Below are 55,192 nucleotides of genomic sequence, written 5' to 3' on the forward strand. Positions count from 1 at the left end.
AGCGTTCATTCTGAGCCATGATCAAACTCTCAAGTTTATGTCACCAGCCAATCGCAGTGGAATTCCACGATCAACCAGCCCATCTCAAGGAGCCGCTCTGCACAATATCATTCAGACACCCTACCCGACCAAGGCCAGACAGAGTGTCCATTACATATGGAATATGTGAAGGACATATGAGAACGACTTAGCTTTGAACGATACCCCGAACCCTTGAGGAGCCCGAGAACCGCAAGCCGCCGCCCACATGTCCCTTCATCTTAACCTACAATGTCAAAGAGCCGACAAAAATACCGACACTCGCATAACCCCTCCCTAGGAAGAAGCTTGCAGCATCCAGTTTTTTGCGACCGCGGTAGAGGCCACTGAGGCACTCCGCTGCGGTGACACCCCTCTAAGTGAGGTTCCGATTCGGGTCAAACACAATCTTTCACATTTGTGGCAATTTCCTCGGCCTGACGCGTTTAGGCCGCCCGATGCCCCGTTCCAGTCGCTAGCGGCATAGCGCTTGGCGGCTCCGTTCGATGCCGTTGCTGCACAGTATTTCCAACGCCTTGGTTCGATCGTCGCTCCATCATCGGCTTAAGTGCTTGTGAAGGCCGTTACCGCTACATGCCCGGAGCGATGGACCCAGCGAGCCCCGCACCTGTCACTGCCACCCCCGTTTCCGACGAACCGAGTTCGCTTGCGGGCCATGTTCGCAGCGCGCTCATCTGGCGTTCGGGTAGCCAGATCGTCGCGCAGCTCGTGTTATGCAGCGCCACCTTCCTGATGATCCGCATTCGCGCGCCGGCCGACTATGGGCTGTTCGCAATGTGCCAGGTCATCCTCACCTTCATGGGGTGCTCAACGGCTATGGCCTGACGAGCGAATTGATCCAGCAGAAGACGATCACGGACCGCGAAGTCCGCCAGCTGTTCGGGATGCTGATCCTGCTGAACGTCGCCCTGACGATCGCGCAAGTCTCGCTGGCTCCGCTGGCAGCCGCCTATTACCGGCAACCGATCGTCGGCGACATGCTCGGAATCCAGGCGCTGTTGTATCTCACGACGCCGTTCATTGCGCTGCCGTACGCGCTGCTCTCTCGGGCGATGGACTTTCGTCATCAAGCCAAGGCGAACATCACAGCCTCGATCGCGTCCGTGAGCGTTGCGCTGGGCGTTTCGCTGTACTGTCTCGGCGTGTGGACGCTGGTGATCGCCCCGATCGTGCTGTTCGGCGTGCGCGGCGCGATGATGACGTGGAGTGCGCGGTCGCTCGTGTGACCGAGTTTCGACTTTCGCGGGGCGGGCACGATCGCACGCTATGGCGGGGTGATGGCGGCAGGACAGCTATTCTGGTTCCTGCAAAGCGAAACCGACGTGTTCATCGCCAGACGCAGCTTCTCCGCGCATACGCTGGGGATCTACACGACCAGCCTGTTCCTGACCCAGATCTTCGTGTCGATGTTCGTGCCGCCGCTGAACGAGGTTGCCTTTTCCGCCTATGCGCGGATGCAGGCCGATCCCGATGCGATCGGTCGCGCGTTCGTGAAGGGCGCCCGGATGGTCATGATCGTCGCGATGCCGTTCTACATGGGGCTGGCCGTGACAGCCGAGCCGATGGTCCTGACCGTGCTCGGCATATAAATGGCGGGAGACGGCGCCCATAGTCCATCTGCTCGCGCTGGCGATGCCGTTCATGACGTTGCAGGTGCTGTTCACGCCCGCATCCGATGCGCGTGGCCGCCCGGGGATCGGCGTGCAGAATGGCGCGGTCGGCGCGCTGATACTGACGATGGCGTTCCTGGTCGGCGTGCAATGGGGACCTACCGGCATGGGCGTGGCATGGATAACGGCATATCCGGTCTACATGGCGATCAGCGCCTGGCGGACGTTGCCGGTGATCGGCGTACGCGCGCCCGAGGTGGTGCGCGCGGTCGCATCGCCCGCACTGGCAGCGATCGCGATGGCGCTGGTCGTTGGATTGATCGATCGCACGCTGCCGCCGCTATATGCGCCTTGGCGGCTGGCGTTGCTCGTGACGATCGGTGCCGCGGTCTATGCGACGTGGATGCTGGTCTTCGCGCGCGCCATCGTCCGCGAGCTGATCTCCGTCCTGCGGAAACAGCCTACGCCCGCCTGACCCCACGGAACGTTACGCGGACTGGATATATTCGCGCATGGCCGCCGCGTCCGCCTCGATCCGGTCGATGCGGTATTTGACGAGGTCGCCAATCGACACGAAGCCGACGAGCGCCTCCCCATTGATCACCGGGAGGTGGCGGATGCGCCGCTGGGTCATCAGCGACAGCGCACCGATCGCCGACTCGTCGGGTCCGATCGACTTGACCGCGGTCGTCATCACGTCCCCGATCCGACGTTGCAGCGCCGATGCGCCATCCGATTGCAGGCAGTGGATGACGTCGCGTTCGGAGAAGATACCGACCACCCGGCCGCCATCGAGTACTGGCGCCGCACCGATCCGCTTCTCCGCGAGCAGCGCGACTGCGTCCGCCACGGTGGAATCGGGGGTCAGCGACTGTATGTCGCCCTTGTCCTTCAGGCCCTTGTCTTTCAGGATCGCCGCGATCGTCATCTTCGCCTCTCCTCAACTGCGTCTGTTGCGCGTGGCTTGAGAAAACCATGTTTGCGCGGCAATGTGAAGCGATGACCGATCGACCGCCTGAACCGCCCGTCGGGCTGGACGACCCGCACTATGCCGCGTTCGCCTGGGCACGGTTTCGTGAGATCATGGCATGGATGATCCTGGCTGCGGCCATATGCGTCGCGGCGGTGATTGCGACGATGGCGTATGTACAAGGGCCGCTGCACCTCGTGACGATGCTCGCGGTGATCGGCGGAGTTGGCGGATCCGTGATGCTCGCGGGACTGTTGATGGGCCTCGCCTTCCTCAGTTCGGGAAGCGGGCATGACGAGAATGTGACCCGGATCGATTGAGCGGATCGGGAAAGCAGGACTCTGGCTACCGTTCTACCACGCATGCAGAACCTGGGTAGGCCACGAACACCTGATCTAGCCGTGGACTCCGGCCTTCGCGGGGAGCGGCATTTATGGTGTGCGCCAAGCCGTAAAAAAGCCGGCACCGCGTGATGCGATACCGGCTTTTCCCGTTTCACCTGATGATCCCGAAGCAGTTCGGACTGATCGGATCAGCCTGCCTGGACTTCGTCCGGCACCGCGCGAACGCGACGGCGACGGGGCTTTTCCTCGGGCGTGGCGTCCGAAGCGGCGGCATCAGCCGCGGGTGCCGGTGCCGGAGCGGGCGTGACCGCCGAAATGCCAAGCGATGGCGGCAGGCGATCTGCGTCGAACGCGGTTGGTGCGCCCTCGTCCTGCGCAACAGGTGCGTCGAGGCTGCGATCGCGGCGCGGGCGTCCGCGACGGCGGGGCTGCTCCTCGGTTGCGGCCACGGGCGCCGTGGCCTGGGAGGTTTCGGCCGGCTGGGCGACCTGATCGTTGGTCGGCAGGGCGGTCTCGGTCGCCAAACGCAGCGTGTCGGCTTCCGAGTCCTGGTTGGCATTGGCCACCGGTGCGCTCATGCGGGGCGTACGACGGATCGTCTCACGCTGCGGCGCATCGCGGTAGTCGCTGCGGGGCTCGCGAACCTGCTCCTCGCGCCCGTTCTCGCGGGGCTGGGTCTCACGGGGCTGGGTCTCACGCGACTGTGCGTCACGAGCCTGGGCCTCACGCGCTTGTCCCTGCTCTTCACCGCTGCGGTCGTCGCGTGGCTGGGCATCACGTGGCTGGGCATCGCGGGGAGCGTTGCGCTGGTTGCGCTGGCCGTCGCCACGGACGCGGTCTTCGCGCTGGCCGTCGTTACGCGGCTGAGCCTCGTTACGGGGGCCTTCGTTACGGGGGCCTTCGTAGCGGCTGTTCTCGTACCGCGGGCGCTCTTCGCGCTGGGGACGATCGTCGCGCTGCGGCCGATCTTCACGGCTCTGGCGGGGTGCGTTCTGGTACTGGCCGTTCTGCTGGCCGCCACTCTGCTCGCCACGCGGCTGCTCGGTCGCACCCTGCTGCTCGCCCGAACGGATCGGTTCGCCCTCGTCGCCGTAATCGTCGTCGCCGTCGAGATCGAACGGCTGCTGGCGGCGTGGCTGTTGCTGGGCCTGCGGCTGGCTCTCTTCGAAGCGCGCGCGGGTTTCGCTCAGGACGCGGAAATAATGGTCCGCGAACTGGAGGTAATATTCGATGTTGACGCGGTCGCCCTGCATCTGTGCGTCGCGCGCGAGGTTCTTGTACTTCTCGTACAGCTGGCTCGCGTTGCCGCGCGCGCGGCTGTCGATGCGGTTGCCGGTATCGCGACCACCCTGGCCACCGCCGCCACCTTGGCGTTGACCGCCACCGCTACCGCCGCCGCCATTATTATTGTTGCCACGACCGCGACGGCGGCCGGCTTGCCGGTTGTTGATCAAGCTTGTGTCCTCAGTCGTCGAACCAAAATCTGGTCGTGCTCCGAAATGCGGTGCAAACCCCCCGCCGCGCACCGACGATCTATACGAGATCGGTGCGTCGAACTTGCCAGGGCCGCCGGACTGCAGCGACCTCAAAGCGAAGGATGCGGGTCAACGCTCAAAACCGACCATCATGTCGAGATTGCGTGCCCCTGCCCGCGTGATAGCGTCCGCAAGGGACCTACTACAAGCGAAATGTGAGGTTTAGCGCCATATTGTTCAAGGTTCGAAGACTTTGGTCGCGACCAGCGCGCGCGGGTTGCCGCCATAGTCGTGGTGGAGCGCTACGTGCAGACCTTGGGCTCCGAGCAGCGCGGTGACGGGGGTGGCCTGCGCCGAGCCGATCTCGATGACCGCCGCGCCACCGGGGGCGATCAAGGCGGGGAGTTGTTCGGCGAGGATGCGGTAGTCGTCGAGCCCGTCGCTGCCGGCGAAGAGCGCGGCGTGCGGTTCGTGGTCGTGGACTTCGGGCGGGAGGTGCTCGTGGGTGGCGATGTAGGGCGGGTTGGCGAGGATCAGGTCGAACTGGCCGACGATGGCGCCCGCCCAGCTTCCGCGCATGAAGTGGGCGCGGTTGGCCATGCCGAGGGTTACGGCGTTGGCGCGGGCGTAGTCGAGCGCCTGGGGGGAATAGTCGATGCCGAGGCCTTGCGCGGGCCATTCGTCGAGGGCGGCGAGGAGCAATGTGCCGGGGCCGGTGCCGAGGTCGAGCACGGTTGCGGGAGCGCGGCCGGCGAAGTGCGCCTGGGCGGCGATCAGGAGCGTTTCGCTGTCGGCGCGGGGGACGAGCGCGCCGGGGCCGACGGCGAGGTCGATCGACCAGAAGCCGCGGGTTCCCGTGATGTAGGCGATGGGCTCGTGGCGGAGGCGGCGTTCGACGAGCGCGGCGAAGGTGGCGGGGACTGTATAGCGGGTCGGGTCGAGGAGGATCGCGTTGCGGTTTACGCCGAGTGCGTGCGCCATGAGGAGTTCCGCGTCGAGGCGGGGGGTGGCGGAGAAGGCGAACTGCGCGGCGGCGGTGGCAATGGCTGCACTGACTCCCCCGCCCGCTTGCGGGAGGGGGTTGGGGGGTGGGCACGCGCTCAACACGAACGCACCGGATGCGATTGGTCGAAAGACCAGAGCGATCCGTTCGTGTGGAACCAGCCGCGAGCCCACCCCCCGACCCCCTCCCGCTTGCGGGAGGGGGGGAAGTAGGAGGGATCACCCATCCAGCTGCGCCAGGCGGTCTGCCTCGTCCTGGGCGACAAGCGCGCCGATCAGTTCGTCCATCTCGCCTGCGACGATCTCGGGCAGACGGTGGAGCGTCAGGTTGATGCGGTGATCGGTCACGCGGCCTTGCGGGAAATTGTACGTCCGGATCCGTTCCGAGCGATCGCCCGAGCCGACCATCGACTTCCGCGCGCCGGCCCGCTCGGCGTGAAGCCGGTCGCGCTCCGCCTCGTACAGGCGCGTTCGCAGCACGCGCAGGGCCTTGGCCTTGTTCTTGTGCTGCGACTTCTCGTCCTGCTGGATCACCGTCAGGCCGGTCGGGATGTGGACGATCCGCACCGCGCTGTCGGTGGTGTTGACCGACTGGCCGCCGGGGCCCGACGAGCGATAGACGTCGATGCGCAGGTCCTTGTCGTCGATCTTGACGTCGACCTCCTCTGCCTCGGGTAGCACCGCGACGGTCGCCGCCGAGGTGTGGATCCGCCCGCCGGCCTCGGTGGTCGGGACGCGCTGGACGCGGTGGACGCCGCTTTCGAACTTGAGTTTCGCGAACACGCCCTGGCCGGTGACGCTGGCGACGACTTCCTTGAAGCCGCCCGCGTCGGACGACGAGCCGGAGATCATCTCGACCCGCCAGCCCTGCGATTCGGCATAGCGCTGGTACATGCGGAACAGGTCGCCCGCGAACAGCGCCGCCTCGTCCCCGCCGGTGCCGGCGCGGATCTCGAGCATCGCCGCGCGCTCGTCGGCGGCATCGCGCGGCAACAGCGCGAGCGCGAGCTTGCGGTCGGCGGTTTCGAGCAGCGTGCGGTTCTCGTGCAGTTCCTCGGACGCCATCGCGCGCAGTTCGTCGTCGGCATCGTCGGCCATGAACGCGAGGCTTTCGGCCTCCTGCCGCAACCGGCGCACTTCGGTGGCGGCCTGCGCGACGGGTTCGAGCTCGGCATATTCCTTCGACACCGCGACGAAACGGTCCGAGGGGAGATCGCCGGTCGACATAAGCGCCTGCAACTCGTCACGCCGCGCCTCGATCGCGCGGATGCGGTCGGGGGAGATGGTGGTCATGCGGAAGGCCGCTCTAAGCCAAGCCCCTCAACCTCTGACCAAAAGGTCGCCTCGATCTCGGTGTCGAGGCTGCCAACCAGATGACGCGGGCGAAAGCTATGCGTGTAGTGGCCATCGCGCACATCAAGCGAGGCGATCCAGTCCGGATCCAAGCGCTGCGCTTTGGAGTATCTTTTGCTCGTATTACCCGTGACGATGAGCTCTGTTGCGACGCCCCCGCGCCGCATTCTAGCTGCAAGTGCGAGCGCGTCTGCCTGACGAGCGTTGTTCTCCGCCACAATGACAAGCTGTGGAGCACCAACCGCAGGCTCCTCCAGCAGCATCGCCAGCCGCTCCACGCCGGCCGCCCAGCCGACGCCAGGGGTTTTGGGGCCACCAAGACTTTCGATCAGCCCGTCATACCGGCCACCAGCCAACACCGTTCCCTGCGAGCCCAACCGATCGGTCACGAACTCGAACGCGGTGTGGCGGTAGTAGTCGAGGCCGCGGACCAGTCGTGCGTTGCGCTCCCATGCGACGCCGGCCGCATCGAGCCCGGCGGTCACCGCCTCGAAGAACGCGCGCGCTTCGGGAGTCAGGTATGCGTCGATGTCGGGTGCGCTGTCGGCGATCGGGCGGTCGCGGGGATCCTTCGAGTCGAGAATCCGCATCGGGTTCTTCTCGAGCCGGGTCAGGCTGTCCTCCGACAGTTCCCCGCGATGCGCCTCGAAATGCGCCACCAGCGCCTCGCGCCAAGCCTCGCGCGTCGCCGCATCGCCCAGCGTGTTGAGTTGGAGCGTCACGCCCTCGGAAATGCCGAGTTCGCGGAGCAACTGATCCGCCAGCACGAGCAGTTCGACGTCCGCCGCCGGCTCGGCAGCCCCGATCACCTCGGCGTCGATCTGGTGAAACTGGCGGAAGCGTCCCTTTTGCGGGCGTTCGTAGCGGAATACGGGGCCGCTGGTGGTGAGCTTCAATGGTGAGAACTGCTGCCAGCCTTCGGTCAGATAGGCGCGGGCGATGCCGGCGGTGAACTCGGGGCGGAGCGTGAGCGAATCCCCGCCGCGATCCTCGAACGTGTACATTTCCTTCGACACGACATCGGTCGTCTCGCCGAGCGAGCGCGCGAACACGGCCGTGGATTCGAACACCGGGATATCGATCCGCTGGAAGCAATACAGCGCGCGCACCCGTTCGAACGTCGCCAGGACGTGCGCGAACCGGCGCTGCTCGTCGCCGAAAATGTCCTGGGTGCCACGGATGCGGCGCGGGGTTTCTGTCTTGGCCATGATGCGCGCGTATCTAGGCGACGTCCCCGCTAAGCGCTAGCGCTGTAGCATGACCAGCAAAGCCAGATATTGGGGTCTCGGGCAGCGCGTCGCCCCGCCGCGCTTCGTCCTGTTCGTGCTGGTCTTCGCGATCGGGCTGGTCGCGATGATCCCGCGCTTCGGGCTCGGCCGGGGCACGATGGCGGCGTTCGACGTCGGTGCGGTCGTGTTCCTGATCGCGGTCTCGACGCTGTTCCGCAACGCCAGCGCCGAGCGCATGCGCCGAACGGCGGTGGAGAACGACGCCAACCGCGCGGTGCTGCTCGGGTTCAGCGGGACGATCATGATGGTCATCCTGGTCGCGGTGGCCAAGGAACTGCAGGGCAAGAACGACGCGGTCGGAATCGCGCTGACGATCACGACGCTGGCGCTCGCGTGGCTGTTCTCGAACATGATCTACACGCTGCACTATGCGCATCTCTATTATGTCGACGATCCGGACGGGCAGGACGCCAAGGGGCTCGACTTTCCGAGTTGCGACGAGCCCGATTACTGGGACTTCGCCTATTTCGCGTTCACGCTGGGGATGACGTTCCAGACGTCGGACGTGCAGATCACCTCGCGCCGGGTGCGGAAAGCGGCGCTTGGCCAGTGCATGGCGGCGTTCGTGTTCAACATCGGCGTGCTGGCGTTCACGATCAATGTGCTGGGGAGTGGTTGAGGGTCCGCCACCGTCAGGATGACGGGAAGGGTTTGGCGACGCCGGAGGGGCCCCGAACCACGCCTCGGTAAAGGACTGGACGACTGCCCTTTATCGCGATTACACCTCGTGTCATCGTCTCTCAGCCGGAAGGCCCTTCCTTGATCCGCAAGCTCCTCGTCGCATCCCTGCTCGCGTCTGCCGTTCCTGCCATCGCGCAGGTCCCCGCCGGCAACACCGCGCCGCAGCCCGTCCCGTTCGTCGACACCATTCCCGACCCGGTCGACACGCCCTATCCGGGCACGCTCATCCTCGACGTCGATGCGACCGATACCGAGCGCGGCATCTTCCGCGTGAAGGAGACGATCCCGGTCGCCAAGGCAGGCCCGATGGCGCTGCTCTATCCGAAGTGGCTGCCGGGCGCGCATTCCCCGCGCGGCGAGATCGAGAAGCTCGCCGGTCTCGTGATCCGGGCGAACGGCAAGATCGTGCCCTGGACGCGCGATCCGGTCGATGTGTTCGCGTTCCACATCGACGTGCCGACTGGCGTGAAGAGCATTGTCGCCGAATTCCAGTTCATCTCTGCCACCAAGGGCGACCAGGGCCGTATCGTGATGACGCCGACGATGGTCAGCCTCCAGCCGAACCTCGTCAGCCTGTACCCGGCCGGCTATTTCACGCGCCAGATTCCGATCAAGATGACCGCCACTTATCCGGCGGGCTGGACCGCGGCGGGTGCGGTGCCGGCCAAGGTATCGGGATCGACCTACAGCTACGACACGACCAACTACGAGATCCTCGTCGACTCGCCGACGCTCGCGGGCAAATACGGCAAGGTCTGGCCGCTCTCCCCCCGCGTCGGCCTCAACGTGTTCGCCGACAGCCCCGATCAGCTTGCCGCCAAGCCCGAGCAGATCGACGCGCACAAGCGCCTCGTCGATCAGGCGGTGAAGACGTTCGGCGCGCAGCATTACGACCGCTACGAATTCCTGCTGTCGATCACCGACCAGCTCGGCGGGATCGGCCTGGAGCATCATCGCAGTTCCGAGAACGGCGTCCGTCCGGGGTATTTCACCGAGTGGGAGACCGGTGCCGCCGGCCGCAACCTCCTCCCACATGAGTTCACGCATAGCTGGGACGGCAAGTTCCGCCGCGGTGCCGACCTTTGGACGCCCGATTTCCGCACGCCGATGCGCGATTCGCTGCTGTGGGTGTACGAAGGCCAGACGCAGTTCTGGGGCTATGTGCTCCAGGCGCGGTCGGGGCTGGTCAGCAAGCAGGACACGCTCGACGGCTATGCCTCTATCCTCGGCAACTACGATACCGCGCCGGGCCGTCAGTGGCGTCCGCTGATCGATACGACCAATGACCCGGTCATCTCGGCACGCAAGCCGAAGGGCTGGACCAGCTGGCAGCGGTCGGAGGATTATTACAACGAAGGCCTGATGGTCTGGATGGAGGTCGACGCGATGCTCCGCCAGAAGTCGAACGGCGCCAAGTCGATCGACGATTTCGCGCGCGCCTTCTTCGGCGTCCGCGACGGCGATTACGGCGAGCTGACCTACACCTTCGCAGACGTCGCCAAGACGCTCAACGGCATCGTCCCCTATGACTGGGCGACGTTCCTCAACACCCGCCTGACCGAGACGGGCAAGCCCGCGCCGATCAACGGCTTCGCGATGAACGGCTACAAGCTGATCTATGGCCCCGAGCAGAGCCCGTATCTGAAGCAGGCCGAGAAGACCCGCGGCACCGACGTCAGCTATTCGCTGGGCATGGTGATCAACAAGGAGGGCGTCGTGACCTCGTCGATCTGGGACAGTCCGGCGTTCAAGGCTGGCCTCGACGTCGGCACCGAGATCGAAGCGGTCAACAACGAGGCGTATTCGTCCGACCGGATCAAGGCGGCGATCCTTGCAGCGAAGGGTACGAAGGTGCCGATCCGCCTGACTGTAAAGAACAACGACCGATTCCGGGACATCTTGCTCGATTACCATGACGGCCCGCGCTATCCGCGGCTTCAGAAGGTGGGTACAGGTGACGGCGGGCTGGACAAGCTGCTGATGCCGCGCTGACCAGAGACTAATCCAACGTGGTGCCGGCCGCTCCCCAGACGAGGAGCGCCGGCATCGCCATTTCGAAAGGACCGCCATGCGTATCGATCTCATCCCGACCGGCAAGAACCCGCCCGAAGACCTGAACGTCATCATCGAAGTGCCGACCGGTGGCGAGCCCGTGAAGTACGAGTTCGACAAGGCATCGGGCGCGCTGTTCGTCGATCGCATCCTGCACACGCCTATGCGGTACCCCGCGAACTATGGCTTCGTGCCGCACACGCTGAGCCCCGATGGCGATCCGCTCGATGCGCTCGTGATCGCACGTTCGCCGTTCATCCCGGGCTGCGTCGTCCGCGCACGCCCGATCGCGGTGCTGAACCTGGAAGACGAAGCCGGCGGCGACGAGAAGCTCGTCTGCGTGCCCGTCGATTCGGTGTTCCCATACTACGCGAACATCGGCGAGCGCGGCGACATGCCGGAGATCGTGTTCGAGCAGATCGAGCACTTCTTCACGCACTACAAGGACCTGGAAAAGAAGAAGTGGGTCCGCGTCGGCAAGTGGGGCGATGCCGACGAAGCCAAGCGCGTGACGATCGAGGCGATCGAGCGCTACGAAGCCGAGAAGGCCAAGGGCGAAGAGCCGATGAACGCGGACGACATCGTCGGGCGCTGATCGGATGACGACGGCGTCTCGTTCGGTCTACGACATCAGCGTCCGCGCGGCGCAGATCGGACTGTACGAGACGCCAATCGGGCACGGCGACTGGCCTATGCCGTCGTGCTGACCGCGGCGTTGCGCTCAACGCCCTTGTCTTCCCCCCTCCCTGGAAGGGAGGGGCGGGGGTGGGTCGGCTTCCGCATACCGGACCGTGGTCGGCGAGTGGCAAAAACCGGCCAACCCACCCCCAGCCCCTCCCTTTCAGGGAGGGGAGCGGGACGGCGCCCAGACCTACCGCCCTGCCAGCTTCACCAACGCATCCCCGGACATCCGTTGGATCGTCCAGTCCTCCATCCCGACCGCGCCGACCTTCCGGTAGAATGCTATCGCGTCGGCGTTCCAGTCGAGCACCGACCATTCGAACCGCGCACAGCCGCGATCGAGCGCCACGCCCGCGAGATGCGCCAGTAGCGCGCCGCCGACCCCCTGCCCGCGCGCGTCCGGCGTCACGTACAGGTCCTCCAAATACAGCCCGCGCTTGCCCGTCCAAGTCGAGAAGTTGTGGAAGAACAGCGCGAAGCCGAGCGGACCGTCCGCAGTCTCCGCTATCAACGCCTCGGCTGCCGGGTTTTCCCCGAACAGCGCCTCTTCCAGCATAGTCTCTGTCGCCTCGACTGCATCCGGTTCGCGCTCGAACGCGGCGAGTTCGCGGACGAAGCGCAGGATCGTGCCGACATCGGCAGCGGTGGCGGAACGGATGACGGTCATGCACTAGCCTCGATCGATGTCTGCGCGATGTCACGCCGCCGCGCCGCGTACAGGCACGCGACGACGATGATCGCCGCGCCCGCCAGCGTGAACGCCGATACCCGCTCGCCGAATACCAGGAAACCCAGCACCGCGGCATAGACGAACGAGGTGTATTCGGTGGTCGCGAGAAACCCCGTGTCGCCGTGTGCATAGGCCCAGCCGAGGAGCCACAGCGATGCAGTCGCAAGCCCCGCGGCCAGCACGAGCTTCGGCCACTCCGCGGCCTCGGGCACCACTGCGAGCCACGGTGCCGCCAGCGCCAGCGTCGCGGTGATGACGAGCGCCTGGAAGAACGCGATCTCGCCCGGGCGCGCGGCCTGGCTCTGCATCCGCGCGATCACGAGGTTGACCGCATACAGCACCGCGGAGCCGAGGATGGCGAGCGTGCCGTGGAACGTCTCGGGTCCCGGCACCTCGCGTCCCTGCCCGATCATCACCACCAGCACACCGCCGAGTGCGGCGATCGACGCGACGAAGGTCTTCCACCCGACACGCTCGCCCAGCGTCACCGCCGCGAGCAGCAATGCGAGAATCGGCGCGATGTAGGTGAGCGATATCGCCTGTGCCATCGGTACGCGCGCGAGGCCCCAGAAGAAGAGCACCGCCATCGCCGTGGTTACGAGCCCGCGCGCCAGATGCAGCTTCAGAGCACGCCCGCTCGGCCGTCCGCTGTTCCCCATCTTCCACGCGACCGCGCCGAGACCGACGCTGATCATCTGCCGCCAGAGGAGCGCGTTATAAACGCCGATCGCCAGGACGAGCGACTTCATCACTGCGTCCATCATGGAGAACAGTCCGATGCCGAGCGCGGCGATCGCGAAGGCCAGGGCGGGGGAGACGACGCGGTTCGTCACGGGACTAGACCGCATTGTGAACGCTCAGTGCCCGGAGGATTACCATGCGATCCGCTTAACCGGCATCCCATCGCTACGCTATCGTCGACGCGGGTTCCGTTTCGATAGAGCGGTGCCCACGCAATATTACTGTTCCCTCGCGAACGCGGGGGGCCAGGACCACGAACGCTATCGCTTGTAACCCTGGGCTCCCGCTTTTGCGGGAGAACCGCCGGGGGGCTTCCACCCGAGGCCCCGTCATCCTGACGTAAGTCAGGATCCAGAGCCAAAAGCGCGCCGTTCGTGACCCTGGATCCTGACTTTCGTCAGGATGACGGGATAATTGGAGCCACTCGCGTAAATCGCTATTCCGCTGCCATCTCCGGCACCAATGCCGCGACTGCCGCGTCCGCAGCCTCGATTTCCGCAGCCTTCGCCTCGACGAGCCGGACAATGTGATCGACCATGTCGGCATCCTGGACGTGGTGGTCGGTCACGCCCGACAGATAAACCATGTGCTTGCCGTTGCCGCCGCCGGTGATGCCGATGTCGGTCTCGCGCGCTTCGCCGGGGCCGTTGACGACGCAGCCGAGCACCGAGAGCGACATCGGCGTGCGGATGTGCTGCAACCGCTCCTCCAGCGCCTGGACCGTGCGAATCACGTCGAAGCCCTGCCGCGCGCACGATGGGCACGACACGACGCGGACGCCGCGGTTGCGGATGCCGAGTGCCTTGAGGATCTCGAAGCCGACGCGGACTTCTTCTTCCGGCTCGGCGGAAAGCGACACGCGGATCGTGTCGCCGATGCCGTACCAGAGCAGGCTGCCCATCCCGATCGCGGACTTGACCGTGCCGCCGACGAACCCGCCCGCCTCGGTGATGCCGAGATGCAGCGGGCAATCGACCTGCTCGGCGAGCTGCTGGTACGCCGCCACCGCGAGGAACAGGTCGGACGCCTTCACCGCGACCTTGAACTCGTGAAAGTCGTGGTCCTGCAACAGCTTGATATGATCGAGCGCCGACTCGACCAGCGCGTCCGGGCAAGGCTCGCCGTATTTTTCGAGCAGGTGCCGCTCGAGCGAGCCGCCATTGACGCCGATCCGGATCGCGCAGCCATTGGACTTGGCCGCGTCGACGACCTCCTTCACGCGCGCCGCCGAGCCGATATTGCCCGGGTTGATCCGCAGGCACGCCGCGCCGGCATCCGCGGCTTCCAATGCGCGTTTGTAGTGGAAATGGATGTCGGCGACGATCGGCACGCGGCTCGCGCGGACGATCTGCTTCAGCGCGGTGGTCGATTCGACGTCGGGGCAGCTGACGCGGATGATGTCGACGCCCGCCTCTTCGCAGCGCCGGATCTGGTCGACCGTCGCACGCACGTCGTCGGTCGGCGTGTTGGTCATCGTCTGCACCGTCACCGGCGCATCGCCGCCGACGGGGACGTTGCCGACCATGATCTGGCGGCTCTTGCGGCGGGTGATATCGCGCCAGGGACGAAGGGACATGGGGATTCCTCGGGAGTTCGAGGATGCATATAGCGACTTGCGCGGTGGAACGGAACATCGCTGGCGTGACGGCACTGGCAAGGACGGCGCTGGCGGGTGCGGCCAACGTCGGCCATAGCGGCGCGACACATAGGAGCCCGGTCGATGACGCTTTCCCTCTACGATGCGACGATCCCCTCGAACCTCCAGATCCTCCGCGCGGTCGACGCCCTGCTCGACAAGGCCGAGGCCTTCGCGGTCGAGCGCGGTATGGAGCCGGCGACGCTGATCGACGCGAAGCTTGCCGATGACATGCTGCCGTTCGGGTATCAGGTGAAATCGTGCGCCGCGCATTCGGTCGGCGGGATCGAGGGCGTCCGTTGCGGCACATTCTCGCCCGACCGATCAGCCTGGCCGACCGATTTCGCGGGGCTCCATAGCGTCCTGCGCGACGCGATCGCCACCTTGGAAGCGATCGACCGGGACACGTTCGATGCGCTCGCCGACAACGACACGAAATTCGAGTTCGGCACGTTCGTCATGCCGTTCACCGGCGCGAACTTCCTGCTGTCGTTCTCGCAGCCCAACTTCTATTTCCACGCCACGACGGCCTACGCGATCCTGCGCGCGCAAGGTGTGCCGATCGGCAAGCGCGACTTCATGGGCACGCCGCGCATGAAGGTTTGAAACGGCCCGAAACACAGTCGCGGCGATATATTGCAGGAGCACCGGTCGGTCCCAAACACCACCTCGACCGTCCTGCGCTTGCGGCACCGCCCCACGCCCCGTAGGGCCGCGCGATGAACCGGCATTTCGGCATGGACTGGCTGCGGATCGGCGCGTTCGCCCTGCTGATCGTCTACCATATCGGCATGGTCTTCGTGCCGTGGAACTTCCACGTGAAATCGCTCCATGTCGAGAACTGGGTGCGGCTGCCGATGCTGGCAAGCAACGCGTGGCGGCTGACGCTGCTGTTCGTCGTGTCGGGATATGCCAGCCGCGCGCTGCTCGCCCGGTCGAGCGGCACCGCCGGGTTCTTCGCCAATCGCTGCAACCGGCTGCTCGTGCCGCTGCTGTTCGGCATCGCGGTGATTGTGCCCCCGCAACCCTGGGTCGAGCTGGTTACGAAGCATGGCTATGCCGGCAGCTACTGGACGTTCTGGACACACGATTATTTCCGCTTCGGCAAGCTCGCAGGGCTTTCCCTACCTACCTGGAACCACCTGTGGTTCGTCGTCTATCTCTGGGTCTACACCACCGTCCTGACGCTCGGGGTCGTCACCGTCCGAGGCCAGTGGCTGCAACGCGCGTTCGACCGGGTGTTCGCCGGCTGGGCGGTGGTGCTGCTGCCGATCGCGTGGCTCGTGTTCGTCCATGGCTGGTGGCTGCCGATGGTCGGCGAGACGCAGGCGTTGTGGGGCGACTGGATCGCACACGTCACCTATTTCCCCGCCTTCCTGTTCGGCTTCGGGCTCGCGCGGTCGGAGCCGGCGATGGCGGCGATCGCACGCTGGTGGAAGGTCGGCGCGATCGCGGCGCTGCTAAGCTATCTCTGCATCATCGGCATCGAACTGCGCTGGCCGGCGGATGTCCCGACGCCGCGCTGGGTCTACACGCCCTACGGCATAGCGCACGCGGTCGAGCAATGGGGCGCGATCGTCGCGCTGATCGGAATCGCCGAGCGCCACTGGAACCGCGATCATCGCTGGCGGCCGATGCTGACCGAGGCGGTGTTCCCGTTCTATCTGATCCACCAGACGATCATCGTCCTCGTCATGTACGCGTTGCTCCCCGCCGGCCTGCCGGGCGGGGTGGAGTTCGCATGCCTGCTGGCTGCGACGATCGTCGGCTGCGTCGCCTTCTACTGGATCGGCCGCAGCATCGCGCCGCTCCGTCCCCTCATCGGCCTCCGCGCCCTTCCCTCGAAAGACTCAGCATGACCTGGACCCTCGTCATCCACGGCGGCGCCGGCAAACTCGATAGCGAAATGGTCTCGCCCGAGCAGGACGCAGGCGCGCGCGCCGGCCTGTCGCGCGCACTCGACGCCGGGTCGAAAGTGCTGGCGGATGGCGGCAGCGCGCTCGATGCGGTCGAAGCGGCGGTCCGCGTTCTGGAGGACGATCCGCACTTCAACTCGGGCCGAGGGGCGGTGTTCACGCATGACGGCACGCTGGAGCTCGACGCTGCGATCATGGACGGGCGCACGCGGGCGGCGGGAGCCGTTGCCGCCGCCACCGCAACACGCAACCCGGTCGGGCTCGCGCGCGCGATCCTCGACGACGGACGCCACGTGTTTCTTGCCGGCAAAGGCGCTGACGCGTTCTCCCGCGATCGGGAATTGCCGCAGGCCGACGCTGACTGGTTCGCGACTGACGAACGACGCCGGCAATTCGCCGAGTTCCAGGCGGATGGCGGCGGGTTCGACGTCGACATGAAATACGGCACGGTCGGCGCGGTCGCGTGCGACACACACGGCCACGTCGCCGCCGCCACCTCTACCGGCGGGGTCACCGGCAAGCGCTGGGGCCGGATCGGCGATACCCCCGTGATCGGCGCGGGCACCTTCGCCGACGATCGCGCCTGTGCCGTGTCGTGCACGGGATCGGGCGAGTTCTTCCTCCGCGTCGGCGTCGGCCATGAGATCGCCGCGCGTGTCCGCCTATCGGGCGAATCGCTGCAGGTCGCCGCCGACGCGGTGCTTGCCGAAGTGAAGGCGCTCGGCGGCACCGGCGGGGTCATCGTCGCGGGGCCGGACGGCGACATGGCGTGGGGCTTCAACACCGTCGGCATGTACCGCGGCACCGCGTCGTCAGCGGGTAGCCGGACGGTCGCGATCTACGCTAACGAAGCGGCATGAAGCGCTATCTCCTCGCCGCGATTGCCTCGCTCGGCCTCGCCTCCCCCGCCACCGCGTTCTGGGAGTATGGCCACCAGACCGTCGCGCAGATCGCCTATGCCAACGTCACGCCCAAGACCAAGGTCGCGATCCGGCGACTGCTCGCGCAACAGGCGTTGCTCGACACGCCCGAATGCCCGGCGGGCACGATCGAGGAGGCGAGCGTCTGGGCGGACTGCATCAAGCCGCTCAAGACCGCCGACGGGAAGTCGCGCTTCGGGTTCGCGTATAGCTGGCACTACCAGAACGCCGACGTCTGCGCGCCGTTCGACCTGACGCCCGCATGCAAGGACGGCGACTGCGTCTCGGCGCAGATCGACCGCGACGTTACGCTGCTGCGCGATCGCGCCACTTCGCCGAAGGACCGCGTCCAGGCGCTGGCGTTCCTGATCCACTTCGTCGGCGATCTCCACCAGCCGCTGCATGCCGGCGACCGTCACGACAAGGGCGGCAACGACGTGAAGGCGGATTACGGCATCTACGGGCCTGCGCGGTTCAACCTGCATTCGATCTGGGACGGCCCGCTGGCGGAGCGGGCGATCTCGACGCCGCCGTCGCTGGTACGCCGCTATTCGGCGGCGGAGCGGGCGAAGATCGGGGCTGGGACGGTCGTCGACTGGAGCCGGGAGTCGTGGGGAGCGTCACATACGGCGTATGCGGCGGCGCTGGGCGGGGACGCGTGTAGTGTGGTGCCGGCGCGGGTGAAGCTCGATCAAGCTACGATTGCGAAGATGGTGCCGGTATCGCGGGAAGAGGTCCGGCGCGGGGGGATTCGGTTGGCGAAACTGCTCGATAGGGCGCTGGGGTAACCGACTTACCCTCTCCCTTCAGGGGAGAGGGAGGGGCCCGCGTGCGCTTGCACGTGGGAGGGTGAGGGGCTTGAGGCTCAGAACGCTAATCCCAACAGCCCCTCACCCTCCCGTCGCAAGTGCTCCTCCTTCCCTCTCCCCGCAGGGGAGAGGGACAGATGATCAGTTCAGCACCACCGTGACCGCGCGGCGGTTGGCCGCCCAGCTCTGATCGTCCGAGCCCATCGCTACCGGGCGCTCCTTGCCGTAGCTGATCGTCGTCATCCGCGACGACGACACACCCTTTGCGGCCAGATAGTTCTTGGTCGCATTCGCGCGGCGATCGCCGAGCGCAAGGTTGTATTCGCGCGTGCCACGCTCGTCGGCATGGCCTTCGATCGTGATGCGCTGGTTCGGGAACTTCGCCAGCCACTGTGCTTGGCTGTCGAGGATCGCGCGTGCGGCCGGATCGATGTCGTACATGTCGAGACCGAAATTCACCGTGTTCGAGCTGACCGAGCGCTGGAAGTCGGCGTCCGAGCCCGGCACGATCGCACCACCGACGTTGCCGTTGTTCATCCCGGCATTGGGATCGACGGCAGCGTTGTTGTCGACCGGCGCGGGCGGCAGGACCTCGGGACGCTTCTTCGCACAGCCGGCGACGGCGATCAGCGCGGTGCACGCAAGCAAGATGTTGGAAAGCTTCGACATAGATAGTCTCCCGTAGAAAAACACGTGTCCCCGTTATGCCCCCATAGCAGGTTTACGGACGAAGCGGGCCCCAGGCCGGATCGGAGCCGTCGAGCGGCGTCGGGATCTTGCGCTCGTTGACGCCGGTCAGGTCGACCGACCAGAGGTCCGCCTTGCCGCCGCTGCCGCGTCCCGAGCGATAGAAGTTGATCACGCGACCGTTCGGCGACCAGCTCGGACCCTCGTCCTGCCAGTCGTTGGTAAGCAATTTCTCACCGCCGCCGCTCGGGCTCATGATGCCGATCCGGAAGCCGCCGCCGAGCTTGGTAAAGGCGATCAGGTCGCCGCGCGGGCTCCACACCGGCGTCGCATAACGCCCGCCGCCGAAGCTGATCCGCTGCTGGTTCGAGCCGTCGGCGTTCATCACGTAGATCTGCTGCCCGCCCGAGCGATCGCTCTCGAACACGATCCGCGAGCCGTCCGGCGAATAGCTGCCGCCGGTATCGATCCCCGGCGAGTTCGTCAGGCGCTGCGGCGTGCCGCCCTGCGACGAGACGCGGTACACGTCGGTGTTGCCGCCCTGCGCCATCGAGAACAGGATGTTGCGGCCGTCCGGCGAAAAGCGCGGTGCAAACGTCAGGTTCGCGTTCGCCACCACCAGCCGCTGCTTGCCCGAGCCGATGTCGTAGACATAGATCGCCGGGCGATTGTTGAGATAGCTCATATAGACGATCGACTGCTGGTTCGGCGCGAAACGCGGGGTCAGCACGATCGACTGGCCGTTGGTCAGGAAGCGGTGGTTGGCGCCGTCCTGATCCATGATCGCGAGCCGCTTGATCCGGCGACCCTTGGGTCCGGTCTCGGACACGTAGACGACGCGGCTGTCGAAATAGGCGCCTTCGCCGGTGAGGCGGGTATAGACCATGTCGGCGCATTTATGGCCTGCGCGGCGCCAGTCCGACGGCGACACGACGAAGCCGGTGCGCGTGAGTTCGGCCTTCGACGACACGTCGTAGAGGTAGCAGCCTACCGTCAAATTGCCGTCGCCGTTGGCGCGGATGAAGCCCTGGACCAGCGCCTGTGCGCCGGTGCTGCCCCAGTAATCGAACCCGGGTGCGGTGACTTCTGGGAAGCTGACCGGGCGAAGCTGGCCGGGAGAGAGCGGCGTGAACAGGCCCGAGTTGCGGAGGTCGTTCGTGACGATTTCGGACAACTGGCGACCGAGGACATCGGTCGAGCCTGCGGGGGTGGAGACGACCGCGGCGGTCGGCATGACGGGAATCGCGATCGGCATCGGCGCGGAGATGCCGCCGGTGACGTCGACCACGAGGCCGCCGGACTGGTCGCCGGCCGGGGCTGGGGCTGGCGCTGCGGGATCGGCGGGGGCTTGCTGGGGGGCTGGCGCGGGTGCGGGTGCATCCTGAGCGTAGGCGGCACCGCCGGAGACGAACGCGAGCAGCCCCACCGAAGCAAGAACCGCACGAGCCTTACGCCCACCCGACACCACCCCGGCGAAGGCCGGGGCCCAATTGGGGGACGCCGCCGAGGGAGCGTTGCGCATCATTACATCGACCTTCGCAATTGGGCCCCGGCCTGCGCCGGGGTGGTTACCTTGCGTTGAGCGGTCACCCGCAACCGGAAGCGTCTGGCGCGAAGGGAAAAACCCCAGGATCGATCGAGTCATAACGGACATCCTCAGCCGGGAAGTTTGTAGCGCAGGCTGAAATTGCTCCAGCCGTTCTGCACGTCATACAGGTCGTCGGGCAAACCGCGTAGCGGCGAACACCCGACAAAGGTCGCGATCGCGAGATCGTCGACGCGGTCGACATAGCGCCGGTTGTCGTCATCGACGCCGGCATGACCGGTGATCGTCGGCCGCGACTTCAGCGTGCCGTCGCGGTTGAGCTTCAGGTTGATCGTCACCCGGATCCGCTCTGCGCCCGGCCCCGGCGTGACCTGGCGGTTGGCGCAGGGCTGGACCTGCCGCAGGATCGCCGAGCCGATGTTCGCCGCCGCCTGCGCGCCGAGCTTGGCCGCCTTGGGCGCTTCCGACTTGCTCGGCGACGGATCGGCCGACAGCCCCTTCAGGAAATTATCGCCGAGCCGCGAGCCGCGCGGGCGCGAGGTCTTGGCCTCCGCGGTCGAGCCGCTGCCCTTGGTCGAAGACGGCTTGGCCGGCTTTGCCGACGACGCGGACGAGGTCTTGCCCGACGTGGACGACGTCTTCGCCGGCGCGGCGCTTGGTTTCGCCGCGGCCTTGGTCGGCGCGGACTTCGCGGGGGCGGCCTTGGCGGGCGCAGACTTGGTAGGGGGTGCCTTGGTCGGCTTGGGCTGCGGCTTCACCACGGGCTTAGCGACCGGGGCCGGCTTGGCGGCGGGCTTCGGTGGGGCAGGCTTGGGTTTGGGTTGCGGCCTGGGCGCGGGTTCCGGAGCCGGTTGCGGCTTGGGCGCAGGCTTCGGCGGCGCAGGCTTGGGCTGCGGCGCGGGGGGCGTGGGATCGGGCTGCGGCTCCGGCTCAGCCTCTTGCGGGGCGGGCGGCGCCGCATCCTCAGGCGCACCCTCTTCCGGCGCGATCGATTGCGCGGGCGCCTCGGTCGATTGCGGCGCGGTCGCCTCCAGCGCGACGTCGGGCACGAGGCTCACGTCGATTGGCTGCTGCTGGATCTTGGGCGGTTCGGGCGCGCTGAGAAAGCCGAGCGACAGAAAGCCGAACAGCACCGCATGCCCGACGACGGCAACACCCAGGCCGATCTTCTCCGAACGATCCATCACCCGAGGCCCATCAGTTCTGGTTGCCCTCGACGGTCACCAGCGCGACGCGGTTCAGCCCGGCGCGGTTGAGTTCGCCCATCACCCGCATCACGCGGCCGTAATCGAGCTTCCGGTCCGCGCGCAGCAGCACCTGCGGCTCGTCGCCGACCGCGCGGCTCGCGGCAATCGCGGCCAACCGCACCGGCAGCGCGTCGTCGGCGATCTGATCCTTGTCGATGAACAGCGCGCCGGTCTCGTCCATCGAGATTTCGACGGGCTTCTGTTCCTGATCGAGCGCCTTGGCGCGCGCGTCGGGGAGGTTCACCGGCACGCCCGCGGTCATCAGCGGCGCGGTCACCATGAAGATGATCAGCAGCACCAGCATCACGTCGACCAGCGGCGTGACGTTGATATCCGCCATCGGCGCGCGCCGCCCGCGGCCGCGTGAAGAAGGAAGGTTCATCGCCATCTAAAATCCTCCCCGCACGCGGGGAGGGGGACCAGCGAAGCTGGTGGTGGGGGCGTGCGTCAAACGCTGCGCTGCGTGGAGTATCTCGTTCCACAGACGCAGTGCTGCGGGGAGAGCCCCCTCCACCACGCCGCTGCGCGTCGCGGTCCCCCTCCCCGTGCCGGGGAGGATTTGCGTCGCGCTCATCGCGAGCCGTCCAACTGGCGTGACAGGGTCGTGTGAAACCCGTCCGCAAACCGGTTGAGGCTCGCCTCGATCCGGTTGATGCCGTGCGAGAAGCGGTTGTACGCGATCACCGCAGGGATCGCCGCGAACAGGCCGATCGCCGTCGCGAACAGCGCCTCGGCGATACCCGGCGCCACCACCGCCAGCGACGTGTTCTGTGCCGCGGCGATGCTGGTGAAGCTGCGCATGATGCCCCACACCGTGCCGAACAGCCCGACGAACGGCGCGACCGAGCCGACCGTCGCCAGCACGTTCAGCCGGTCCGACAGCGTGTCGATCTCGCTCGCGACCGCTGCGCCCATCGTCGTGGCCAGCCGCTCGCGCGTGCCGCTCTTGTCGATCGTTCCGCCCGCGGTCGAGCGGCGCCATTCGGTCACGCCGGCCGCGAACACGCGCGCCGACGGCAGGTCGCTCTCGCCCTCCGCCTTGTAGAAGACGTCGATATCCTCGGCCTTCCAGAAATCGCGCTCGAACCGCACCATGGTCTTGCGCGTCTTGCCGATCCGCCGCCAGAACGCGACGATCAGCGCCCAGGTCCAGATGCTGGCGAGCAGCAGCCCGATCATCACGCCCTTCACGACCCAGTCGGCCTGCAGGAACAAGTGGATCGGCGACAGCGTCGCGCTATCCATAGTCAACACCGGATTCATGCTTCCCCCTGCCAGACTAGGCGTTCGTAGATATCGATCCATGCGCGTGGCTGGCGGCGTGGGCGACCGTTGGGAGCGACCAATGCCGCCACCACGTCCGCCTCGGCCAAGACAAGCCCGTCGCGCATGACCCTTTGATGAATGGCAACGCTCGCGGCGCGGACTTGTGTGATCCGTGAGACGACCAGCAGCGCGTCGTCCAGCCTGGCGGGCGCGGCATAGCGGATCGCGACGCTGGCGATCGCGTAGGAGCCTTCGCCCGCCTCGAACGCCGCGCGCTGATCGATCCCGCCGACCCGCAGCATGTCCGAGCGTGCGCGCTCCATGTAGCGCAGGTAATTGGCGTGATAGACCGCGCCCGACAGATCGGTGTCCTCGAAATACACGCGTACCGGAAACCGGTGCTCGCGCCCGTCGAAGCGGCCTTCCGCCGGACGATCTGAAACTTCAGCCATTCCCGCGGCTGTTAACCCAGTCTTTGCGGGGAAGCCAACCATTGCCTGCAAGATGTGCGCGGTAACGGCGGTGAAACGTTAACGCGATCCTCCCCCTGGCGGGTGGGATTCTATTGGAAGACGCTGGGGTCGAGCTTCAGGCGAGGCTGCGCGGGCGGCACGGGCTGCGAGACCGGCTGGAGCCGGGCCTGCGTGATCGCCTGCACTGGCGCATTCGACGCATATTGGCGCGAGGCGACCAGCTGCGGCTGGACCGGACGGACCGTGCGACCGCGCCATGCGTCGACCGCGCGGTAGAAATCGGTGAACGGCCGCTCGAGCACCGGCAGGTTCTGTGCGGCGAACGCGGGCAAGGTATCGGCCGTCAGACCTGTGCTTTGCGCGAGAACAGCGCCCGCCGCCGCGCAGAAGTCATCGCGCGCGGGCGACTGGGAGAAGAAGTTGTACAGGCGCGTCATCGAATCGTCGTAGCGATCCTGCCAGTCGCCCCCGCCTGCCTTGTATTCGCTGGCATAGGTCGCCTCGGCCTTTGCGAGCACCGGCTTCTGCGCAGACAGCAGGGCGTTGTAGCCTGCGACGATCGTCAATTCCTGCGGCCCACGGCACGCGAGCGCGGCGACGTTGAGAGCGGCGCGGAGATGCCAGACCTTGGCGGACGTCGTCAGGTTGCGATTCGGCGTGGGATAGGTGCCGTCGGCCAGCGCGACCGGGATGACGATGGTCGGCGACGCACCCTTGGGCATCGTCGGCGCAGGGACCGGCACCATGATGACGGGCGGCGCGACCTGCGCCACGGTCCGTGGCTTCGACGTGCAGCCGGCCAGCAGGCCCAATGCGGTAACGGACAGCAAAGCAAACCGACGACTCATCGCAACCACCTCGTAACGTCCCCCGACGGGACACTCTATGCAGGGATTAGGTTAACGAGACGTAATCCCTATGCGGTTTGCGGCGAGTTGAGAGGGGGTGGGGTTGGGGGTTTGCTGAGACGGCTCGGGCAATCCCCCACGTCACTTCCACCCCGGCGGAGGCCGGGGCCCAATTGGAGAGGTCGGAATAACGGAGAGCAGCATGGATCAGCAACGTCCCCCAATTGGGCCCCGGCCTTCGCCGGGGTGGGGCTAATGAATGCTGAAAACACGTTGCCCTCCCGATCCTGCCCCTGGCGGGAGAGGATCAGAAGTACCTTAAACCGCGCGTGCTTCCAGCGCTGCGGCCGCCTGTGCCATCAGGCCGCCAATGATGTCCGCGACCGGTTCCTCGCGCTTGACCATGCCGACCGACTGGCCCGCCATCACCGAGCCATGCTCGACATCGCCGTCGACCACCGCGCGGCGCAGCGCGCCCGCCCAGTAATGCTCGATCTGCAACTGCGCCTCGGCCATCTCCACGCGGCCACCATCGAGATGCCCGGCAACTTCGCGCTGCTTGGCGGTGAACAACTCGCTCGACGCGTTCTTCAGCGCGCGGACCGGGATGACGGGAAGCCGCGCATCGATCTGCACGCTGGCGATCGCATCGCGCGCCGAAGCCCGGATGAACGCCTTCTTGAAATTGGCATGCGCAATCGACTCGGTCGCGCACACGAACAGCGTGCCGAGCTGGACGCCCGCCGCGCCCATGTCGAGATAGCCGGCGATCGCCTCGCCGCGACCGATCCCGCCGGCGACGAACACGGGAACCTGCTCAGCGATCTCGGGCAGCATTTCCTGCGCGAGTACGCTGGTCGAGACCGGGCCGATATGGCCGCCGGCCTCCATGCCCTCGATCACCAGCGCATCGACGCCGCTGCGGATCAGCTTCTTCGCGAGCGCCAGTGCGGGCGAGAATGCGATCAGCTTGGCGCCAGTCTCCTTGATCGCCTCGATGCTGCCCTTGGGCGGCAGGCCACCGGCGAGCACGATGTGGCCGACCTTGTGCTTGGTGCAGACCGCGATCAGCTCGAACAGGTCGGGATGCATCGTGATGAGGTTCACGCCGAACGGCTTGTCGGTCATCGCCTTGGTCGCGGCGATCTCGGTGTCGAGCAGCGCGGGCGTCATCGCCCCGCACGCGATCACGCCGAACCCGCCCGCGTTGGAGATCGCGGAGACGAGGTTACGCTCGCTTACCCAGGACATCGCGCCGCCGAGAATGGCGACCTCCGACCCGAGGAACGATGCGCCGCGCGCCATCCGGCGGGCGAGCCGCTCGGCGCCTACCGAGTGAAGGGGGGCGGGGGATGAGGTAGCCTGAAGCGCGGACATATCGGTCATGCGCCCCGCCTAGCCCTCCCCCGACCCCTCCCGCAAGCGGGAGGGAGAGATTTACGCCGCATCCTCGGCATCGAGGCCGTACGCAGTGTGCAGCACGCGCACCGCCAGCTCGGTATAATCCTCTTCGATCAGCACGCTGACCTTGATCTCCGAAGTCGCGATCGCCTGGATGTTGATGCCGCGCTCGCCGAGCGTCGTGAACATCGTCGAGGCAACGCCCGCGTGGCTACGCATCCCGACGCCGACAACGGACACCTTGGCGACGCGCGTGTCGTGGACGATCGTCGCATAGCCGATCGCGTCCTTCGCCTTGTCGAGGATATCGAGCGATCGCGCGAGGTCCGCCGCAGGCACCGTGAAGGTGACGTCAGTCGAGCCGGTCGAGTGCGCGACGTTCTGCACGATCATGTCGACGTTGATCCCGCCGTCCGCCAGCGGCGCGAAGATCGCCGCGACCGAGCCGGGCCGATCGCTGACCTGCGTCAGCGTGATCTTCGCCTCGTTCTTGTCGTGCGCGATGCCGGTGATGAGCTGGCGTTCCATATCGTCGATTTCCTCTTCGCCCACGATCAGCGTGCCGCGGTGACCGTCATTGGTATCGCCGTCTTCGAACGAAGACAGCACGCGCACGCGCACATTCTCTTTCATCGCCAGACCAACAGACCGCGTCTGCAACACCTTGGCACCGACGCTGGCGAGTTCCAGCATCTCTTCGTACGTGACCTTGCTCAGTTTCCGCGCGCGCGGCACGATCCTGGGGTCGGTCGTGTAGACGCCGTCGACGTCGGTATAGATGTCGCAGCGATCGGCCTTCATCGCCGCCGCCATCGCCACCGCCGACGTATCCGAGCCGCCGCGGCCGAGCGTCGTCACGCGTTGGCCGTCCGCGACGCCCTGAAAACCGGGGATCACGGCGACGACACCGTCTGCGAGGCTCGCATCGAGCGCGGCCGTGTCAATCTCGCCGATTCGCGCCGAACCATGTGCGTCCGACGTGTTGATCGGCAGCTGCCAGCCGAGCCACGACCGGGCCTTGCAACCCGCCGCCTGCAAAGCGATCGCGAGCAGGCCGCTCGTGATCTGCTCGCCGGCCGAGACGACGACGTCATATTCCTTCGCGTCGTACAGAGACGACGCCTCGCGGCAGAAGCCGACCAGCCGATCGGTCTCGCCCGCCATCGCGGAGACGACGACGGCGACCTGGTTGCCGGCGTCGACTTCGCGCTTCACGCGCGCGGCGACGTTGCGGATACGCTCGATCCCAGCCATCGACGTCCCGCCGAATTTCATCACGATACGGGCCATTGGCAGCGCAAATCCCTTTGGGTCGAAGCGGCGGCCCTGATAGGTAGCGCGCATGATACTGGCAAGTGACACCGTAAACGGCGCAACAATCGATCCGCGCGAGGCCGCGCATTTCGGCACCATGGCCAAGGACTGGTGGGATCCGAAGGGCTCGTCCGCCCCGCTCCACAAGCTCAACCCGCCGCGGCTGCGGTATATCCGCGAGCAGGTCGACGCGCATTGGGGTGGCGATGGGGCTAGCTTCACGCCGCTGGCGGGGAAGACCGCGCTCGACGTCGGGTGCGGCGCGGGATTGCTGTGCGAGCCGTTAGCGCGCCTCGGTGCGGCGGTGACGGGGATCGACGCGGCGCCGGAGAATATCGCGGTGGCGGAGATTCACGCAGCGCAGAGCGGGTTGGCGATCGACTATCGTGCGGGGGGAGTCGAGGGGCTGGTCGGGCAGTTCGATCTGGTCACCAGCCTCGAGGTGATCGAGCATGTCAGCGATCCTGCCGGTTTCATTCGGGGCCTCGCGCGGACGTTGGCGGAGGGCGGGCTGCTGATTTTGTCGACGCCCAACCGTACGCCGTTGTCTCGGTTGGCGATGATCACCGTGGCGGAAGGTGCTGGGGTAATTCCCAAGGGGACGCATGACTGGAACAAGTTCCTGACGCCTGAGGAACTGACTGCGTTGCTGAAGGATGCGGGGCTGCGTGTGACGGACACGCGGGGGCTGAGCTTCTCGCCGGCTACGGGGTTTGCGCTGAGCGATTCGACCAGTCTCGATTACTTCCTGACCGCGGTAAAAGCCTGAGCGTGCCCGCGGCGGCACCACCCCGGCGAAGGCCGGGGCCCAATTGGGAAGGCCGAGGTAACGAACCGCCATCCTCAATCATCACCGTCCCCCAATTGGGCCCCGGCCTCCGCCGGGGTGGGGCTGAGTAATGGAGCGCTTCCTTCCCCTACCTTGTTCACCCGCGAAGACGGGCGCCCAGTCTGGGCACTCGCCTTCGCGGGTGAACACACTTCCGATGCTGGCAGCGCTGGCGATCCTCTTCGTCACCCTCGCGCTCCTCCGCCCGGTAGACCATGACGAATCCCAATACGTCGCCGCCGCCGCGCTGACCGCCCACGGCCTCCTCCCCTACCGGGACTTCGCCTACCTCCAGACCCCGCTCCAGCCCTACCTCTTCGCACCCATCGCAGCCCTAGCCGGCACCTGGGCCTGGCCAGCGCTCCGCATCCTCAACGCCCTGCTCGGCGTCGCGACGATAGCCTGCGTCCACACCGCAGCCCGAACCCTCGGCGCCAAACCCAAGGCAGCCCTCGCCGCCGCAGCGCTCTTCGCAACCTGCGACATCCTCCTCTTCAGCATCGGCACAGCCCGCAACGACGCGCTCCCCGCCGCGCTTCTGGCGGCCGCACTCCCCCTGATCGTCCGCCCCGCCATCAGGCGCAAAACCGCCGCACTCGCCGGCCTGCTCCTCGCAAGCGCCGCCGCCGCGAAAATCTCCTACGCGTTCCCCGCGCTCGCCTACGGCCTCTACGCGCTGGCCAGCCGCCGCCATCGCCCCGTCGCGATCCTGCTCGGCACGCTCCCGGTTATCGCCTTCGTCGCCTGGACCTATGCCAGCAGCCCGGCCGGGTTCGTGTTTGGCACCTTCACCTTCCCCGCGCGCGGCCCCGCCGAATATTACGCGCTGCGTCCGTGGAAGATGTCGCTGCCCGCCAAGGCGATTGACACGCTGAAGTTCCTCGCGCTCGGCGCAGCCCTGCCCGCGCTCGCGCTGGTCGTCCGCGACACCTGGCGACGCCGCACGATCGGACTGCTCGATTGGCTGATCCTCGCAGGCCTGATAGCCGCACTGCTGCCGTTCCCAACCTGGCGGCAATATCTGTTGCCGGCTTTGCCTGCATTGTTCGTCCGCCTGTCGCTGATCCCACCCCCGAGCCGCGCATGGCGAATCGCGTTTGCGATATTCGCCACCGCCGGCCTTGCCCCTTCGGTCGCTGCCTTGGCGGACTCGGATAGCCTGTCGCTCACCCAAGCCCTGCGCGAAGGCCGGGCGGTCGGCCGCACGCTCGACCGACACGGAGTCGAAGGCCCTATCGCCACGCTCTCCCCGCAAATGCTCCCCGCAGCGAACCGCCTGCCGGACCCCGCCTTCGCCACCGGCCCGTTCTATTTCCGCAGCACGACCCTGCTCGACGCCCCCCAGGAACACGCGCTCCACCTGATCTCCCGAGCGCGCCTAAAACTCGACGGATCGACGATCCTCACCGGCGGCGAAGGCCCCGCGACCAGCGGCGACGCCAGCCTCGACCGAGCACTCGCCACCGCCGCGCTCAAAGCCGGTTACGATCCGATCCCGATCTCCGGCACGCGCTTCACCGCGTTCACGCCGCCAGCCCGCACCCCTGCTTCGCCGCCACCAGTCCCGCATAATAGTCCATGAGCTCGACCGCATGCTCGCGGTCGCTGCGCACGTGGCGCGCCGCCACCGCCGCCGCGCGCCGGAGCATAGCCGGATCGCGCGCGAACAACCGCCCGATCGCCGCCGCCGCACTCTCCGCGTCGCGCGCCGCGTAGAGCTCGCTCGCATGGCGGTCGGCGACTTCGGCGCACCCGCCCGTATCCGGCACGATCAGCGGCAGACCCGACGCCATCGCCTCCGAGGCGACCAGTCCGAACGGCTCGGCCTCCGACCCGTGGATCAGCGCGTCGCAGCTCGCCATGATCCGCGCGAGCCGCTCGCGGTCATAGACCGGCGCGAACATCCGGATGTGCGGCGACCCGCCGATCCGCCGCTGGATCGCCTTGGTCTGCGCACCTGCGCCGATCAGGACCAGCCCGACCGGCAGAGTCGCCCCCGCCCGCGCCACCGCATCGACCACCAAGGGCCAGCGCTTCTCGCCGTGGTGGCGCCCGAGCCCGAGCAGCAGCATCCCGTCCTCGGGCAACCCGCACTGCCGCAGCAACGCCGCGCGCAGCCGCGTATCGTGCAGGTCCGGCGAGAAATGCCCGCGCTCGATCCCCAGCGGCATCGCCGCGTCGATCCGGACACCACGCGCGCGCAATCGCTTCTCCAGCGCCGGGCCGTTGGTGACGACGACGTCGTATTTCGCGAGGAAACGGTTCATGTACCGGCTGTACCAGGCGAAGCCGCGCTCGATCTGGTCGTGGCTGGCCACGCCTGCGAACCAGCGCTGCGCATACGCCGCGATGTTGTCGTTGTGCATGAAGAAGGACTTTACCGCGCGGCCCTGCCAGTCGCCGACGAACCACGCCGGTCGCCACGGCGAACAGCACTCGACCACGTCCGGATCGAGATCGTCGAGCAAGCGGTGGATCGCGCCCTCGTCCCAGAACAGCCCATAGTTGCGATCGAACGGCATGCCCGGCGACTTGAGGTAGATGATTCGCCCGCCGCCCGGCCGCTCCTCGACGCGGTCCTGTCTGCCGGGCGCGACGACGATCAGTTCGTGGCCCATGTCCGCCATGATGCCCATCTTGCGGTCGACATAGGTCCGCACCCCGCCGCCGGTCGGCGAGTAGAACTCGTTGACGTCCACGATTCTCACAGGCGAGCCTTCACGGCGTGACAGGCCCGAACCCGCCGAGCCCGCGCAGATACTGCACGGTGATCCGCACCGTCGTCACGGCGGCACCGACCTCGACCAGCGCCTGTTCGACCTTGGGGCGCGATCGTCCGAGCTTCCCATTGCTCGCGAACCCGGCGCCATCGGTCCAGAAACTGAACTTGTTCTTGCCGTCGCGATTATGCGTCAGCAACAACGCGTAGCGACCCGGCCGCGGCACCCGGATGCACAGCATCGGCGCCCCGCTTGGCGGCGTCGGCACCACCACCCGCCGGAACGTCTTGCCCGCCGCGATCAGGACGTGGTCGTCCTTCAGGAAATCGGCTTCCTCGCCGGGATAGAGTTCGAGTTTCAACTCGCCCGTGCGATCCTTCAATCCGGTGATTTCGACCGCAATCGCCGGCCCCCCTCCCGGTCGGCACGCTGCGGCGTCGCTGCCGAGCACCTGCGCACCGGCCGGTCCCGCAAGCACGGCGATCGCGACCAGCGCGACACAGGCGCGGATCACGCGCGCAACCGGGTGAGTCCGGCATGGATGCCGAACAGGATGATCAGCGCGACATGCACCAGCAGCGTCAGCGCGGCGGTGAACGCGATCAGCTCCGACAAGGCTTGATCCTGCCCGATCAACAGAATCGCGGCGTTGGCGAACAGCAGGTCCTTGTTCGGCACCAGCGGCAGGCGCGACACGAGCAGGCGCCCGGCGGCGAGGAACAGCCACATGCCGACCGGCACGCCCGGCAGCGCGAAATGCCACGCGAACGCAATCAGCACCGATCCGCACAGCAACCGGATGCAGTGGATCCCGAACACCCACCATAATTTGGCACGCGGCAGGGAGAATACCCGTCGCGAGAAGATCAGGAACGGCAGCGAGATCGCCAGCGTCACGCCGGCCGACGCCAGCACCGTGCGAAACTGATCGTGCGTCAGCAGATGCCGCCCGAGCGGCAACGCGATCGCCACCAGCAGCAGCGTGACCGCATTGCCCGCGATCGCCGACAGGATCGAAACGTCCTTCACTGCGCCGAACGGCGACGCCACCATCCGCGCCTTCGCCCGCGCCCAGGCGTAGAAATAGGCGTCACCCGAATAGCCGAACACGACTTCGTTCGCGATCCGCTTCTTGATCAGCGCGACGAGGCCGCCGAGCGGGATGCCCCATAGCCGCCGAAAGATGACGTAATCCCCGGTCGGCGGCGACATGTAGAGCAAGCCGAAACACAGATAGAAGCGCGGGTCCTGCGGTACCGATCGCGTGAGTCCGACGAGGCCGTGCCCGAGCAACTCGCGCCCCAGCCCGACGATCATGGCCAAGGTCAGCACCGCACCGATGATCGCGGGCCAGCGGCTGCCAAGCGTCTTCAGCGGCTCGAGCCCGACGCGCGCGATATCCGCATAGCCGTCGCGGTCGGCAGTTTTCGTACGGAAGTTCACTCGCCGGTCCTCAAACCATTGTCCTCAAGCCATCCTGACGCCCGTTGCCCGCCGCCCCCTGCCTGCCCACCGTCGCGCGGCCTGATAGCCGCCCGCCATCGTGCATGCACGCAAAGTCGGTTTCAATCGGTCCCGATCTCCGCTTTATCCATCGCGCATCATGATGACCCCCATATGTCACTCCTGAGCGAACCACCGATCGCGCGGCACATCCTGACCTATGCCAGGGATTTGCGCGGCGGGGGGGTCGAACGCGCACAACTGCGCCTCGCGCGCGGCTGGTTGGCGGCGGGGCGGCGCGTCACGCTGGCAATCGAGGATATTTCGGGACCGCTGACGTCGGAGCTGCCGGAGGGTCTGGAGATCATCGTGTCGTCGCGGTTGCTAGCGTTGCCGGGGGTGGTTCGGCGTTTGTCGCCGGATGTGATCTTCTGCCCGGGCAATTTCTACACCGGGATCGCGGCCTGGACCCGGCTACGGCTTGGGAAGACCTGTCCGCCGATCGTCGCCAAGATGTCCAACGCGCCTGCCCGGGCGGATCATGGCCGGGTAATGCACGCTGCGCATCAGGTCTGGCTGGCGCGGCATGGGAGCTTCCTTGATCACCTCGTTGCGATGACTCCGGCGACTGCGGAGGAGGCTGCGGGGGCGACGTGCATGGTCGGGCGGACCAGCGTCATTCCGAACCCGCCCGCGGTGGCGATTCCGGGGGAGGTGCCGGACCTGCCTGACCGTTTCATTCTCGGCGTCGGGCGGCTCGAACCGCAGAAACGCTGGGACCAGCTGATCGCCGCACTCCCGCTGCTGGCGGACCGGACGGTACCGCTGGTTATCCTTGGCGAAGGAAGTGAGCGGGGCGCGATCGAGGCTCAGGTTCGAGAACTTGGCTTGGGGGACCGCGTCCTCCTGCTCGGCCATAGCGGCGATCCCCTCCCGGTGATGGCCCGCGCGACCGTGCTGGCGCTGACGTCGGATTACGAAGGGGTGCCGGGGGTGTTGCGGGAGGCGCTGTCGGTCGGGACGCCGGTGGTCTCGACCGATTCGAGCGCGGCGGTCGCGGAGATCGTCGACCGCCCCGATCGCGGCACGGTTGTCGCGAGGAACGACACTGCTGCGCTGGTCGCTGCGCTGGACGCGTGGCTTGCGCCGACTGTGCCGCGGCCGGAGCCGGTACCGCAACCCGGCGCGGACTCGGCGGAGCGCTACCTTGCGCTCTTCGACCGGTTGGTACGACGGTAGCGGCCTACTTCGTTCCCCGCCTCAATTACGTTCGGGGCCCCCACCTTCCGTCATCCCCGCGGAGGCGGGGACCCATATCCTGAGGGGTTTGCCAGTATGGGTCCCCGCGTCCGCGGGGATGACTAGGGTGGGAGCTTGAACCCGGATCAAGTGGTAAGGGGGGAACGTTAGGCCTTGGCTTTACCGTCAACCTCAGCCTTTTCCTCTTCCCGCTCAGACCGCCGCTCCAGCGCGGTCTTCAACATCGCAGTCATCGGGTCGGCTAGCGCCAGCCCCAATATCCCGAACAGCGCGCTCGCCAGGATCTGCGCGCCCAGCGTCAACGCCGGCGGCAGGTCCACCGTGCGCTTGGCCACCATCGGCACGATCACATACCCGTCGATCGTCTGCACCACGAGATACGTGCCGATCGCCCAATACCCCGTGTCGACGCCCGCGCTGAACCCGACTGCGACCATCAGCACGCCGGTCACGATCGCGCCGACATTCGGGATGAACGCCAAGATACCCGCGATGATGCCGAGCAGCATCGCCATCGGCACGCCACCGATCGTCAGCGCGATACCCGTCGCGACGCCCTCGACCGCCATGCCCAGCAGGCGCCCGGCGAGCAGCTTGCGCAACGTGTCGCCCATCTTGACCAGCGTCTTGGCGAACTCGGGCCGCAGGTCGATCGGCACCATCCACTGGAGCCCGCGCGAATAGGTCCCCGGATCCATCGCGATGAACAGCCCTAGGATCAGGATCATGAACATGCTGGTCAGCGCGCCGATCGCGGTGCCGACCCACGACGTCACCCGCCCGACTGAGCCCAGCGCCTGCTTGACGATTCCGTTGACGTCCGACGCGCCCGGCATCAGCCCTTGCGACGTCAGATAGCCGGTGAAGCGATTGGCTTGCGTCTCCAGCGTCGAACGCAGCTGGGTCACCTGTTCGGTCACCTGCACGCCGGTCAGGACGAAGGTGCCGACCAGGAACGCGAACGTCAGCAGCACGACGATCAGCAGCCGCCAGCCGCGCCCGATCGGCAGCACCCGCCCAAGCAGACGCACGCCGCCGTCGAGCAGCGCCGCGAACACGACGCCGGCAAAGATGATCAGCAATGGCTGTACCAGCACGATCAGCAACGCGATCAGGCAGGCGAGCCCGAGCCAGATAACCGCCCGCTTCAGTTCCTTGCGCAGGAACGGATCGCGCATCTCGACCGGGCTGAGTTCGGTGACGGCTTTGTCGTCGGCCACCTCAATCGGCCTTGGCGGGATGCAACGAGGTGCCAGCGCGATCCGGCCGCAGCGATCCCCACCAGGTCAGTGGATTGAACGTCGCATCGCCGTCGAGGCTGAAAGTAATGAACTCCGCACGCCCGCCGAGATTCTCGTACGGCACCGGACCGCCAAGCCCGAGCTGGCTCAACGCGAACCGGCTGTCGGCGGAGCGATCGCGGTTGTCGCCCATCAGGAAGACGTGGTTTGCGGGGATCGTGATCTCCGCGAAATTGTCGCCCTGGCTGTCCGATTCGAGATCGATCGTCTCGTAGCGGCGACCATTGGGCAGCGTCTCGGTATAGGTCGGCAGGCGGCACATTGCGCGCCCGTCGGGCAGCGTTTCGCGCGCGCCGGGATAGTCGATCTCGCTGCACGGGCTGTTGGTGTCGACCGGGATCAGTGTGTCGTGCAAAGCGCCCCGCTTCACCGCGACGCCGTTCAGGAACACGATACCGCCGCGCACGGCCAGCCGGTCGCCGGGCAGGCCGATGACGCGCTTGATATAGTCGTTGTGCGTCCCCGGCGGCGTCACGATCACCACGTCGCCGCGCGTCGGCAGCGAGCCGAACAGCCGGCCGTGGATGAACGGCAGCGATACGCTCCAGCTGTCTTCCTGCTGGCGCAGCACCACACCCTTGAAGATCGCGACCGGGTTCGGGATCGTCGGCGACACGAACGACCAGCCATAGGCGAACTTGGTCACCACCAGCCGGTCGCCGATGCGAAGGCCCGGCAGCATCGATTCGCTGGGAATGTAGAAGGGCTTGGCGATGAAGCTGTGAAAGCCGAGCACGACCAGGATCAGCCAGAATATTCCCTTCACCTCGCCCCACCAGTCGGTGCCGCGGCGGCGTGTCGTTTCCTTTGTGATGCTGGCCGGTGGCGCGGTATCGGCCGCGCTGGTCTGCGCTAGGGGGGCCTGCGCGAGGGGCTTTTCCTGGAACTCGTTGCCGTCCAACGCCGCGTCCTTCATCGATTCATATCCAGGCTCGTGTCCGGGGATATCAGAGGTATAGCTTCGATGATCACGAAGGCCTGCGCCCACGGATGATCATCCGTCATCGTCAAATGCACGCGCGCGGCGTGGCCTTCGGGGGTCAACGCGTCAAGCCTCGCTTTGGCGCCCCCGGTCAGCGCCAGCGTCGGCGCGCCACTCGGGGCGTTGACCACGCCGATGTCGCGCATGAACACGCCCGCGCGAAACCCGGTGCCGACCGCCTTCGAAAACGCCTCCTTGGCGGCAAACCGCTTCGCCAGCGTGCCGGCTTTGGTGAAAGGCCGCCGCGCCGCCTTCGCGCGCTCGACATCGGTAAACACCCGCTGCTCGAACCGCTCCCCGAACCGCTCGACCGAGGCGGCAATCCGCTCGATGTTACACAGGTCGGACCCGAGCCCGATAATCATCGCGACGCCTGGAATCGGAAGACAAAAGATTCTGTTCGCGCGGAGACGCGGAGACGCGGAGAGTATGAGGGCCGCAAGAGCGGCAAAGAAGAAGTGAAAGGGTTAGCGCTAGTCGCTCGGACCGAAGCCATCTTCTCCTCCGCGTCTCCGCGTCTCCGCGTGAACAAACCTTCCTCCCTACCGCGCCGCATCCATAGCCTCGCGCATCAGCCGAACCGCTTCGCCGAGCCCGACGAACAGCGCCTCCCCGACGAGAAAGTGCCCGATGTTCAACTCCCGAACCTGACGGATAGCGGCGATCGGGGCGACGTTGTCGTAGGTCAGGCCGTGCCCCGCGTGCACCTCGATGCCGTTCTTCGCGGCCAGAGCCGCCGCATCGGTCAGCCGCCGCAGTTCCACCGTGCGCGCCTCGCCCGACAGTTCGGCATACAGCCCGGTGTGCAGTTCGATCACCGGTACCTTGAGCCGCACGGCCGCCTCGATCTGGCGCGCATCCGGTTCGATGAACAGCGATACGCGGATGCCCGCCCCGGCCAGCGCATCGACCAGCCGCGCCATCCGGTCGTAATGCCCGGCCACGTCGAGCCCGCCCTCAGTCGTCAGCTCCTCGCGCTTTTCCGGCACGATGCACGCCGCGTGCGGCTTGTGACGCAGCGCGATGCCGAGCATCTCGTCGGTCGCCGCCATCTCCAGGTTGAGCGGGATCGTCAGTTCGGCCGACAACCGAGCGATGTCGTCGTCGGTGATGTGCCGGCGGTCCTCGCGCAGATGCGCGGTGATGCCGTCAGCCCCCGCCGCCGCCGCGACCAGCGCCGCACGGACCGGATCGGGATACCCCGCCCCGCGCGCGTTTCGCACGGTCGCGACGTGATCGATGTTCACTCCAAGTCGAAGGTGATCGTTGCCGGGGGGGCTCATGCCGCCGCCCTACTGCCGGGCTTGATTGCCGGGATCGCGGCTAGTTCGAGTGGCAGAGCGTCCGCCGAATAGGTCGGCACGTCGAGCCGGATCAGCGGGAAGAACGGCACGCCCAGATCCGCCGCCCCGTTCGAGCGATCCACGAGTGCCGCAGCCGCGACCGTCACGCCGCCCGCGCGCCCGATCGCCGCGATCGCCTCACGCGACGAAAGGCCGGTGGTGACGACGTCCTCCATCATCAGCACGCGCTGGCCGGCTGCGAGCCGGAACCCGCGGCGCAGTTCGAACACGCCGTCGGGCCGCTCGAGGAACATCGCCTCGACGCCGAGCGCGCGGGCCATCTCATGTCCCGCGATCACGCCGCCCATTGCCGGGGACACGACCGCACCGATCTGACCGCAGATCTCGTCGGGGATCATCGCGACCAGCGCCTTGGCCAGACGCGCGCCTCGCGCCGGGTCCATCAACACCCGCGCGCATTGCAGATAGCGCGAACTGCGCAGGCCGGAGGACAGGATGAAATGCCCTTCGAGCAACGCTTCGGCAGCGCGGAATTCGGCGAGCACGTCGTCTTCGGTCATCGCGGGTCATCGCTCCAAATGGTCTGCTCGCGCTGATACGAGCGCGGGAATGGCCGCGCAACGAGAACCGGCGCTCCGGGCATCACACGTCATCCCAACCCGTTGTCCTGACGAACGTCAGGATGACGGGAACCAGGCTCATTCCCGCCCATGCCAGACAAGGCTTGAGGCAAGCCCCCCCGCTGGGTATAGCTCTACCCAAATCATAAGCAGACATCCGCGCGTCCGTGATATCGGGTTCGCTATAAACCGGGGTCAAGAACAACGATGCGCAAGATGGGGATGAGAGGATTTGCGATGGCAGCGGGGCTCGCACTGGCGAGTCTCGGTGGTGTCGCCGGGCATGCGGCCCAGCCTACGGCGACTGCGGCGCCCGCTCCGCAAGCAGCGGCAGGCCCTGCGGGCGTGTCGAACACCGCGCCGACCACGTCTGCCGCTACGCCGACCGCCAACCCGTCCAGCCCCGAGCTCGCGATGGACGGTGCGCCGGCGATGACGGCCCAGCCGATGATCGGCCAGCCGACCGACGGACTCTACGGCCTCCAGCCGCAGGTGACCAAGAACGGCGTTTTCGCGCACTGGATGCACAATTCGATCCTGGTGCCGACGATCACGATCATTTGCCTGTTCGTGCTAGCGCTGCTGTTCTGGGTATCGTTCCGCTATCGCCGCGCCGCCAATCCGGTGCCGTCGAAGACGTCGCACAACACCGTCATCGAGATCCTGTGGACGCTGCTCCCGGTCGTGATCCTGGTGCTGATCGCGGTGCCGTCGATCGGCCTGCTTCAGGCGCAGTTCAAGCCCGCCCCGTCGGGCGCCGTGACGCTCAAGGCGATCGGCAACCAATGGTATTGGACCTACCAGTATCCGGACAATGGCGGCTTCGAGATTACGGCCAACATGCTGAAGGAAAAGGGCGACGTCGCTGCCGGCGAGCGCGCCCGTACCGATGCCGACGGCCCGCCACTGCTCGCCACCGACAACCGCATCGTGCTTCCGGTCGGCGTGCCGATCCGCCTGATCACGACGGCGAACGACGTGATCCACAGCTGGGCCGTCCCCGCATTCTGGATCAAGCTCGACGCGATCCCGGGCCGGTTGAACGAGACCAGCTTCACGATCGACAAGCCCGGCCTGTATTTCGGCCAGTGCTCGGAACTCTGCGGCGCGCGTCACGGCTATATGCCGATCGCGGTCGAAGCAGTTCCGCCGGCCCAGTTCGCAGCGTGGGTCCGCGCCAAGGGCGGCACGATGCCGACCCCTGGCAAGGCATCCGACAAGGTCATTCCGCAGCCCGGCGCCGATGGCTCCGCGGCTAAAGTCGAGGAGGCCGCGGAAACCGCCAACGCCACCGGCCCGGTCGAGAACGTGACCACAGCAGCCCCCGCGACGACGCAGGGCGCCACCTCAAACCCGGCCGGCGCCGGCAACGCGGGACTGTAAGATGACCGACACCGCTCTCACCCCGTCGGCGTTCGTAAGCCACGACGCGCACGACCATCACCACGACACCGATCACAAACCGGGTTTCTTCGCGCGTTGGTTCATGTCGACCAACCACAAGGACATCGGCACGCTATACCTGATCTTCGCGATCGTCGCGGGAATCATCGGTGGCTCGGTCTCGGGCCTCATGCGCGCCGAACTCGCGCATCCCGGTATCCAGTATCTCCAAGGCTGGGCCAGCATGCTCCACGGCGGCAGCGCCAGCCTCGACGAATCGCTCCATCTCTGGAACGTGCTGATCACCGCGCATGGCCTGATCATGGTGTTCTTCATGGTCATGCCGGCGATGGTCGGCGGCTTCGGCAACTGGTTCGTGCCGATCATGATCGGTGCGCCGGACATGGCGTTCCCGCGCATGAACAACGTGTCGTTCTGGCTGCTGATCCCCGCCTTCACGCTGCTGCTGGCTTCGCCGTTCTTCGGTGGCGCAGGTAACGGCTGGACGCTCTACGCCCCGCTTTCGACGTACGGCGAGCCCGGGCCGTCGACCGATATGGCGATCCTTGCGCTGCATCTGGCCGGCGCGTCGTCGATCCTCGGTGCGATCAACTTCATCACCACGATCTTCAACATGCGTGCGCCGGGCATGACGCTGCACAAGATGCCGCTGTTCGTGTGGTCGATGCTCGTCACCGCGTTCCTGCTGCTGCTGGCGCTGCCGGTGCTCGCGGCCGCAATTACGATGCTGCTGACCGATCGCAATTTCGGCACGACCTTCTTCGATCCGGCCGGCGGCGGCGACCCCGTCCTGTATCAGCATCTGTTCTGGTTCTTCGGCCATCCCGAAGTTTACATCATGATCCTGCCGGGCTTCGGCATCGTCAGCCAGATCATCTCGACGTTCAGCCGCAAGCCGGTCTTCGGCTATCTCGGCATGGCCTATGCGATGGTCGCGATCGGCGTGGTCGGGTTCGTCGTGTGGGCGCACCACATGTTCACCACCGGTCTCAGCGTGAACACCAAGATGTATTTCACCGCGGCGACGATGGTCATCGCGGTGCCGACCGGCATCAAGATCTTCTCGTGGATTGCGACGATGTGGGGCGGTTCGCTCACCTTCAAGACGCCGATGGTGTGGTCGATCGGATTCATCTTCATGTTCACCGTCGGCGGCGTCACGGGCGTCGTGCTCGCGAACGGCGGCATCGACGATTACATGCAGGACACCTATTACGTGGTGGCGCATTTCCACTACGTTCTGTCACTGGGTGCGGTGTTCTCGCTGTTTGCCGGCTTCTACTATTGGTTCCCGAAGATGTCGGGCAAGATGTACAACGAGTTCCTCGGCCAGCTGCACTTCTGGGTGTTCTTCGTCGGCGTGAACGTGATGTTCTTCCCGATGCACTTCCTGGGCCTCCAGGGCATGCCGCGCCGTATCCCGGACTACACGCCGCAGTACGAGCATTGGAACACGGTCGCGTCGGTCGGGTACATGATCATGGCCGCAGGCATGGTGGTGTTCTTCGTCAACCTGATCTGGTCGATGATCGCGGGCAAGCCGGCGGGCGACAACCCCTGGGGCGACGGCGCGACGACGCTGGAGTGGACGATCTCCTCGCCACCGCCGTACCACCAGTTCGAGACCCTGCCGAAGATCGACTGAGGCAGGTCAGGGCCATCAGGCCCCCGCCCGGCCGGCGCGGCAACGTCGCGTCCGACGACACGGGATTTACTCCCGTGTCGGGGCCAGCCAAGCAAGAGAGCGCCTCGGGGAAACCCGGGGCGTTTTCCGTTTGGCAAGGCTGCACCGCTGGCGCCGATATGCGAACGCGCCCCGCCACCACACGTCATCCTGACGAAAGTCAGGACCCAGGGTCAAAAGTGTCGCCTTCCATGGCTCTGGGTCCTGACTTTCGTCAGGATGACGGTGTGGGCTGGACTCCCGTCACGCGCAACGCAGGGGCCCCCCGCTTTCGCTGGAGCGACAGTGGGATGACGCATAGCCGCAACCGGTGATCGAGATCGCCCCCCACCAAGCCACACCGCTTTCCTCCAGCCTTTCCAACGCGTATAGCGTACCCGAACCATGACTCCCGCAACTCCCCTCCTGCCACCGGCGCACTGGCGCGACTTTCTCGCGCTGACCAAGCCGCGCGTCATGACGCTCGTCGTCTTCACCGGCCTTTGCGGCATGCTGGCCGCCCCAGTCGGCGTGCACCCGGTGATCGGCTTCACCGCGATCCTCTGCATCGCGCTCGGCGCCGGCGCGGCGGGAGCGCTCAACCAATGGTACGAGTCGGACATCGACGCAGTCATGCGCCGTACACAGAAGCGCCCGCTGCCCGACGGCCGCATGGACCGACAGGCCGCGCTCCATTTCGGCGTCGGGCTCGGCGCATTCTCCGTCCTGTTCATGGGATTCGCGGTCAACGCCGTCGCCGCCGCGATCCTGACCGTTTCGATCCTGTTCTACGTGCTCGTCTACACCGTCTGGCTGAAGCGCCGCACGCCGCAGAACATCGTCATCGGTGGTGCGGCAGGCGCGTTCCCGCCGCTGATCGGCTGGGCCGCGGCGACCGGCGACATCGCGTTGTTGCCCGTCCTGCTGTTCCTGTTCGTGTTCCTGTGGACGCCGCCGCATTTCTGGGCGCTCGCGCTGTTCATGAAGAGCGATTACGCGGCTGCGGGCGTGCCAATGCTCCCGGTCGTGTCGGGCGAGCGCACTACGCGGACGCAGATCGGGCTCTATACGATCCCGATGGCAGCGGTCGCGATCCTGCCCTGGCCGCTCGGGCTGACGGGTGCGATCTACGGCATCGCCGCCGTCCTGCTCACCGGTTGGTTCGCGCTGCTCGCCGTCCGCGTCGCCAAGCGCACCACGCATGCCGACGATGCGATGAAACCGGAGAAGGCCTTGTTCAAATACTCGATCCTGTATCTATTCGTGATGTTCGGCGCGCTGGTCGTCGACCGGTGGTTCGCATGAGCATCCCCGACCCCATCCGCGAGGAAGACCTGATCCGTAGCCGCCAGCGCGGTCGCGCGCGCGTGATGGCCATCCTGCTCGGCGCGTTCGTCATCCTCGTCTTCGCGATTTCGATCGCCAAGATCCGCGCGGGAATGCCGCACTGATGGCCAGTTGGAGAGCCATGTCGCGCACCAACCGCACCGCGGCGCTCGCCGTGCTCTTCATCTGTTTCATGACCGGGCTCGCCTGGGCCAGCGTGCCGCTCTACCGACTGTTCTGCTCGGTCACCGGCCTCAACGGCACGACGCAGCGCGGGCTCGTCGCGCCCGGCGCGGTCGATCACAAGATCACGGTCGACTTCGACACCAACGTCAGCCCCAAGCTGCCGTGGAAGTTCGTGCCCGAGAATCGCTCCGACACGATCGACATCGGTGCGCGCGACATGGCGTTCTTCAAGGCCACCAACACGTCGACCAAGCCGCTGACTGGCACCGCGACGTTCAACGTCCAGCCCGCGCAGGCCGGCAAGTATTTCACCAAGATCCAGTGTTTCTGCTTCACGCAGCAGACATTGAAACCCGGCGAGACCGTGCGGATGCCGGTGATCTTCTTCGTCGATCCGAAGATCCTGACGGACCCGGATGCGGCCGATATCCAGACGATCACGCTGAGCTACACGTTTTACCCGGTGGATTCTGCGAAGACGGCGAGCTAGAACCCACGGCAAATAGAATAGGGGAGTACCGATGGCCGGCGCCAAGAACCATGATTACCATATCCTGCCGCCGAGCGTGTGGCCGCTGGTCGGCTCGTTCTCGGCGCTGATCATGGCGGTGGGCGGCATCATGTGGATGCACGGCGGCCATATCGACAAGCCCAATGGCGGCGGCTGGATCTTCTTCATTGGCCTCGCCGGGCTGCTCTTCACCTTCTATAGCTGGTGGGCGCAGGTCATCCAGGAGGCTCGCGCGGGCGATCATACGCCGGTCGTGCAGCTCCATTTCCGTTACGGCATGATCCTGTTCATCGCCTCCGAAGTGATGTTCTTCGTCGGCTGGTTCTGGGCGTTCTTCGACTTCTCGCTGTTCCCGACCGCGATGACCTATGCCGACGGCAGCGTCACACGTGCCGTCGAAGGCGGTGCGGCGATCGTAGCGCAATGGCCTCCGAAGGGCCTGACGGTTATCAACCCGTTCGAACTGCCGCTGCTCAACACGCTGATCCTGCTGACTTCGGGCACCACCGTGACCTGGGCGCACCACGCACTGATCCACAACCAGCGCGGCGGCGAGAAGACCGGCGCATGGGGCCTGATCGGCGTCGGCAACCGCGACGGCGTGCTCAAGGGTCTGTGGCTGACGGTGCTTCTGGGCGCGCTGTTCAGCGCGATCCAGGCGTATGAATACGTCCACGCGCCATTCCCGTTCAAGGGCATCAACTACGGCGCGGCGTTCTTCATGGCGACCGGCTTCCACGGCTTTCACGTGCTGATCGGCACGATCTTCCTGATCGTCTGCCTGGTCCGCGCGTATCGCGGCGACTTCACGCCGAAGCAGCATTTCGGCTTCGAGGCGGCTGCTTGGTACTGGCATTTCGTCGACGTCGTGTGGCTGTTCCTGTTCGTCACCGTCTACGTCTGGGGCGGCTGGGGCGCACCCGTCCACGGCGGTTGAGCTTTTACCACCTGACCCTTGCCATCCACCCCGGCGCAGGCCGGGGCCCAATTGGCAAGGTTGCAGTAATGAAGCGCAGTCCTTCGTTTGCAATGTCCCCCAATTGGGCCCCGGCCTTCGCCGGGGTGGTGGCTAATAAGCCGGCCGTATCCCTCCCCTTGTTCTCTCGCGAAGGCGGGAGTCCAGTCTGGATCCCCGCCTTCGCGGGGAAACAAGGATTGGGAGCGCTGACCGCATGACCGAAGATCCATACCCGCTCGCCACCGCACCCACGATCGCGCAGGTCGCGCTGAAAGGCCTCTGCCCCCGCTGCGGCAAGCCGACCCTCTTCGCCAAATGGTCCAACTTCGCCAATCGCTGCCCGAACTGCGGGCTCGACTTCAGCAAGTTCAACGTCGGCGACGGCCCCGCCGCCTTCCTCACCCTTATCCTCGGCGCGCTCGTGGTCATCCTCGCGATCACGCTGGAGCTGAAGGTCAACCCCCCGCTCTGGCTGCACATGCTGATCTGGATCCCCTTCACCGCCGGCGGAGTCGTACTGTCCCTGAGGGCGGCAAAGGGCGCGCTGATGTCCGCCGAATACCGCAACGCAGCCCGCGAAGGCCGAATCGACCCGTGACTAAGCGCATACCCGTCTTCCCGACCATCCTCGTCACGCTCGCGATCGCGGCGATGATCGGCCTCGGCCTGTGGCAACTCCTCGACCGCCTCCCGAAAAAGGAAGCGTTCCTCGCGCAATTAGCCGCCAACCCCGCCAAGCCAACGATGGCCTTCCCGGGCTTCCCCGACGAGACGCTGCTCTTCCGCCGCGCTTCCGGCCTTTGCCTCCAGCCGACCGAGATCAAGCTCGCCGGCGCCGGTAAGTCCGGCTTCCGCGCGATCGCCGAGTGCCGGACCGGCGCGGAAGGCCCTGGCATGGTGGTCCAGCTCGGCACCACGCGCGACCCGATGACCAAGGTGAACTGGCCCGGCGGCGAAGTCTCCGGATACATCAGCCACGCCCCCGACGGCCGCTCGCTGATCGGATCGCTGTTCGATCACACCCCGCAGCGCCTGATGCTGGTCGCGGATACCCCACAAGCGGGCCTCAATCCTAACGGCAAGCCGGACATCGCATCGGTCCCAAACAACCACCTCGCCTATGCCGGCCAATGGTTCTTCTTCGCCGCCATCGCCGCAATCATCTACGCGCTGGCGCTCCGCCGCCGGCGCTGACCGTTTTCCTGCGAACGCAGGAGCCCAGGGTACCGCGCGCATCACTTCGTAATCCTGGATTCCTGCGTTCGCCGGAAAACGGAAAGCGCGCGCAGCTTGTCGCCTTCCCGCCCATTCGCTAACCGCTTGGCCATGCGTTACATCAGCACCCGCGGCTCGGCGCCAATCCTCGATTTCGAAGCGGCGACGCTTACCGGCCTCGCGTCCGACGGTGGCCTCTACCTCCCCGAGGCATGGCCGACGATGACCCGCGACGAGATCGCAGCGCTCGCCGGGCTTTCGTATGTCGACACGGCGGTCGCGGTGATGGCGCCGTTCGTCGGCGACGCGATGACTCGCGACGAGCTGAAGGCCCTCTGCGAACAGGCATACGGCCGATTCTCGCACGCTGCCGTGACACCGCTGGTCCAGCTCGACCACGACCAGTGGCTGCTCGAACTCTTCCACGGCCCGACGCTCGCGTTCAAGGACGTCGCGCTCCAGTTGCTGGGCCTGTTCTTCGAACGCTTCCTCGCCGGCACCGACAAGCGCCTGACGATCGTCGGCGCGACCAGCGGCGACACCGGCTCGGCCGCGATCGACGCGGTCGCGGGCCGCGAGGGCATCGACATCTTCATGCTCCACCCGGTCGGCCGCATCTCCGACGTACAGCGCCGCCAGATGACCACGGTGCTCAGCCCCAACGTCTACAACATCGCGATCGAAGGCAGCTTCGACGACGCGCAGGCGCTCGTGAAGGCGATGTTCAACGACCGTGCCTTCTCGACCAAGTTCGCGCTGTCCGCGGTCAACTCGATCAACTGGGCCCGCCTGATGGCGCAGGTGGTGTATTTCTTCTACGCCGCCGTCCGCCTCGGCGCGCCCGATCGCGAGGTCGCGTTCGCGGTGCCGACCGGCAATTTCGGCGACGTCTTCGCCGGCTATGTTGCAGCGAAGATGGGGCTTCCGGTGGCCAAGCTGGTGGTCGCGACCAACGTCAACGACATCCTCCACCGCGCGCTCAGCACCGGTGATTACTCGAAGGGCGGCGTGCAGCAGACCCCGACCCCGTCGATGGACATCCAGGTGAGTTCGAACTTCGAGCGTCTGTTGTTCGACCTTGGCGATCGCAATGGTGCGGCGCTGGCCGCACAGATGGCAGGCTTCGAGTCCTCGGGGGCGATGCGCCTTACCAACGCACAATCGCAGGGCGCCTCTTGCCTCTTCCAGAGCGAGCGCGTCGACCTCGACGACATGACACTGGCGATGCGCTGGGCGCACGAACGCGCCGGGCAGGTCATCGACCCGCATACCGCGATCGGCCTCGCCGCCGCCCTGCGCACCGAAGTCCCCGCCGGCGTGCCGATCGTGACCTTGGCTACCGCGCACCCGGCCAAGTTCGGCGACGCGGTCGAGCGCGCCACCGGCGTCCGCCCCTCGCTGCCAACCCGCGTCGGCGACCTGTTCGACCGCGAGGAGCGCTACGCCACGCTGCCCGCGACGTTCGACGCAATCACCGCTTACATCACCGAACGCGCGAAGCCGTCGGCATGAAGTTGCATACCCTCATCGGCGAACCCTGGGCGGACTACGGCCTGATCGACTCAGGGAACGGCAAGAAACTCGAACGCTATGGCCGCTTCCGCTTCATCCGCCCGGAACCGCAGGCGATGTGGGCGCCTGCTTCGACCGACTGGCAGGCGCAGGGCGAATTCGTGCCCGGCTCGGACGAGGACGGCGGCGGTCGCTGGGAATTCTCCGAGCCCGTTCCGCGTGAGGGCTGGACGCTCAAGTGGAACGAGGTGTCGTACACCGCGCAGACCACCCCGTTCCGCCACCTCGGATTCTTCCCCGACATGGCGCCGGTGTGGAGCTGGATGCGCGAGCGCATCGCGGGGCTCGACTCGCCCGAATGCATGAACCTGTTCGGCTATACCGGCGTCGGCACGCTGGCGATGGCGACCAAGGGAGTCCGCATGGTCCACGTCGACGCGTCGAAGAAGTCGGTCGAGGCGGCCAAGGCCAACGCGAAACTGTCTGGCATGGCTGATGCGCCGATCCGCTGGATGACGGATGATGCGGCGAAGTTCGTCGCGCGTGAGGTGCGCCGGGGGCGGCGGTATGATGGGATCCTGCTCGATCCGCCGAAATATGGGCGTGGGCCTGAAGGCGAGGTCTGGCGGCTGGAAGAGGACCTGCCGAAGCTGATCGCCGACTGCCGGAAGCTGCTCGACGAGAACTCCCGCTTCCTGTTCCTGACGGTCTACGCGGTCCGGATGTCGGCGCTGGCGATCGGTGAGCTGCTGAACCAAGTGTTCGCGGACCTGCCGGGCAAGGTCGAAGTCGGCGAACTCGGCGTCCGCGAAGAAGCGCGCGGGCTGGTGTTGCCCACCGCAATCTGGGCCCGCTGGAGCCGCTGAGCCCACCCAGCTAGCTTCCACCCCGGCGAAGGCCGGGGCCCAATTCGAAAGGTTGGAGTAACGAAGGCCAGTCCTCCGTTGGCTACGTCCCCCAACTGGGCCCCGGCCTTCGCCGGGGTGGTGCTTTTATTTCAAGAGTTCAGCACACCTCGAAGGTCGTTCCCCCGCGGAGGCGGGGGTCCAGGAGCCAGGAACGACATCGCTTGCAACCCTGGGCCCCGCCTTCGCGGGGGAACTAGAGAAGAAGTCAGCCCGGTATCTGCTGCGAGATGCAGTGGAAGCTTCCGCCGCCTGTCAGGATGTGATCCGCGCGCTGTCCCACAACCTCGCGGTCCGGGAACAGCGCCTGGATCGCTACCACCGCCGCCTGGTCGTTCTCCGCGCCGTACAACGGCACCACCACCGCGGCATTGCCGATGTAAAAGTTCATATAGCTCGCCGGCACGACCTCCTCGTCGCGCAGCACGCGGCCCGGCGACGGGATCGTCACCACCTCCAGCCCGGCCGCGGCGGCATCGCGCGCCGCGTTCTGGTACACCTGCCAGTTCGGATCGTTGTCGGTCGCCTTGGGGATCGCCACGCGCCCCTCGCCGACGAACCGCGCGAGGTTGTCGACATGGCCGTCGGTATGATCGTTGACCAGTCCGTCACCCAGCCACACCACGCGGGTGTAGCCGAGGTCCGACGCCAGCCGCGCCTCGATCTCCGCCTTGCTCAGCGAAGGATTGCGATTGCGATTGAGCAGGCACTGCTGGGTCGTGACCACCGTCCCGGTTCCGTCGCCGTCGATCGCGCCGCCTTCGAGCACCCAGTCGCACGCCTCGACCCGCTTGTGCCGGCTCGCCGCCAGTCGCTGCCCGATCGTATCGTCGCCCGGCAGGTCATACTTCCCACCCCAGCCATTGAACCGGAAGTCCCGCGCGCTGCCGTCGCCGACGATGATCGGGGCGGTATCGCGCAACCAGATGTCGCCAAAGGGCTCGACGACCACGTCCGCGAACGGGGCGAGACGCTTGGCGGTAGTTGCCGACCCGACATCCGCCGCGACCAATATCACCGTCTCGCCCTTGCCGCCCGCATGCACAGCCTTGGCGAACGCGACGACCTCGTCCCGCGCCGGCTCCAGATCCTCCAGCCAAAGGTCGGCATGGCTCGGAAAGCCGATCCAGACGGCCTTGTGGTGCGCCCATTCGGCGGGGGTGGTCGTCGTCACTTCACTTGGCTCCTGCACGATCGCGGTCACGGATGCCGCGGAATTCGGCGGTCTTATACCAGTTCGGCCACAGACTGGTATCGTCCGCGAGCTTCCGCCCCAGCCCATAATAGATCGTCAGGTCGTCGACCGCGCCCGACCAGTCCCACTTCGCGTCATATTCGTCCGCGGGCTTGTGATAGCGATTCGCGACATAATCCTCGCGCTTGGCATGCCCCGCCGCGGTGCCACCGACGACGAGATCCTCGCCGCTGCCGCCATCGAGCATCGGCACGCCCAATTTGGCGAAACTGAAGTGATCCGACCGGTAATAGCCGCCGCGTTCCGGGTTCGCTTCGACGCCGATCACGCGGCCCTCGGCAGCGACGAACGGCTTCACCAGATCCTCGATTTCCGATTTGCCCGCGCCGGCCAGAACGAAGTCCTTCGCCCGGCCGTCGACGTTCAACACGTCCATGTTCACCCCGCCGACGGTATGCGCGAGCGGATAGATCGGATGCTCGGCATAGTAACGCGACCCGAGCAGCCCCGATTCCTCCGCCGTCACCGCCAGGAATGCGATCGAGCGCTTGGCCTGCCCCGCCTTGGCCTGCGCCTCGGCCAGCGCAACCAGCCCGGCGACACCCGTCGCATTGTCCGCCGCGCCGTTGCAGATGTCGTCGCCATCGACTGCATCGCAGCGCCCAAGATGATCCCAATGCGCCGAATACATCACGTAATCATTGGGCGCGGTGGTGCCCGGTAGCACGCCGATGACGTTCTTCGACGCCTGACGCCGGATCGTGTTGTCGAACCCGCCGCCGAACTTCAGTCCAAGCGGTACCGCCTTGAACCCTTTCACCTTCGCCGCCGCGGCCAGCGTCGCATAATCCTTGCCGGCGCTCGCGAACACGCGCTCCGCCGCCGGCTTCTGCATCCAGCCGACGATCTGCGACTGGTCGAGATGATCGCCCTTCTCGTCCAGCTCCAGCTGAGGTCCGGTCCAGGACGATTGAACAACCGCCCAGGGGTACGCCGCCGGCTCGGTATCATGCACGATGATCGCCGCCGCCGCGCCGTGCTTCGCCGCATTCTCGAACTTGTACGGCCAGCGCCCGTACCACGTCATCGCCCGACCCTCGAAAGGCCCCTCGCGCGACATCGTCTGCCAGTCGGCATCGTTGATGAGGATGACGACCGTCTTCCCCTTCACGTCGACGCCGGCATAATCGTCCCAGCCCTTTTCGGGTGCGGTAATGCCGTAGCCGACGAACACCACGTCGCTGTTCGCCACGCTCGATTTCGGCGCGACGCGATAGGTGCCCGCGACCATGTCGGTGCGATAGGCGAGGCTGACGGGCGCCTTGCCGCCGGTGAAGACATAGGGCTGCACGTTCGTGGCCGTGATCTCGACCATCGGCACGTCCTGTGTCCAAGACCCCTTGTTGCCCGGCTTCAACCCGGCCGCCTTCATCCTCTCGACGATATACGCGACCGTCTTCGCCTCGGCGGGGGTGGTCGGCGCGCGGCCTTCATACGCGTCCGACGACAGCACCTGCGTAACGGTCTTCAACGTCTCGACCGAAATCGCCGGAGACGTCTGCGCGGACGCGGCGGTCCCGAGCAGCAACAGAGACAGGATGGCAGCGCGCATGGTCATTCCCCCGATGAGTTGCGGGCGTTCTGGCAGTGCACCCGATACCGCGCAAGCATCGCCGCGCTTGCCGTGTCGCCCGGCGTCGATAGGATACCTCGAGGGGACATTGGGGGGAAACGGCGATGCGGTTACGATCTGCAATTCGTGCGAGTGCGGCCGCCTGCCTGGCATCTGGAATGCCGCCAGCGCAGGCAGCGCCCGACCCCGTCGGACCGACCGCCGCGGCGTTCGGCGCTCGCCAAGCCATCCGACAGATCAGTCTGTCGCCGGACGGCACGCATGTAGCGCTGGTAGTGCCCACGAACGGCCGCGGCGAAGCGCTTCAGATCGCCGATCTCGTCGCGGGCGGAAATCCGAGGACCATCCTCACCGCGTCGGGAAACCCCGATCATCTGGCCAATTGCCATTGGTCGACCACGACCCGGCTGGTCTGTCAGATGGTCACCGTGGCCGACGATGGCTACAACATTCTTGGCTTCAGCCGAGCCCTCGCGATCGATAGCGACGGCGGCAAGATGAAGATGCTGACCGCCTCCAGCAGCGCCCGCGCACTGGATGTCATGCAGGACGGCGGCACCGTGATCGACTGGACCGCCGACGGCGCAGCCGGATCGGTGCTGATGACCCGCACGTTCGTACCGGAGGTCACGACCGGGACTCATATGGCGAACGAGTCCCATGGTCTGGGCGTGGAACGGATCGATACCGTCACGCTCGCCCGTCGAACGGTCGAACAGCCACGTGGCGGTGCGATCGACTATATCAGCGATGGCCAAGGCGTCGTCCGGATCGTCGGAACGCGGTCCAAGACCGGTATCGGATACGATGCCGCCACCATCAGCTATTCGTATCGAAAGCCCGGCGACCGGAGTTGGCAACCGCTTAGCCGCCTGACGATATCCGCGGGAGGAGGGTCGGGGTTCGATCCCTATGCCGTCGATCCAACCTTGAACGTCGTGTTCGGGTTCGACGACAAGGATGGTCGACAGGCACTTTACAAGATCGCGTTGGACGGCAGTCTGAAACGCGAAGTCGTCCTTGCGCGGCCAGATGTCGACATCGACCAGTTGATCCGGATCGGGCGGCAAAGGCGCGTGGTCGGCGCGTCCTATGCCACCGATCGCCGCGAGACGGAGTTCTTCGACCCGGCACTGCGTATGCTGGCCGCGTCACTGCGAAAGGCGCTGCCCGGCCAGCCGTTGATCACGTTCGTCGCTGCCAGCAGCGACGAACGCAAGCTGTTGCTTTTTGCGGGCAGCGATGTCGATCCCGGTCGATATTATCTGCTCGATCGTGCCACCCGGCAAATGGCCGAAATACTGCCCGCCCGGCCGCAGCTCGCCAAGACACCGCTCGCCAGCGTCAAGCCGATCAGTTTCCGCGCCGCGGATGGGACGATGATCCCCGGATATCTGACCTTGCCCGCGGGCAGCACGGGAAAGGGGTTGCCGGCGATCGTCATGCCGCACGGTGGACCCGGTGCGCGCGACGAATGGGGCTTCGACTGGCTTTCACAATTCTTCGCGGCGCGCGGGTTCGCGGTGTTGCAACCGAACTTCCGTGGATCGACCGGCTATGGCTCGGCCTGGTTCCAAAAGAACGGCTTCCAATCCTGGCGGACCGCGATCGGCGATGTCGACGACGCGGGTCGCTGGCTGGTATCGCAAGGCATTGCCACGCCGGACAAACTCGCAATCGTCGGCTGGTCGTATGGCGGTTACGCAGCGCTGCAATCCTCGGTGGTGGACCCCGGTCTGTTCAAGGCGATCGTCGCGATCGCGCCGGTCACCGATCTCGACAGCCTTCGCGAAGAGTCGCGGAACTACAGCAACTTCAAGATGGTCGACGCCTTTATCGGGCAGGGCCCGCACATCCGCGAAGGCTCGCCCGCGCGCAACGCCGACAAGATCAAGGTCCCGGTCCTGCTGTTCCACGGCGACAAGGACCGCAACGTCGGGGTTGGCGAATCCCGGCTGATGGCGACACGGCTGAAATCCGCCGGGGGCAAGGTCGAGCTGGTCGAGTTCGCCGGGCTGGATCACCAGCTCGACGATGCAACCGCGCGGACGACCATGCTGACGAAGGCGGATGCGTTTCTGCGAACGTCGCTCGGAATGTAGCGCAACGAAAAAGGGCGGCCCCATCGGGACCGCCCTTTTCTGTTCCGAACCGCGCCGTGGCAAAGCCACGTCGTCGGACGTCGCTTGAGCGACGCCGGCCGGTCGACGAATTTACTCGGCTTAACGCGAGTAGAATTCGACGACGAGGTTCGGCTCCATCTTCACCGGATAAGGCACCTCATCGAGCGTCGGGACGCGCGTGAAGGTGACCTTGGCCGCACCATCGGGAGCGACGTAGTCGGGGATTTCGCGCTCGGCGAGGCTCTGGGCTTCCATGACCAGCGCCATTTCCTGCGCCTTCGAACCCAGCGTGATCTCATCGCCGACGAAGCAGCGACGCGAGGCGATGTTGCACTTCACGCCGTTGACGCGAATGTGGCCGTGCGAAACGATCTGGCGTGCCGCGAAGATCGTCGGCGCGAACTTGGCGCGGTAGACGATCATGTCCAGGCGCTGCTCGAGCAGGCCGATCAGGTTCTGCGAGGTATCGCCCTTCAGACGCGCAGCTTCATGGTAGCACGCGCGGAACTGCTTCTCGGTCACGTCGCCGTAATAGCCCTTGAGCTTCTGCTTGGCGCGCAGCTGGATACCGAAATCGCTGACCTTGCCCTTGCGGCGCTGGCCATGCTGGCCCGGGCCGTATTCGCGCTTGTTGACGGGCGACTTGGGGCGACCCCAGATGTTCTCGCCCATACGGCGATCGAGTTTGTACTTCGCGCTTTGACGCTTCGACATAGTATAACCTTTGCAAATGCAAACAACGTTGGTCCCGGTATCGCTCTGCTGGTCGTCGTTAAGACAAGGCAGGGCCACCGCTTCACCGGGGTGCAGGGCCATTGCGAAGGCGGGCGCCTAGACGGAGGGGGCGCCAGAGTCAAGCTCGGCGGTCATGCTGGACAGGCTGCGGGAGGGTCGGCAAGAGCGGCGCATGACTATTCTATCCGGCCCCGATTGCACCACCATGACCGAGGTCCGCGCGGGCGTCGACGCGCTCGACCGCGAACTGGTCGCGCTGCTCGCCAGGCGCTTCGCCTATATGGACGCCGCCGCGCGTATCAAGCCCGAGCGCGGGCATGTGCGGGACGAGGCGCGGAAAACGCAAGTGATCGAGAATGCGCGGGCGGAGGCGGTAAAGCTCGGCGTACCGGAAGCCGTGATCGCAGACCTGTGGGAGACGCTGGTCGAAGCCTCGATCGCGTATGAACTGGCAGCGTTCGACCGCCGCTAACCCCAAGCCCGTTCGTGCTGAGCGAAGTCGAAGCACCTTCGCTTTGGGCACACCCTTCGACTTCGCTCAGGGCGAACGGAAGGCGAGGGAACGGAAGGGGTGGACCGATCGGGAACTCACCCCCGCGGCTTCTTCCCCGCCAGCGACGACAGCACGCCGCGGAGCGTTCGGATTTCCTGGCTCGACCAGCCCGGCTTGGTCAGCAACGTGCGCAGCGTACGTCGCGTCGATTGCATCTTGTCGGGCAGATGGAAGAACCCCGCGCCCATCAGCATCGCGTCGAGCTGTCCGATCATCCCGTCGAGTTCCTCCTGCGGTGCGGGCGGCATGATCGGGTTGATCGACGGCTGCGACAGCTCGCGCTCGGCAGTCAGGCCCTTCGACCATTCATACGCGACCAGAATCACCGCCTGGGCGAGGTTGAGCGAGCCGAACTCCGGATTGATCGGCACAGTGATGATCGTCCGCGCCACCGCGACGTCGTCGGTTTCGAGACCGGAGCGCTCGGGCCCGAACAGGATCGCGGAGCGGCCGGGGGCGGCGTGGATCTCGGTCGCGGCCTGTTCGGGGGTCACGACGGGCTTGGTCACGCCGCGCTTGCGGACCGTGGTGGCGAACACCTGCGCGCAGTCGGCAGTGGCGGCGGCGACGCTGTCGTAGACCTTCGCGTTCTGGAGAACGATGTCGGCGCCGCTGGCGGCGGGGCCGGCGGAGGGGTTGGGCCAGCCGTCTCGGGGGGAGACTAGGCGCATTTCGGTGAGGCCGAAGTTGAGCATCGCGCGCGCGGCCTTGCCGATGTTCTCGCCGAGTTGGGGGCGGACCAGGATGATGACCGGGGGCGCGGTTTCGTCCGCCAAGGTGCTTCGACTTCGCTCAGCACGAACGGGAGGAGGAGATGAGGGCTCGTTCCCCTGTTCCGATCGGACATGGTTCTCGCCGACCGAGGGAATATCCTTCCCCCCTTCCGACGGGATGCCCTCCCCACCTTCCGTTCGCCCTGAGCGAAGTCGAAGGGCACGTTCCCGCGGGGGGATCGCAGCATCGTGGAGATCCGCCCAATCCTCTCGCGCGAGCGCTTCCTTCTTGCGCCGTGACCAGCCCTTGACCTGGAACTCCGCAGCGAGGGCCTCCTGTCGGCTCCCGAAATCCTGGCTCCACAAGAGCGTCACTGGCCGTCGCGTCTGCGTGTATCCCGAAATCTCGCCGAGGTTATGCTGGCCGATCCTGCGATCGAGGTTATCGGTGTGTCCCGTGTAATAACTGTCGTCGGCGCAGCGCACCACATAGGCCCAGAATGTCATGGTCGCGGCTTACGCGGGGGCGTGGTGTTGGGACAAGTCCTTCGACTTCGCTAAGGACGAACGGGCTGGGAGGTGGACTCACTATCGAGGACGACCATCACGCCCATCCTCACCCCCTCCGTTCGCCCTGAGCGAAGTCGAAGGGTACCTCACTTAGGCCGGAAGACAGGCTCAAATCACTCCGCCCGCCCGATCTCCTCCACACTCCCGGCAAAAGCCTCGAAGTCCCTCGCCTCGTTGAAATCCCGATACACGCTCGCAAACCGGATATACGCCACGGAATCGAGCCCCTTGAGCCCGTCCATCACCATCTCGCCGATCCGCTTCGACGTGACATCGTTCTCGCCCAGCGTCTCCAGCCGGCGCTGGATCCCGCTTACCAGCTTCTCAATCCGCCCCGCCTCGATCGCCCGCTTCCTGGTCGCGATCGACAGCGACCGCAGCAGCTTCTCCCGATCGAACGGCTCTCGCCTGCCCTCGCTCTTTAACACGAACAGCTCGCGCAACTGGATGCGCTCGAACGTCGTGAAACGCGCGGCGCAGCCTTCGCACTGGCGCCGGCGT

At 66.2% G+C, this 55,192-nt stretch carries 55 protein-coding genes and 1 pseudogene (1 of these 56 cut by a window edge); 26 read left to right on the plus strand and 30 right to left on the minus strand.

Annotation, left to right across the window (positions count from 1 at the left end; translation table 11 throughout):
• The first annotated feature begins 624 nt into the window (after positions 1-624).
• The 3 genes and pseudogenes from U1708_RS08260 (at position 625) to U1708_RS08270 (ending at position 2,124) form a co-directional block, all read left to right on the plus strand.
• Positions 625-864, plus strand: a complete 240-nt coding sequence (locus tag U1708_RS08260; protein ID WP_332745177.1) for a hypothetical protein — start codon at positions 625-627, stop codon at positions 862-864.
• Positions 843-1,628: pseudogene (locus tag U1708_RS08265) on the plus strand (oligosaccharide flippase family protein). The gene U1708_RS08260 and the pseudogene U1708_RS08265 overlap by 22 nt, the downstream one beginning before the upstream one ends.
• A gap of 43 nt (positions 1,629-1,671) precedes the next feature.
• Positions 1,672-2,124, plus strand: coding sequence for a hypothetical protein (locus tag U1708_RS08270; RefSeq protein WP_443030013.1), 453 nt, complete (start codon positions 1,672-1,674; stop codon positions 2,122-2,124).
• 12 nt (positions 2,125-2,136) lie between these two features.
• Here the strand turns inward: U1708_RS08270 and U1708_RS08275 are convergent, their stop codons facing one another.
• Positions 2,137-2,577, minus strand: a complete 441-nt coding sequence (locus U1708_RS08275) for a CBS domain-containing protein (protein ID WP_332744586.1) — start codon at positions 2,575-2,577, stop codon at positions 2,137-2,139.
• 71 nt (positions 2,578-2,648) lie between these two features.
• Here U1708_RS08275 and U1708_RS08280 point away from each other — a divergent pair, with 71 nt between their 5' ends.
• Positions 2,649-2,939 (plus strand): hypothetical protein, encoded by a 291-nt coding sequence (locus U1708_RS08280; RefSeq protein ID WP_332744589.1) that lies wholly within the window; start codon positions 2,649-2,651, stop codon positions 2,937-2,939.
• Positions 2,940-3,151: 212 nt separating this feature from the next.
• Here U1708_RS08280 and U1708_RS08285 read toward each other — a convergent pair whose 3' ends face one another.
• The 4 genes from U1708_RS08285 to hisS all read right to left on the minus strand — a co-directional run bounded on the left by U1708_RS08285 (position 3,152) and on the right by hisS (position 8,001).
• Complete coding sequence (locus tag U1708_RS08285; protein WP_332744591.1) at positions 3,152-4,417, minus strand: DUF4167 domain-containing protein; 1,266 nt, start codon at positions 4,415-4,417, stop codon at positions 3,152-3,154.
• 258 nt (positions 4,418-4,675) lie between these two features.
• Positions 4,676-5,542, minus strand: a complete 867-nt coding sequence (prmC, locus tag U1708_RS08290; RefSeq protein WP_332744592.1) for a peptide chain release factor N(5)-glutamine methyltransferase — start codon at positions 5,540-5,542, stop codon at positions 4,676-4,678.
• 117 nt (positions 5,543-5,659) lie between these two features.
• Positions 5,660-6,733 (minus strand): peptide chain release factor 1, encoded by a 1,074-nt coding sequence (prfA, locus tag U1708_RS08295; protein WP_332744594.1) that lies wholly within the window; start codon positions 6,731-6,733, stop codon positions 5,660-5,662.
• Positions 6,730-8,001, minus strand: coding sequence for a histidine--tRNA ligase (gene hisS / locus U1708_RS08300; protein WP_332744596.1), 1,272 nt, complete (start codon positions 7,999-8,001; stop codon positions 6,730-6,732). The genes prfA and hisS overlap by 4 nt, the downstream gene beginning before the upstream one ends.
• 49 nt (positions 8,002-8,050) lie before the next feature.
• Here hisS and U1708_RS08305 point away from each other — a divergent pair, with 49 nt between their 5' ends.
• The 3 genes from U1708_RS08305 to ppa all read left to right on the plus strand — a co-directional run bounded on the left by U1708_RS08305 (position 8,051) and on the right by ppa (position 11,410).
• A complete protein-coding gene (locus tag U1708_RS08305) occupies positions 8,051-8,701 on the plus strand; it encodes a DUF1345 domain-containing protein (protein WP_332744598.1) in 651 nt (216 codons plus the stop codon).
• A 140-nt stretch (positions 8,702-8,841) separates the two neighbouring features.
• Complete coding sequence (locus U1708_RS08310) at positions 8,842-10,755, plus strand: M61 family metallopeptidase (RefSeq protein ID WP_332744600.1); 1,914 nt, start codon at positions 8,842-8,844, stop codon at positions 10,753-10,755.
• Between the two features lie 76 nt (positions 10,756-10,831).
• Positions 10,832-11,410 (plus strand): inorganic diphosphatase, encoded by a 579-nt coding sequence (gene ppa / locus U1708_RS08315; RefSeq protein ID WP_307087514.1) that lies wholly within the window; start codon positions 10,832-10,834, stop codon positions 11,408-11,410.
• A gap of 276 nt (positions 11,411-11,686) precedes the next feature.
• Here ppa and U1708_RS08320 read toward each other — a convergent pair whose 3' ends face one another.
• The 3 genes from U1708_RS08320 to ispG all read right to left on the minus strand — a co-directional run bounded on the left by U1708_RS08320 (position 11,687) and on the right by ispG (position 14,543).
• Positions 11,687-12,163: a GNAT family N-acetyltransferase gene (locus U1708_RS08320; protein ID WP_332744603.1), complete on the minus strand. Its 477-nt coding sequence runs from the start codon at positions 12,161-12,163 to the stop codon at positions 11,687-11,689.
• Positions 12,160-13,074: a DMT family transporter gene (locus U1708_RS08325; protein ID WP_332744605.1), complete on the minus strand. Its 915-nt coding sequence runs from the start codon at positions 13,072-13,074 to the stop codon at positions 12,160-12,162. The genes U1708_RS08320 and U1708_RS08325 overlap by 4 nt, the downstream gene beginning before the upstream one ends.
• A 329-nt stretch (positions 13,075-13,403) precedes the next feature.
• Positions 13,404-14,543: a flavodoxin-dependent (E)-4-hydroxy-3-methylbut-2-enyl-diphosphate synthase gene (gene ispG / locus U1708_RS08330; RefSeq protein ID WP_332744607.1), complete on the minus strand. Its 1,140-nt coding sequence runs from the start codon at positions 14,541-14,543 to the stop codon at positions 13,404-13,406.
• 144 nt (positions 14,544-14,687) lie between these two features.
• Between ispG and U1708_RS08335 the strand changes: the two genes are divergently transcribed.
• From U1708_RS08335 to U1708_RS08350, 4 genes are all read left to right on the plus strand, one after another.
• Positions 14,688-15,209 (plus strand): DUF1993 domain-containing protein, encoded by a 522-nt coding sequence (locus U1708_RS08335; protein WP_332744609.1) that lies wholly within the window; start codon positions 14,688-14,690, stop codon positions 15,207-15,209.
• A gap of 113 nt (positions 15,210-15,322) precedes the next feature.
• Positions 15,323-16,462, plus strand: coding sequence for an acyltransferase family protein (locus tag U1708_RS08340; protein WP_332744611.1), 1,140 nt, complete (start codon positions 15,323-15,325; stop codon positions 16,460-16,462).
• On the plus strand, positions 16,459-17,379 hold the full coding sequence (locus tag U1708_RS08345) for an isoaspartyl peptidase/L-asparaginase family protein (protein ID WP_332744613.1): 921 nt from the start codon (positions 16,459-16,461) through the stop codon (positions 17,377-17,379). The genes U1708_RS08340 and U1708_RS08345 overlap by 4 nt, the downstream gene beginning before the upstream one ends.
• Complete coding sequence (locus U1708_RS08350) at positions 17,376-18,227, plus strand: S1/P1 nuclease (protein ID WP_332744615.1); 852 nt, start codon at positions 17,376-17,378, stop codon at positions 18,225-18,227. The genes U1708_RS08345 and U1708_RS08350 overlap by 4 nt, the downstream gene beginning before the upstream one ends.
• 162 nt (positions 18,228-18,389) lie before the next feature.
• Here U1708_RS08350 and pal read toward each other — a convergent pair whose 3' ends face one another.
• The 9 genes from pal to U1708_RS08395 all read right to left on the minus strand — a co-directional run bounded on the left by pal (position 18,390) and on the right by U1708_RS08395 (position 27,006).
• Entirely contained in the window at positions 18,390-18,917 is a 528-nt protein-coding gene (pal, locus tag U1708_RS08355) for a peptidoglycan-associated lipoprotein Pal (RefSeq protein WP_332744617.1), read from the minus strand.
• A gap of 52 nt (positions 18,918-18,969) precedes the next feature.
• Positions 18,970-20,460: a Tol-Pal system beta propeller repeat protein TolB gene (gene tolB / locus U1708_RS08360; protein WP_332744619.1), complete on the minus strand. Its 1,491-nt coding sequence runs from the start codon at positions 20,458-20,460 to the stop codon at positions 18,970-18,972.
• A gap of 131 nt (positions 20,461-20,591) precedes the next feature.
• Positions 20,592-21,665 (minus strand): cell envelope integrity protein TolA, encoded by a 1,074-nt coding sequence (tolA, locus tag U1708_RS08365; protein ID WP_332745138.1) that lies wholly within the window; start codon positions 21,663-21,665, stop codon positions 20,592-20,594.
• A gap of 13 nt (positions 21,666-21,678) precedes the next feature.
• Positions 21,679-22,116 (minus strand): protein TolR, encoded by a 438-nt coding sequence (gene tolR, locus U1708_RS08370; RefSeq protein WP_332744621.1) that lies wholly within the window; start codon positions 22,114-22,116, stop codon positions 21,679-21,681.
• A gap of 182 nt (positions 22,117-22,298) precedes the next feature.
• Positions 22,299-22,991: a protein TolQ gene (gene tolQ, locus U1708_RS08375; RefSeq protein WP_332744623.1), complete on the minus strand. Its 693-nt coding sequence runs from the start codon at positions 22,989-22,991 to the stop codon at positions 22,299-22,301.
• The gene (locus U1708_RS08380; protein ID WP_332744625.1) at positions 22,988-23,446 is read right to left on the minus strand and encodes a YbgC/FadM family acyl-CoA thioesterase; all 459 of its coding nucleotides are present in this window, start codon (positions 23,444-23,446) and stop codon (positions 22,988-22,990) included. Before U1708_RS08380 ends, tolQ begins: the two co-directional genes overlap by 4 nt.
• Positions 23,447-23,556: 110 nt before the next feature.
• Positions 23,557-24,315: a hypothetical protein gene (locus tag U1708_RS08385; RefSeq protein WP_332744627.1), complete on the minus strand. Its 759-nt coding sequence runs from the start codon at positions 24,313-24,315 to the stop codon at positions 23,557-23,559.
• Between the two features lie 318 nt (positions 24,316-24,633).
• Positions 24,634-25,620, minus strand: coding sequence for an NAD(P)H-dependent flavin oxidoreductase (locus U1708_RS08390; protein ID WP_332745141.1), 987 nt, complete (start codon positions 25,618-25,620; stop codon positions 24,634-24,636).
• 132 nt (positions 25,621-25,752) lie between these two features.
• Complete coding sequence (locus tag U1708_RS08395; RefSeq protein ID WP_332745143.1) at positions 25,753-27,006, minus strand: aspartate kinase; 1,254 nt, start codon at positions 27,004-27,006, stop codon at positions 25,753-25,755.
• 52 nt (positions 27,007-27,058) lie between these two features.
• On the opposite strand from U1708_RS08395, the gene ubiG reads away from it, so the two are divergent.
• Positions 27,059-27,799 carry a bifunctional 2-polyprenyl-6-hydroxyphenol methylase/3-demethylubiquinol 3-O-methyltransferase UbiG gene (gene ubiG, locus U1708_RS08400; protein WP_332744629.1) on the plus strand — a complete coding sequence of 247 codons (741 nt, stop codon included), beginning with the start codon at positions 27,059-27,061 and terminating at the stop codon, positions 27,797-27,799.
• A 202-nt stretch (positions 27,800-28,001) separates the two neighbouring features.
• Positions 28,002-29,441, plus strand: coding sequence for a DUF2029 domain-containing protein (locus U1708_RS08405; RefSeq protein ID WP_332744631.1), 1,440 nt, complete (start codon positions 28,002-28,004; stop codon positions 29,439-29,441).
• On the opposite strand, the gene U1708_RS08410 is transcribed toward U1708_RS08405, so the two are convergent.
• Genes U1708_RS08410 through U1708_RS08420 form a run of 3 tightly spaced genes read right to left on the minus strand, consistent with a single transcriptional unit; the run spans position 29,383 to position 32,022 of the window.
• Positions 29,383-30,567: a glycosyltransferase gene (locus U1708_RS08410; protein ID WP_332744634.1), complete on the minus strand. Its 1,185-nt coding sequence runs from the start codon at positions 30,565-30,567 to the stop codon at positions 29,383-29,385. The genes U1708_RS08405 and U1708_RS08410 overlap by 59 nt on opposite strands.
• 10 nt (positions 30,568-30,577) lie before the next feature.
• Positions 30,578-31,093, minus strand: coding sequence for a DUF2141 domain-containing protein (locus U1708_RS08415; RefSeq protein ID WP_332744635.1), 516 nt, complete (start codon positions 31,091-31,093; stop codon positions 30,578-30,580).
• Positions 31,090-32,022 (minus strand): hypothetical protein, encoded by a 933-nt coding sequence (locus tag U1708_RS08420; RefSeq protein WP_307087556.1) that lies wholly within the window; start codon positions 32,020-32,022, stop codon positions 31,090-31,092. Before U1708_RS08420 ends, U1708_RS08415 begins: the two co-directional genes overlap by 4 nt.
• A 174-nt stretch (positions 32,023-32,196) precedes the next feature.
• Here U1708_RS08420 and U1708_RS08425 point away from each other — a divergent pair, with 174 nt between their 5' ends.
• A complete protein-coding gene (locus U1708_RS08425) occupies positions 32,197-33,261 on the plus strand; it encodes a glycosyltransferase (RefSeq protein WP_332744640.1) in 1,065 nt (354 codons plus the stop codon).
• A gap of 167 nt (positions 33,262-33,428) precedes the next feature.
• On the opposite strand, the gene U1708_RS08430 is transcribed toward U1708_RS08425, so the two are convergent.
• The 5 genes from U1708_RS08430 to pyrE form a co-directional block, all read right to left on the minus strand.
• Positions 33,429-34,460 (minus strand): AI-2E family transporter, encoded by a 1,032-nt coding sequence (locus U1708_RS08430; RefSeq protein ID WP_443030030.1) that lies wholly within the window; start codon positions 34,458-34,460, stop codon positions 33,429-33,431.
• Positions 34,461-34,503: 43 nt separating this feature from the next.
• A complete protein-coding gene (gene lepB / locus U1708_RS08435; protein WP_332744644.1) occupies positions 34,504-35,499 on the minus strand; it encodes a signal peptidase I in 996 nt (331 codons plus the stop codon).
• Positions 35,496-35,930, minus strand: a complete 435-nt coding sequence (gene acpS, locus U1708_RS08440; protein ID WP_332744646.1) for a holo-ACP synthase — start codon at positions 35,928-35,930, stop codon at positions 35,496-35,498. Before acpS ends, lepB begins: the two co-directional genes overlap by 4 nt.
• Positions 35,931-36,107: 177 nt before the next feature.
• The gene (locus U1708_RS08445; protein ID WP_332744648.1) at positions 36,108-36,848 is read right to left on the minus strand and encodes a pyridoxine 5'-phosphate synthase; all 741 of its coding nucleotides are present in this window, start codon (positions 36,846-36,848) and stop codon (positions 36,108-36,110) included.
• Entirely contained in the window at positions 36,845-37,429 is a 585-nt protein-coding gene (gene pyrE, locus U1708_RS08450; RefSeq protein WP_332744650.1) for an orotate phosphoribosyltransferase, read from the minus strand. The genes U1708_RS08445 and pyrE overlap by 4 nt, the downstream gene beginning before the upstream one ends.
• A 297-nt stretch (positions 37,430-37,726) precedes the next feature.
• Between pyrE and coxB the strand changes: the two genes are divergently transcribed.
• From coxB to U1708_RS08500, 10 genes are all read left to right on the plus strand, one after another.
• The gene (gene coxB / locus U1708_RS08455; RefSeq protein WP_332744652.1) at positions 37,727-38,872 is read left to right on the plus strand and encodes a cytochrome c oxidase subunit II; all 1,146 of its coding nucleotides are present in this window, start codon (positions 37,727-37,729) and stop codon (positions 38,870-38,872) included.
• Position 38,873: 1 nt separating this feature from the next.
• On the plus strand, positions 38,874-40,538 hold the full coding sequence (gene ctaD, locus U1708_RS08460; RefSeq protein WP_332744654.1) for a cytochrome c oxidase subunit I: 1,665 nt from the start codon (positions 38,874-38,876) through the stop codon (positions 40,536-40,538).
• Positions 40,539-40,961: 423 nt separating this feature from the next.
• Positions 40,962-41,861, plus strand: coding sequence for a heme o synthase (locus tag U1708_RS08465; RefSeq protein WP_307087572.1), 900 nt, complete (start codon positions 40,962-40,964; stop codon positions 41,859-41,861).
• Positions 41,858-42,007 carry a cytochrome c oxidase system small membrane protein gene (locus U1708_RS08470; protein ID WP_175518304.1) on the plus strand — a complete coding sequence of 50 codons (150 nt, stop codon included), beginning with the start codon at positions 41,858-41,860 and terminating at the stop codon, positions 42,005-42,007. Before U1708_RS08465 ends, U1708_RS08470 begins: the two co-directional genes overlap by 4 nt.
• A complete protein-coding gene (locus tag U1708_RS08475) occupies positions 42,007-42,558 on the plus strand; it encodes a cytochrome c oxidase assembly protein (protein WP_332744659.1) in 552 nt (183 codons plus the stop codon). Before U1708_RS08470 ends, U1708_RS08475 begins: the two co-directional genes overlap by 1 nt.
• A gap of 31 nt (positions 42,559-42,589) precedes the next feature.
• Positions 42,590-43,516: a cytochrome c oxidase subunit 3 gene (locus tag U1708_RS08480; RefSeq protein WP_332744661.1), complete on the plus strand. Its 927-nt coding sequence runs from the start codon at positions 42,590-42,592 to the stop codon at positions 43,514-43,516.
• 235 nt (positions 43,517-43,751) lie between these two features.
• Positions 43,752-44,135, plus strand: coding sequence for a DUF983 domain-containing protein (locus U1708_RS08485; protein WP_332744663.1), 384 nt, complete (start codon positions 43,752-43,754; stop codon positions 44,133-44,135).
• Positions 44,132-44,731: an SURF1 family cytochrome oxidase biogenesis protein gene (locus tag U1708_RS08490; protein WP_332744664.1), complete on the plus strand. Its 600-nt coding sequence runs from the start codon at positions 44,132-44,134 to the stop codon at positions 44,729-44,731. Before U1708_RS08485 ends, U1708_RS08490 begins: the two co-directional genes overlap by 4 nt.
• Positions 44,732-44,863: 132 nt before the next feature.
• Positions 44,864-46,264 carry a threonine synthase gene (gene thrC / locus U1708_RS08495; protein ID WP_332744666.1) on the plus strand — a complete coding sequence of 467 codons (1,401 nt, stop codon included), beginning with the start codon at positions 44,864-44,866 and terminating at the stop codon, positions 46,262-46,264.
• Complete coding sequence (locus U1708_RS08500) at positions 46,261-47,130, plus strand: class I SAM-dependent methyltransferase (RefSeq protein ID WP_332744668.1); 870 nt, start codon at positions 46,261-46,263, stop codon at positions 47,128-47,130. Before thrC ends, U1708_RS08500 begins: the two co-directional genes overlap by 4 nt.
• Positions 47,131-47,377: 247 nt before the next feature.
• On the opposite strand, the gene U1708_RS08505 is transcribed toward U1708_RS08500, so the two are convergent.
• Together U1708_RS08505 and U1708_RS08510 are read right to left on the minus strand one after the other, a co-directional pair.
• Complete coding sequence (locus U1708_RS08505; RefSeq protein WP_332744670.1) at positions 47,378-48,343, minus strand: agmatine deiminase family protein; 966 nt, start codon at positions 48,341-48,343, stop codon at positions 47,378-47,380.
• A gap of 1 nt (position 48,344) precedes the next feature.
• Positions 48,345-49,976 carry a M28 family peptidase gene (locus tag U1708_RS08510; protein WP_332744672.1) on the minus strand — a complete coding sequence of 544 codons (1,632 nt, stop codon included), beginning with the start codon at positions 49,974-49,976 and terminating at the stop codon, positions 48,345-48,347.
• Between the two features lie 125 nt (positions 49,977-50,101).
• Between U1708_RS08510 and U1708_RS08515 the strand changes: the two genes are divergently transcribed.
• Entirely contained in the window at positions 50,102-52,099 is a 1,998-nt protein-coding gene (locus tag U1708_RS08515; protein ID WP_332744674.1) for an alpha/beta hydrolase family protein, read from the plus strand.
• 120 nt (positions 52,100-52,219) lie between these two features.
• Here U1708_RS08515 and rpsD read toward each other — a convergent pair whose 3' ends face one another.
• Entirely contained in the window at positions 52,220-52,834 is a 615-nt protein-coding gene (rpsD, locus tag U1708_RS08520) for a 30S ribosomal protein S4 (RefSeq protein WP_056017869.1), read from the minus strand.
• A 193-nt stretch (positions 52,835-53,027) separates the two neighbouring features.
• Between rpsD and U1708_RS08525 the strand changes: the two genes are divergently transcribed.
• A complete protein-coding gene (locus U1708_RS08525; RefSeq protein WP_332744679.1) occupies positions 53,028-53,327 on the plus strand; it encodes a chorismate mutase in 300 nt (99 codons plus the stop codon).
• 116 nt (positions 53,328-53,443) lie between these two features.
• Here U1708_RS08525 and U1708_RS08530 read toward each other — a convergent pair whose 3' ends face one another.
• Together U1708_RS08530 and nrdR are read right to left on the minus strand one after the other, a co-directional pair.
• Complete coding sequence (locus tag U1708_RS08530; RefSeq protein ID WP_332744681.1) at positions 53,444-54,628, minus strand: TrmH family RNA methyltransferase; 1,185 nt, start codon at positions 54,626-54,628, stop codon at positions 53,444-53,446.
• Between the two features lie 176 nt (positions 54,629-54,804).
• A protein-coding gene (nrdR, locus tag U1708_RS08535; protein ID WP_332744683.1) for a transcriptional regulator NrdR crosses the window boundary here: on the minus strand, positions 54,805-55,192 show its 3' portion. Its footprint extends 77 nt past the window's final position; 388 of the gene's 465 nt are visible here — the last part of the coding sequence; its start codon lies off the right edge, out of view; the stop codon is at positions 54,805-54,807.

The sequence above is a fragment of the Sphingomonas arabinosi genome, assembly GCF_036663715.1.
Classification (GTDB): domain Bacteria; phylum Pseudomonadota; class Alphaproteobacteria; order Sphingomonadales; family Sphingomonadaceae; genus Sphingomonas.

Excerpts from the sequence above, each read along its gene's own strand:
- U1708_RS08280 (WP_332744589.1), top strand. The coding sequence starts at position 2,649 with ATGACCGATCGACCGCCTGAACCGCCCGTCGGGCTGGACGACCCGCAC.
- U1708_RS08500 (WP_332744668.1), top strand. The coding sequence starts at position 46,261 with ATGAAGTTGCATACCCTCATCGGCGAACCCTGGGCGGACTACGGCCTG.
- rpsD (WP_056017869.1), bottom strand. The coding sequence starts at position 52,834 with ATGTCGAAGCGTCAAAGCGCGAAGTACAAACTCGATCGCCGTATGGGC.
- U1708_RS08390 (WP_332745141.1), bottom strand. The coding sequence starts at position 25,620 with ATGGCGCGCGGCGCATCGTTCCTCGGGTCGGAGGTCGCCATTCTCGGC.
- tolR (WP_332744621.1), bottom strand. The coding sequence starts at position 22,116 with ATGGCGATGAACCTTCCTTCTTCACGCGGCCGCGGGCGGCGCGCGCCG.
- U1708_RS08305 (WP_332744598.1), top strand. The coding sequence starts at position 8,051 with ATGACCAGCAAAGCCAGATATTGGGGTCTCGGGCAGCGCGTCGCCCCG.
- U1708_RS08530 (WP_332744681.1), bottom strand. The coding sequence starts at position 54,628 with ATGACATTCTGGGCCTATGTGGTGCGCTGCGCCGACGACAGTTATTAC.
- U1708_RS08475 (WP_332744659.1), top strand. The coding sequence starts at position 42,007 with ATGGCCAGTTGGAGAGCCATGTCGCGCACCAACCGCACCGCGGCGCTC.
- U1708_RS08510 (WP_332744672.1), bottom strand. The coding sequence starts at position 49,976 with ATGCGCGCTGCCATCCTGTCTCTGTTGCTGCTCGGGACCGCCGCGTCC.
- U1708_RS08345 (WP_332744613.1), top strand. The coding sequence starts at position 16,459 with ATGACCTGGACCCTCGTCATCCACGGCGGCGCCGGCAAACTCGATAGC.
- U1708_RS08480 (WP_332744661.1), top strand. The coding sequence starts at position 42,590 with ATGGCCGGCGCCAAGAACCATGATTACCATATCCTGCCGCCGAGCGTG.
- pal (WP_332744617.1), bottom strand. The coding sequence starts at position 18,917 with ATGTCGAAGCTTTCCAACATCTTGCTTGCGTGCACCGCGCTGATCGCC.
- U1708_RS08380 (WP_332744625.1), bottom strand. The coding sequence starts at position 23,446 with ATGGCTGAAGTTTCAGATCGTCCGGCGGAAGGCCGCTTCGACGGGCGC.
- U1708_RS08445 (WP_332744648.1), bottom strand. The coding sequence starts at position 36,848 with ATGAGCCCCCCCGGCAACGATCACCTTCGACTTGGAGTGAACATCGAT.
- ispG (WP_332744607.1), bottom strand. The coding sequence starts at position 14,543 with ATGTCCCTTCGTCCCTGGCGCGATATCACCCGCCGCAAGAGCCGCCAG.
- tolB (WP_332744619.1), bottom strand. The coding sequence starts at position 20,460 with ATGATGCGCAACGCTCCCTCGGCGGCGTCCCCCAATTGGGCCCCGGCC.
- lepB (WP_332744644.1), bottom strand. The coding sequence starts at position 35,499 with ATGAAGGACGCGGCGTTGGACGGCAACGAGTTCCAGGAAAAGCCCCTC.
- U1708_RS08395 (WP_332745143.1), bottom strand. The coding sequence starts at position 27,006 with ATGGCCCGTATCGTGATGAAATTCGGCGGGACGTCGATGGCTGGGATC.
- acpS (WP_332744646.1), bottom strand. The coding sequence starts at position 35,930 with ATGATTATCGGGCTCGGGTCCGACCTGTGTAACATCGAGCGGATTGCC.
- U1708_RS08525 (WP_332744679.1), top strand. The coding sequence starts at position 53,028 with ATGACTATTCTATCCGGCCCCGATTGCACCACCATGACCGAGGTCCGC.
- U1708_RS08350 (WP_332744615.1), top strand. The coding sequence starts at position 17,376 with ATGAAGCGCTATCTCCTCGCCGCGATTGCCTCGCTCGGCCTCGCCTCC.
- ppa (WP_307087514.1), top strand. The coding sequence starts at position 10,832 with ATGCGTATCGATCTCATCCCGACCGGCAAGAACCCGCCCGAAGACCTG.
- ubiG (WP_332744629.1), top strand. The coding sequence starts at position 27,059 with ATGATACTGGCAAGTGACACCGTAAACGGCGCAACAATCGATCCGCGC.
- U1708_RS08275 (WP_332744586.1), bottom strand. The coding sequence starts at position 2,577 with ATGACGATCGCGGCGATCCTGAAAGACAAGGGCCTGAAGGACAAGGGC.
- U1708_RS08465 (WP_307087572.1), top strand. The coding sequence starts at position 40,962 with ATGACTCCCGCAACTCCCCTCCTGCCACCGGCGCACTGGCGCGACTTT.
- ctaD (WP_332744654.1), top strand. The coding sequence starts at position 38,874 with ATGACCGACACCGCTCTCACCCCGTCGGCGTTCGTAAGCCACGACGCG.
- U1708_RS08335 (WP_332744609.1), top strand. The coding sequence starts at position 14,688 with ATGACGCTTTCCCTCTACGATGCGACGATCCCCTCGAACCTCCAGATC.
- tolA (WP_332745138.1), bottom strand. The coding sequence starts at position 21,665 with ATGGATCGTTCGGAGAAGATCGGCCTGGGTGTTGCCGTCGTCGGGCAT.
- U1708_RS08270 (WP_443030013.1), top strand. The coding sequence starts at position 1,672 with ATGCCGTTCATGACGTTGCAGGTGCTGTTCACGCCCGCATCCGATGCG.
- U1708_RS08515 (WP_332744674.1), top strand. The coding sequence starts at position 50,102 with ATGCGGTTACGATCTGCAATTCGTGCGAGTGCGGCCGCCTGCCTGGCA.
- U1708_RS08425 (WP_332744640.1), top strand. The coding sequence starts at position 32,197 with ATGTCACTCCTGAGCGAACCACCGATCGCGCGGCACATCCTGACCTAT.
- U1708_RS08340 (WP_332744611.1), top strand. The coding sequence starts at position 15,323 with ATGAACCGGCATTTCGGCATGGACTGGCTGCGGATCGGCGCGTTCGCC.
- U1708_RS08325 (WP_332744605.1), bottom strand. The coding sequence starts at position 13,074 with ATGCGGTCTAGTCCCGTGACGAACCGCGTCGTCTCCCCCGCCCTGGCC.
- prfA (WP_332744594.1), bottom strand. The coding sequence starts at position 6,733 with ATGACCACCATCTCCCCCGACCGCATCCGCGCGATCGAGGCGCGGCGT.
- tolQ (WP_332744623.1), bottom strand. The coding sequence starts at position 22,991 with ATGAATCCGGTGTTGACTATGGATAGCGCGACGCTGTCGCCGATCCAC.
- U1708_RS08485 (WP_332744663.1), top strand. The coding sequence starts at position 43,752 with ATGACCGAAGATCCATACCCGCTCGCCACCGCACCCACGATCGCGCAG.
- U1708_RS08385 (WP_332744627.1), bottom strand. The coding sequence starts at position 24,315 with ATGAGTCGTCGGTTTGCTTTGCTGTCCGTTACCGCATTGGGCCTGCTG.
- U1708_RS08320 (WP_332744603.1), bottom strand. The coding sequence starts at position 12,163 with ATGACCGTCATCCGTTCCGCCACCGCTGCCGATGTCGGCACGATCCTG.
- U1708_RS08260 (WP_332745177.1), top strand. The coding sequence starts at position 625 with ATGGACCCAGCGAGCCCCGCACCTGTCACTGCCACCCCCGTTTCCGAC.
- thrC (WP_332744666.1), top strand. The coding sequence starts at position 44,864 with ATGCGTTACATCAGCACCCGCGGCTCGGCGCCAATCCTCGATTTCGAA.
- coxB (WP_332744652.1), top strand. The coding sequence starts at position 37,727 with ATGGCAGCGGGGCTCGCACTGGCGAGTCTCGGTGGTGTCGCCGGGCAT.
- U1708_RS08470 (WP_175518304.1), top strand. The coding sequence starts at position 41,858 with ATGAGCATCCCCGACCCCATCCGCGAGGAAGACCTGATCCGTAGCCGC.
- hisS (WP_332744596.1), bottom strand. The coding sequence starts at position 8,001 with ATGGCCAAGACAGAAACCCCGCGCCGCATCCGTGGCACCCAGGACATT.
- U1708_RS08430 (WP_443030030.1), bottom strand. The coding sequence starts at position 34,460 with ATGCGCGATCCGTTCCTGCGCAAGGAACTGAAGCGGGCGGTTATCTGG.
- pyrE (WP_332744650.1), bottom strand. The coding sequence starts at position 37,429 with ATGACCGAAGACGACGTGCTCGCCGAATTCCGCGCTGCCGAAGCGTTG.